The 44,590-nt window shown below is 41.0% G+C and carries 33 protein-coding genes and 2 pseudogenes (1 of these 35 cut by a window edge); 22 read left to right on the plus strand and 13 right to left on the minus strand.

Annotation, left to right across the window (positions count from 1 at the left end):
* Positions 1 to 307, plus strand: partial view of an RNA-guided endonuclease InsQ/TnpB family protein gene (locus H6G83_RS06170; protein WP_190468533.1) — the 3' portion only. 908 nt of this gene lie to the left of the window's left edge; only the last 307 of its 1,215 coding nucleotides appear in the window; the start codon falls outside the window, past its left edge; the stop codon is at positions 305 to 307.
* Between the two features lie 12 nt (positions 308 to 319).
* On the opposite strand, the pseudogene H6G83_RS06175 reads toward H6G83_RS06170, so the two are convergent.
* From H6G83_RS06175 to H6G83_RS35175, 6 genes and pseudogenes are all read right to left on the minus strand, one after another.
* Positions 320 to 442 (minus strand): annotated as a pseudogene (locus tag H6G83_RS06175) (YiaA/YiaB family inner membrane protein); the annotation flags it as partial.
* Between the two features lie 490 nt (positions 443 to 932).
* Complete coding sequence (locus tag H6G83_RS06180; RefSeq protein WP_190468535.1) at positions 933 to 2,516, minus strand: DUF4335 domain-containing protein; 1,584 nt, start codon at positions 2,514 to 2,516, stop codon at positions 933 to 935.
* A gap of 24 nt (positions 2,517 to 2,540) precedes the next feature.
* Positions 2,541 to 3,146, minus strand: coding sequence for a DUF3038 domain-containing protein (locus H6G83_RS06185; RefSeq protein WP_190468537.1), 606 nt, complete (start codon positions 3,144 to 3,146; stop codon positions 2,541 to 2,543).
* Positions 3,147 to 4,226: 1,080 nt separating this feature from the next.
* Positions 4,227 to 6,641 carry an endonuclease MutS2 gene (locus H6G83_RS06190; RefSeq protein WP_190468540.1) on the minus strand — a complete coding sequence of 805 codons (2,415 nt, stop codon included), beginning with the start codon at positions 6,639 to 6,641 and terminating at the stop codon, positions 4,227 to 4,229.
* 221 nt (positions 6,642 to 6,862) lie between these two features.
* Entirely contained in the window at positions 6,863 to 7,861 is a 999-nt protein-coding gene (locus H6G83_RS06195) for a GGDEF domain-containing protein (RefSeq protein WP_190468542.1), read from the minus strand.
* Between the two features lie 745 nt (positions 7,862 to 8,606).
* A pseudogene (locus H6G83_RS35175) lies at positions 8,607 to 8,699 on the minus strand (nucleotidyltransferase family protein); the annotation flags it as partial.
* 289 nt (positions 8,700 to 8,988) lie between these two features.
* On the opposite strand from H6G83_RS35175, the gene H6G83_RS06200 reads away from it, so the two are divergent.
* Entirely contained in the window at positions 8,989 to 9,627 is a 639-nt protein-coding gene (locus tag H6G83_RS06200) for a peroxiredoxin (RefSeq protein ID WP_190468545.1), read from the plus strand.
* Positions 9,628 to 9,809: 182 nt separating this feature from the next.
* Positions 9,810 to 10,394: a Uma2 family endonuclease gene (locus H6G83_RS06205; protein ID WP_190468548.1), complete on the plus strand. Its 585-nt coding sequence runs from the start codon at positions 9,810 to 9,812 to the stop codon at positions 10,392 to 10,394.
* Positions 10,395 to 10,580: 186 nt separating this feature from the next.
* On the opposite strand, the gene H6G83_RS06210 is transcribed toward H6G83_RS06205, so the two are convergent.
* A complete protein-coding gene (locus H6G83_RS06210) occupies positions 10,581 to 11,327 on the minus strand; it encodes a Ycf66 family protein (protein WP_190468551.1) in 747 nt (248 codons plus the stop codon).
* Positions 11,328 to 11,611: 284 nt separating this feature from the next.
* On the opposite strand from H6G83_RS06210, the gene gndA reads away from it, so the two are divergent.
* The 8 genes from gndA (at position 11,612) to H6G83_RS06250 (ending at position 20,893) form a co-directional block, all read left to right on the plus strand.
* Positions 11,612 to 13,042, plus strand: coding sequence for an NADP-dependent phosphogluconate dehydrogenase (gene gndA, locus H6G83_RS06215; protein ID WP_190468554.1), 1,431 nt, complete (start codon positions 11,612 to 11,614; stop codon positions 13,040 to 13,042).
* 332 nt (positions 13,043 to 13,374) lie between these two features.
* Positions 13,375 to 15,060: a lysine--tRNA ligase gene (lysS, locus tag H6G83_RS06220; RefSeq protein WP_190468557.1), complete on the plus strand. Its 1,686-nt coding sequence runs from the start codon at positions 13,375 to 13,377 to the stop codon at positions 15,058 to 15,060.
* A 324-nt stretch (positions 15,061 to 15,384) separates the two neighbouring features.
* A complete protein-coding gene (locus tag H6G83_RS06225) occupies positions 15,385 to 15,594 on the plus strand; it encodes a hypothetical protein (protein WP_190468560.1) in 210 nt (69 codons plus the stop codon).
* Positions 15,595 to 15,683: 89 nt separating this feature from the next.
* Positions 15,684 to 15,857: a type II toxin-antitoxin system RelE family toxin gene (locus H6G83_RS35180; protein WP_313935271.1), complete on the plus strand. Its 174-nt coding sequence runs from the start codon at positions 15,684 to 15,686 to the stop codon at positions 15,855 to 15,857.
* Positions 15,858 to 16,337: 480 nt separating this feature from the next.
* The gene (locus H6G83_RS06235) at positions 16,338 to 16,751 is read left to right on the plus strand and encodes a type II toxin-antitoxin system RelE/ParE family toxin (RefSeq protein ID WP_190468563.1); all 414 of its coding nucleotides are present in this window, start codon (positions 16,338 to 16,340) and stop codon (positions 16,749 to 16,751) included.
* On the plus strand, positions 16,738 to 17,448 hold the full coding sequence (locus H6G83_RS06240; RefSeq protein WP_190468565.1) for a helix-turn-helix domain-containing protein: 711 nt from the start codon (positions 16,738 to 16,740) through the stop codon (positions 17,446 to 17,448). Before H6G83_RS06235 ends, H6G83_RS06240 begins: the two co-directional genes overlap by 14 nt.
* Before the next feature lie 79 nt (positions 17,449 to 17,527).
* Complete coding sequence (locus tag H6G83_RS06245) at positions 17,528 to 17,707, plus strand: hypothetical protein (RefSeq protein ID WP_190468570.1); 180 nt, start codon at positions 17,528 to 17,530, stop codon at positions 17,705 to 17,707.
* 39 nt (positions 17,708 to 17,746) lie between these two features.
* Complete coding sequence (locus H6G83_RS06250) at positions 17,747 to 20,893, plus strand: CHAT domain-containing protein (RefSeq protein ID WP_199328337.1); 3,147 nt, start codon at positions 17,747 to 17,749, stop codon at positions 20,891 to 20,893.
* A 340-nt stretch (positions 20,894 to 21,233) separates the two neighbouring features.
* Here H6G83_RS06250 and H6G83_RS06255 read toward each other — a convergent pair whose 3' ends face one another.
* Positions 21,234 to 21,827: a glyoxalase-like domain protein gene (locus tag H6G83_RS06255; RefSeq protein ID WP_190468574.1), complete on the minus strand. Its 594-nt coding sequence runs from the start codon at positions 21,825 to 21,827 to the stop codon at positions 21,234 to 21,236.
* Between the two features lie 226 nt (positions 21,828 to 22,053).
* Here H6G83_RS06255 and H6G83_RS06260 point away from each other — a divergent pair, with 226 nt between their 5' ends.
* A complete protein-coding gene (locus tag H6G83_RS06260; protein ID WP_190468579.1) occupies positions 22,054 to 22,683 on the plus strand; it encodes a sigma-70 family RNA polymerase sigma factor in 630 nt (209 codons plus the stop codon).
* A 96-nt stretch (positions 22,684 to 22,779) separates the two neighbouring features.
* Entirely contained in the window at positions 22,780 to 23,844 is a 1,065-nt protein-coding gene (locus tag H6G83_RS06265) for a tetratricopeptide repeat protein (protein WP_190468581.1), read from the plus strand.
* Between the two features lie 290 nt (positions 23,845 to 24,134).
* Here H6G83_RS06265 and H6G83_RS06270 read toward each other — a convergent pair whose 3' ends face one another.
* The 3 genes from H6G83_RS06270 to H6G83_RS06280 all read right to left on the minus strand — a co-directional run bounded on the left by H6G83_RS06270 (position 24,135) and on the right by H6G83_RS06280 (position 28,616).
* Positions 24,135 to 24,956: a hypothetical protein gene (locus tag H6G83_RS06270; protein WP_190468584.1), complete on the minus strand. Its 822-nt coding sequence runs from the start codon at positions 24,954 to 24,956 to the stop codon at positions 24,135 to 24,137.
* 1,131 nt (positions 24,957 to 26,087) lie between these two features.
* Positions 26,088 to 26,567, minus strand: coding sequence for a DUF2267 domain-containing protein (locus H6G83_RS06275; RefSeq protein ID WP_190468587.1), 480 nt, complete (start codon positions 26,565 to 26,567; stop codon positions 26,088 to 26,090).
* Between the two features lie 657 nt (positions 26,568 to 27,224).
* Positions 27,225 to 28,616, minus strand: a complete 1,392-nt coding sequence (locus tag H6G83_RS06280) for a sensor histidine kinase (protein ID WP_190468592.1) — start codon at positions 28,614 to 28,616, stop codon at positions 27,225 to 27,227.
* A 922-nt stretch (positions 28,617 to 29,538) separates the two neighbouring features.
* On the opposite strand from H6G83_RS06280, the gene H6G83_RS06285 reads away from it, so the two are divergent.
* The 7 genes from H6G83_RS06285 (at position 29,539) to H6G83_RS06315 (ending at position 40,825) form a co-directional block, all read left to right on the plus strand.
* The gene (locus H6G83_RS06285; RefSeq protein ID WP_190468595.1) at positions 29,539 to 32,265 is read left to right on the plus strand and encodes a pre-peptidase C-terminal domain-containing protein; all 2,727 of its coding nucleotides are present in this window, start codon (positions 29,539 to 29,541) and stop codon (positions 32,263 to 32,265) included.
* Positions 32,266 to 32,376: 111 nt separating this feature from the next.
* Positions 32,377 to 32,970, plus strand: a complete 594-nt coding sequence (locus H6G83_RS06290; protein ID WP_190468598.1) for a hypothetical protein — start codon at positions 32,377 to 32,379, stop codon at positions 32,968 to 32,970.
* Between the two features lie 229 nt (positions 32,971 to 33,199).
* Complete coding sequence (locus tag H6G83_RS06295) at positions 33,200 to 33,772, plus strand: hypothetical protein (RefSeq protein ID WP_190468601.1); 573 nt, start codon at positions 33,200 to 33,202, stop codon at positions 33,770 to 33,772.
* 51 nt (positions 33,773 to 33,823) lie between these two features.
* A complete protein-coding gene (locus H6G83_RS06300; RefSeq protein WP_190468603.1) occupies positions 33,824 to 34,759 on the plus strand; it encodes a fimbrial biogenesis chaperone in 936 nt (311 codons plus the stop codon).
* An 80-nt stretch (positions 34,760 to 34,839) separates the two neighbouring features.
* A complete protein-coding gene (locus tag H6G83_RS06305; RefSeq protein ID WP_190468606.1) occupies positions 34,840 to 37,878 on the plus strand; it encodes a carboxypeptidase regulatory-like domain-containing protein in 3,039 nt (1,012 codons plus the stop codon).
* A gap of 167 nt (positions 37,879 to 38,045) precedes the next feature.
* Positions 38,046 to 40,259: a polyphosphate kinase 1 gene (gene ppk1, locus H6G83_RS06310; RefSeq protein ID WP_190468609.1), complete on the plus strand. Its 2,214-nt coding sequence runs from the start codon at positions 38,046 to 38,048 to the stop codon at positions 40,257 to 40,259.
* A gap of 152 nt (positions 40,260 to 40,411) precedes the next feature.
* Positions 40,412 to 40,825 (plus strand): response regulator, encoded by a 414-nt coding sequence (locus H6G83_RS06315; RefSeq protein WP_190468612.1) that lies wholly within the window; start codon positions 40,412 to 40,414, stop codon positions 40,823 to 40,825.
* A gap of 201 nt (positions 40,826 to 41,026) precedes the next feature.
* Here the strand turns inward: H6G83_RS06315 and H6G83_RS06320 are convergent, their stop codons facing one another.
* Positions 41,027 to 41,209 (minus strand): hypothetical protein, encoded by a 183-nt coding sequence (locus H6G83_RS06320; RefSeq protein WP_190468614.1) that lies wholly within the window; start codon positions 41,207 to 41,209, stop codon positions 41,027 to 41,029.
* Between the two features lie 772 nt (positions 41,210 to 41,981).
* Here H6G83_RS06320 and H6G83_RS06325 point away from each other — a divergent pair.
* Positions 41,982 to 42,860, plus strand: a complete 879-nt coding sequence (locus tag H6G83_RS06325) for a DUF4397 domain-containing protein (protein ID WP_190468617.1) — start codon at positions 41,982 to 41,984, stop codon at positions 42,858 to 42,860.
* Between the two features lie 451 nt (positions 42,861 to 43,311).
* Positions 43,312 to 43,893, plus strand: coding sequence for a DUF2854 domain-containing protein (locus H6G83_RS06330; RefSeq protein ID WP_190468620.1), 582 nt, complete (start codon positions 43,312 to 43,314; stop codon positions 43,891 to 43,893).
* Between the two features lie 13 nt (positions 43,894 to 43,906).
* On the opposite strand, the gene H6G83_RS06335 is transcribed toward H6G83_RS06330, so the two are convergent.
* Positions 43,907 to 44,590, minus strand: a 684-nt coding sequence (locus tag H6G83_RS06335; RefSeq protein ID WP_190468623.1) for a transposase, incomplete at its 5' end; no start/stop codon positions are given.

The raw sequence follows: 44,590 nt of genomic DNA on the forward strand, positions 1-44,590 counted from the left end.
TGCTGGCTTTGGTGAATTTCTCTCAATTTTAGAATGGGTGTGTTGGAAGCGTGGGGTTTATTTTGCAAAGGTTAATCCTAACGGTACTAGCCAAACCTGCCCCAACTGCAACCACCACACAGGCAAGAAAGACCTGTCTGAGCGAGTGCATCGTTGTCATGAATGTGGATTTGAAACAGACCGCGACGTTGCTGCCGCTATGGTGGTAATGCAGCGTGGACTTGCAGCCGTAGGGCATACGGTCAAGATGCTTGGCGAGGGGTTAAGCAATAGCTCCCCACTGACCCAAGAATCCCCCGTTTTATAAACGGGGGAGTGTCAACCAGTTATCGACAGGTAAATTCACAATTCCAAAACTGGTCATAGAAACAGACAGTATAAAAGCAGCCCATGTTTGAATAACCCAAGCTGTACTATCTTTTTGAGGGCCAATCGTTTGCATATTTTCCACTTTTGATAATGTAACTTAGCTGTGATTATATTAATTACTAGACTCACTAGTATCAAAAGCAGAACCACTTTATCGACTGGACTCAAAAAGCTCATTTACAAGTAATTAAATTAACTTGATTTCTATATTTAACAAGACCTTTCTCCAGCAAGGAAAGAGGCTTATAATTACTTTGCTCCTCCCTCGTTTTCGAGGAGAGGGAGATGTTCATCGCAGTTGTGTGAAATCAAGTAAAAACTGGCACGAAAAATGTACCAGTTTTACAAGTGGCATTCACTGCTTCATACAGTTAATCGCGTTGATAGCTTGTGCCTTCTCAATCAGGATCAGGGAGTGGTGGGCAGTGCAACGCCCTACTAATCACTAATGACCATTTATAGCAATCCCCTGATACGTTAGGACACCAACTAAGCATAAAATGCTTATAAGAACAGGGTTTCAAGACTGTAACCTGTAACCTGTAACCTGTCCCCTGCTATATTTATTCAGATTCAGGGAAAGTTTGTACTTTACCATCTGGACTGAGAAGCACTCGAATCCGCATCATTTGACCAGAACGATTGGCAGAAACAAAGGGTTCACCAATAGCAGGCATCCCAGCTAGGTCAATATTATCTCTAGCTGCTTTACCTAAAGGTAATATACGCTCTATTGAGCCATCAACCCCTAGTAGGAGACTATACTCTAAAGTTTGTGAAAATCCTGTGGGTGGTTGCCAGCGCTTTTGCAGATAATCTCTAGCTTCTGCTACCTGGGGTGTATCAAATAATGTGTCTGTGTTGTTTGTAGAGGCTGCGGCGGTAGTTGAGGTGGGTTGAGGTTCGTCCCCTAATTTGTCTATGAATGGGTTAGTAACGGGCGATTGTGTGGGGGTAGTGGCTGAAGAATTGACTCCGCCTCGCGTTGCTTGAGTTGTTGTAGATGAGATTTGAGGTATGGGACTGGGAACTGTGGCTAATGGAGGCGGTACTGGTGTAACAGTAGATGGGGCGATGCTTGTAGAAGCCGACAATCTCGGTGGTAAATTCCGCTTGAGACTAATTCCCTGTGTGTTAATTGATTGTGTAGATTGGGGTTGGGTGAAGCTTGGTTGTCCAGGGATAGTAATTGATGAATTGCCAGGTAGAGATGGAATTTGGATTTGAGGTTGATTCAGCGCCTGTTTTGAGTTGAAAGTAGGATTTGTGGTGGTGGGAGATTTAGCCGTGAGAGTGCTGGGAGTGAGGGGAATTGTAGGTAAGCCAGTAGGTGGTAATGGCGGAGTCGAACCTAAAGGTAAGGGTGATGAATTATTTGAAGGGGTTAATTCAGCTTGAGGTGCAGGGAAGTTGGATGTGGGTGCTGGTTGTAGGGCAATTTGATTATCGCTGGGACTATTTGTTTTTGCTATCTGTTGCTCTTGTTGCCTAACGTTATTAGCATATTGTAAAGTTAAGGGCGTTAAACCTAAAGCTACTAAAAATACAGCAGCAACAGGGGCCCAAGTCGGCAATCGCGCTACAGAACTGGTATTATTTAGGGCTGGTAAGGCCAGGACATCTGTTGAGTATTCGTCTAAAGCTGTTGCTAAATCGAACAGTTGCAGCAGACTTAGTTGAACAACAGGCCCAGATGCCGGATTTGCTAAGGAACCGAGATAAAGATTGTGTGTTAAATTGTTGCCGCTTTCTATGTAGATGCTTGTGCCTAATAGTTGGGGTGTAAAAGGTTTTGATGTTTTAGGTAAGAGTGCAGCTTGATGAGAGTCTGTGAAATCTTGGGTAGATACTTTAGTTGAATCTTGGACTGTTGAGAAGTTCAGCCAAAAGCTTTGTGGTGGCTGTTGGATAAATTGCTGTACATAGGTAGTGACGGCATCGCATAATGCTTCTAGTTGATCGCGATCGCCACGAATGGGTATTCTGTTTTCTTCTGGCAATTGTGGATCATCAAAGCGCAATTCAAACGTTAACTGTCGCAGTACAGGTTTACCCATCCAACGGGACAATGGGGAGCTTTGCGCCAATACTTCTAGCGTACAAGTAGGGGGTGTGTAGCGACGAATGACAGAATTAGATAGAGGCATGGCAGGAACAGCAAGAAGATGTTTTCAAGGTTTTGCGGAACGGTCGATGAGTGCTAGCCACAGACGGCGGTGTCCACCAGGTGCGCTATAAAACAGCAAATCTACAAGCAGTTTTAGCGCTAGGTGAGTTAATAAATCCGTCGAGATTTGCTCGTCCTCTTCCATCCGCTCTTGGTAGGTGTTGCAGAAAGCATCTATGTAATCTCCAAGTAAAGCAGCCTGATGAGGTTCCCGATTTTTTCCCGCCATTTGTTCTAGTAAACCTACGGCCCGACGGATTAACTCTTGGTGCTGTTGGGCAAGGTAGCAGATGATGAGAACAAGCGATCGCGCTTCTTCCACATCCAGCTTTTTCCGCCCTCCTTGCCCTTTGCGTAGGGGATTGGACTGACGCAAGCGCCACAAAGCCACGCGGTCTGGAACTTTCGACTCCAAATTGAGATTAGCCGCAGCCGAAAGCATAGCTTCCGAACCGATTCCAGTCAGGGTTTCCAGAGCCAACAGCACCAAGTCTAACTGAGTTTTGATGTTGTCCCACTCAACTACGTTTGGAGTTGGCAGTTTAATTAAATCCTCCCATTGAGCATTGGGAGTAGCTGAATCAGCGGCCGTTTGCATAACTTTTAGCATAGGTGATCAGGCTGGTAGGGGCTGTTGCTGTTACCCATTTTGAAACCAGACTCTTGATCAATAGAGTTGGTTTCCCATGCAAGACGCTAGGGGCGCTTAGGTTAGAGGCGCTTAGGTTAGGCTAGGGTTTGTGACGCTAAAACAACTGTTTCCAGTTAGCAAATCGTGGAAACACCCACAACCAAAGATAAAATCTCTTTTCTCATCCCTAACCCCTAGTCGCTAGACGCTTTTTTCCAGCCCTGCACTAGCTTTTCTTACTTTGGTCAACAGCGATTGTCACTGTCTTACTCTACTAGATGAAAATTTATTTTCAACAGTGTTGAAAGTAATTTTTCATGGTAAAATATACTCACATATTATCTAATATTCAGGTACTTAAGTATAAATAAATTACATTAGAATTTTTAATATTTAATTGTGAATTAGCAGCATCATCTGGCAATAGGTAACGAAAAAGGCAAAATTAAAAATTGCCACAAGTAATATTTATTGCAGTCAGTTTGCTATGGCTGGTGACAGGCTTAAAAGTAGGTAAAATAACGTGAGTTCGACCAGCGTTGTTTTGACCTCACCCCCAACCCCTCTCTCTTGAAAAGTTCTGATCGCCGGAAGTCGGCGCTCAGACTTTTCGCTCCTACGAGGAGAGGGGAGTAAGAGGGTGATTTTTTCGTTTCTCCTCCCTCTCCTACGAGGCTATCCATTACCCGGATCTATCTCAACATTTGTGAGAGTATTCACTCACGTTTTTTCTAACCCTGATTTGTTCGTTGTTGATTCTCAATAAAAACATGGTTTTAGCGAGAAGACAAGGTGCGAATTTGTCAAGCCCGATGAAAAACTGAGTTGGCAAGATGCTTACTAAGCAAGGGTTTTAACATTGTAAAGAAAGATGTGGGTAATGGATAGCCTACGAGGAGAGGGGTTGGGGGTGAGGTATTTTTTCGTTTCTCCTCCCTCTCCTACGAGGAGAGGGAAGTTGGGAGGGAGAGGTTCATCGAACTCACGTTAAAATAATGTAGAGACGTTGCAGAAAATGTCTCTACATTATAGTGAAGTATAATCTCCTACCCCCTGCCTTTAAGAAACATGAGCAACAGTCACTCCACTACCACCGTCGGCTTGTTCTGCCGCTTCGTAGTGACTAACTCTGGGATGTTGTTGTAAATAGGCTTGGACACCTTGCCGCAGTTTACCTGTTCCATGTCCGTGAATAATCCAGATTGGCCCGGTAGCTTCGGAAATGGCTTTGTCCAAAATATACTCAGCATCAGCTACACGTTTACCTCGAATATCAAAGGTGTTTTTGGAGGTACGAATGGCTGGCGTGGGTTGGGCTGGTTGTGCAACTGGGGCTGGTGCTGGCTTGGGCTTGGCTATGGGTTCGGCTTTTTGTCCATCAAGAGATTCGATGTCTTCTAGCTTCACCGTCATTTTCATGATGCCAAAGCGGACGGTTAACTCACCATCGTTATTAGGGGCTGTTAAAACATCTGCTGTTTGTCCAAATTGGGAAATACGGATGCGATCGCCCACTTTTGGCACAAACCCCAATTTCGGTTTTGGCGGTGCTACTGGTTGATACTTCTGGGCAATTTGATTGAGGCTGTTAGTTGCTTGTTGGGCATCTTGGGCTGTGGCTGTCCCTTGCTGCAAGCGGCGGATGACTTTGGCTATTTCCCCTTTGGCTTGGTTAATTGCTTGTTGGACAGCGACTTCTTGGGAAGCCCGCAATGATTGTTCTCGCTCCTGTAAGGCTGCGGCTTTATCAGATACTTCCTTATACAAGCGTTCTGCTTGCTGTAATAGTTTCTGCGCCTCCGCCGCTTTGGTTTCCTGACGACGACGTTGGGCTTCTAACCCAGCAATTACCTGATTTACTTCGTCTGTGGCTTCTCCCACCTGAGTTTTTGCCTGTTCGACAACTTCAGGCTTCAAACCCAAACGTAAAGCGATCGCCAACGCATTAGAACGCCCCGGAATCCCCCACAATAGGCGATAGGTAGGCGATAAAGTCGCATCATCAAATTCTACCGAAGCATTTTCAAAACGCTGGTCTTCGTATTTGAGGGCTTTGAGTTCGCCAAAGTGCGTTGTGGCAATAGTTAGCTGGGCATGGTCGGCGAGGTATTGTAAAAGTGCGATCGCCAAAGCACTACCTTCAGCCGGATCTGTCCCCGCACCTACTTCGTCAAGTAGGACTAGGGACTGGGGACTGGGGACTGGGTACTGGGGATTTTCTTCGGGGTCTTCAGGGCTTAAAGCATTCAAAATCCGACTAATCCGGCGGATATGTCCTGAAAATGTAGATAAGCTTTGCTGTAGGGATTGTTCATCACCGATATCAGCTAATACTTGGTCAAACCAAGGGATTTCTACTGGTTCCCTTGCGGGGATGAATAAACCCACTTTCGCCATGAGGGCTGCTAATCCCAAGGTTTTTAATGTTACCGTTTTCCCCCCAGTGTTAGGCCCGGTAATCGTCACTACCCGGATATGGGGACTGATTAACAAATCTACAGGAATGACAGCATGACCTTGTTCATGTTGATTTTGCCACACTAACAAGGGATGGCGTAGCTGTCGTAAGGTGATTAACTCTTGTTCTTGGCGGTTAACAAATCTGGGAGGATTAGCTTTGAGCCAAAAACTATATCTAGCTCTCGCCGTTGCCATATCTAAAGTAGTGACAATGGCTAATAACCTTTCTAAATCAGGTTTAACGGCTGCGACTTTTTCCGTCAAAGTACGGCGTATTGCTTCTTCTTCCGCTTGTTCTCGCCGCACTGTCTGCCGCAGTTGATTACCCATCGGCACAACAGAGTTAGGCTCTATGTACAGCGTTGCCCCACTGGTAGATGTGTCATGGACAATACCGGGAATAGCATCTTTTTGCGGTGCTTTCACGGGGATAACAAAGCGATCGCCCCTTTGGGTAATTAGCTGTTCCTGAACTGCGTTAGATTTTACTTGTAAAATATTTTGCAGTTTTTGTGTAATTTGACTCCGTAATCTCCGCAGTTCTGTACGAATTTCCCCTAACTTAGTGCTAGCACGGTCAGCCACTTGTCCCCGGTCATCAATACAGTGATGGATTTCCTGTTCTAGTTCGGGATAAGTGCGTAACTCAGCTACTAATTGAGTTAAAATTGGTGTATCTTCTTGGTTATCAATTATACGCCGTAAACTTCTCGCACCTGCCAGAGTAGTAGCGATCGCCAAAAGTTCATCACCAGCCAAAATCCCTTGTAGTTCTGCACGTTCCAGGGAATCACCGATATCTTGGATACCCTCAAAAGACAAACCACTAGCCAAACGACTTTCTAGTTGATAGACTTCTTTTGTCTGTGCTAATAATTGCTCACTCGCTGTCTGAGATCCAGGGATTTGCAGATGCAGTGATGCGATCGCCCCAAGCTTAGTTGCCGCAAATGTAGAAAGATGCTGGCAAAGGCGATACCATTCTAGTAGTTCTAAAGTTTCAGATTGAATCAAGGCTGCAAAATCAAATCTGAAGTGATCGTAACAATTCTAGCCTTGATCGTGGCAAATCATATCAGTTATTAGTTATCAGTTTACGCTGCACGAACGCTCAGGGTAAAATGATAACTGTCAACTGACTATTAAGAAACACAGGTTACAGAAACAAGAAAATAGGGAATAGTTGTGTTTCTTTCATATTTGGCGGGAGCGTTCATCGCGCCCGTAGGAGGCTATTAAGAAACAGCGTCCAAAGACGAGAGTTGCAATAACTGAGGCCAACTGATGACTCGGTTGCGTCCTGATGCTTTGGCTGCTAGTAAACATTTATCGGCGCGATATAACAGGCTCATACCTTGTTCATCATCATCTTTTTGCAAACAGGCTACACCTAAGCTAATAGTGACATCAATCATTAGCTTATTATTGATACTAAAAGTCTGTTCACCTACTATTCGATTAAGTCTTTCTGCTACTTTGAGCGCTTCTTCACCATTGGTATGAGCCAGAAGAACAACAAACTCTTCTCCTCCGTAACGAAATGCGATATCCTGAGAACGTAAATTATGGCGTATACGGGTACAAAGCAACTTCAACAGGCGATCGCCTACTAAATGCCCATACTTATCATTAACTTTCTTGAAATAATCTACATCCAGAATTATCAAACTCATGGGACTGTTGTGATTTCGCGCTCTAGTAATTTGTCTGGGCAATTCCCAATCAAAAGCACGACGATTATTCAAATCCGTCAACGAGTCAGCTAATGCGATCGCTGATAAAATATGGTTTTTCTGGAGTAAATCACGGTACTTTTGGGCTTTACGCAAACCTACTGTTAATTGACTTAATATCAAATGGTGGGTAGCGATTTTTTCTGTTGGCAGTTGCCAAATATAGGCATCTGCACCTTGATGAAGTGCGACGGCGGTCATTTCCAACTCCCACTGCCAGTCGTTTTGGCTTCTTTGTGCTAGTTGTTGTGGTCGATCTTCCACCAGAATGCAGTGTATATAATATAATTTAGCTTGTTCTTTTAACCAACCACAAAGTTCTACACTACCATTGAGGCTTGCTTGCACAAATATGACATCGGGCGATGCAATTTGGATTTGTGCCACTGCTTGGTGAAAATCCGTAATTGCTACCAAATCATTAGTAGCTCTTTCATGGATCTGATCGGGAAGTTTTGTAAGAAAGTCATAACTTCCAAAGACCAGAATTGTCATCATCATGGCTTGGTTTTTTGCCTTTTTCTGCGTTAGGGATTACCGATATCTGGCCGATTCATGAATAAATTGCCTCTGAGATAGGAAACTTAATATATACGTATATAGACTTATATGGTCTTAACTCTAAATACAAATAGATTTTCTCCTTTTAATTTCTTCTTAACCTACTCCTATAGATGGATAGCAATTCTATAAAAGGTAACTATAGGTATTGAGTTTCACTTTTGATAGTCCGTTTTTCAAACAGTATAAATACGTAAAATTTATCGTGAATTAGACAAAGCAGATATTTTTTGCTTTATTTAGGTGAAAATCGGCTAAAAATAGGTTTAATTTTACGTTTTTTTATCACTAGAAATATTATTTATATATTGTTAATAAATAATTACATATACTTTAAATATCTAGAATTAGTACAAATACTATTTTTTTGAGCAGATACTGTATTCTCCCAGCTAATATAGTAAGTGTTTATTATGAAGGGCTAGATTTTGTGATTTGACCTTAAAACAAGTCAAATCAAAAAATCAAGCATCACAATAATTAAGAATTAATTTCGAGTAATACCATTTCTCCATAAAACTGCACTTAATACCCTAAATTATTAAGCTCACGCATACCGCTAAAGCGGAACTCGCAGAGTAGGCGCATTCGCCGCTAGGCGTTCTCGCAAAGTAGGCGCAACACTTTATTAAGTGCATTGCTACAGAGAACTGGTATAAGTAGGTTTTAGCTGATGTGTCAAATTTAGTGATTTACCTTGGTAAGTCAGGAGTTGTTTGGGCTGACCGAGCCTTGTGGAAGCACCTGCTGCCTGGATGATGATACCAATGTTAGATATGGTTGATGTATACTTTTTAACTTTAAATAAAGTTAAAGGTAATAATGAACGAAAACTTAACTAAGTACCTTATGCCTATCAATATGATTTACTTATATTCACAAGAGGTGTCCTATTTGTGTAATAATCAGAACTCGCCAGTATTATTCCCCATCAAAACAGTCTGCTGAAGGGTTAAGAAATTAAAATTTTGTTAAAAACCACTTAAAGCCGATGGGGGAACCGATGTTTGATAATCGTTATGGCAAGATAGAATACATAGGCCTTACTTAACTACAGGGAATCTCTTATGGCTCTCCGTCTTGGTGATACAGTACCCAACTTTACACAAGCCTCCACACATGGCGACATAGATTTTTACGAATGGGCTGGTGACAGCTGGGTGGTGCTGTTTTCCCACCCGGCTGACTATACCCCAGTTTGTACAACAGAATTAGGAACAGTTGCCAAACTCAAACCAGAATTTGACAAACGTAACGTGAAAGCGATCGCCCTCAGCGTTGATGATGTAGAATCACATAAAGGCTGGATAGGTGATATCGAAGAAACCCAAAGCACAACACTCAACTATCCCATTTTGGCAGACGCAGATCGTAAAGTTTCCGACCTTTACGACATGATTCACCCCAACGCTAACGCAGCCGTCACAGTACGCTCTGTATTTGTCATTGACCCCAGCAAAAAACTGCGCCTGACCTTCACCTATCCCCCCAGCACCGGACGCAACTTTGACGAACTATTGCGAGTCATCGACTCCTTGCAACTCACCGATAACTACAGCGTTGCTACCCCAGCCGACTGGAAAGATGGTGAAGATTGTGTGATTGTACCCTCCCTCAAAGACCCAGAAGTCTTAAAAGAAAAATTCCCCAAAGGCTACAAAGAAGTTAAACCCTATCTGCGTTTAACACCCCAGCCTAACAAGTAATACCAATTCAAAATTCAAAAACCCATAACTTACAAAGGTTTTTGAGTTTTGGATAATTGGTGTCAACCCAAAAACCAATCTCATCTATATCAAGACGCAAAGAGGCAGAGTTTTATCTTCGCCCCTTTGTGTCTTTGCGCCTTTGCGTGAGAATAAAAAATAAATCCCTTGGGTTAAGCATCATGCTGTCATCCCCCTTAATAATCCAAATTCCGCCATCAATGCAAATGACAGACGAACAATTCTTTGAGTTCTGTCAAGTCAACCGTGACTTACAAATTGAGCGAGATAAATGTGGACATATATCAATTATGCCACCTACAGGTTCGGAATCAGGAAATAGAGAATTTAACATTGGTTTACAACTAGGAATTTGGTCAGAACAGGACGGTACAGGTATTGCCTTTAGTTCCAGTACAGGATTTACATTATCCACAGGTGCAGAACGCTCTCCTGATGCTTCATGGATCAAATTAGAACGGTGGAATACCTTATCACCCCAACAGCAACAAAGGTTTGCACCAATTTGTCCTGATTTCGTAGTGGAACTGCGATCGCCAAGCGATAATCTGCAACCCCTCAAAGATAAAATGGCAGAATATATGCAGGAAAGGGGGGTACAATTAGGCTTTTTAATTGATAGAAAAAATCGTCAAGTATATATTTATCGTCCGCAGCAACCAGTGCAATGTTTAGATAATCCCGACACAGTTAGCGGCGACCCTGTTCTACCAGGATTTGTTTTAAATATGAGTAAAATTTGGTAAATTCACGTAGGGCATTGCCCACATATTATAGTTTTGGTGGGCAGTGCATCGGCCTACTGTCAATACTAACTGTCTTTGCTATTGCTATATTTCTACGAAATATTATATGAAATTTTGAGTTCGTAGTAAGGACTTTAGTCCTTTTTTGAGGACTAAAGTCCTCACTACGAACCTTGATTTAAGATATCAGGTATTCGGCGGTAATGCTTCCGGTGGTGCTTCTGCGGGGGGAGCGAGTACGGCATCTGGGGCAATTTCTTCCACAGGAATGGGTTCCTTATTTTCCGGTTGAGGATGTGGCTGTGCAGCTTCCACCAATTCCGGGGCTGGGGGATGAGGTGGAATTACTTCGGGAATAACTTCCGTTGGGGATGCGGTATCAGTACTCACAAGTGCTGCTGGTTCCACTGTGGGAGGAGCTTCATTAATAGTAACTGCCTCCAGGGCTGGTTTTGCTGTATTATCGATAATCTCAACAGATGGTTTGGTGGGAGTTGGCGCTGGGGCAGTTGTAGCTTTTTTAGCATCAGTCTTTTGTGCTTTGTTTTTTAAGCCACCCAAGGTATTACCAATACCTTGCTGTAACTGAGCAATTTTTTCTTGCCAGGAAAACTTAGCCGCTTGTTCTTGAATGGTAGATTTTACCGCTTCAGCACTAGGCACTGGGGTTTGTTGTGCCTGTGGGGTGACTTGGCGACGTAACGAGAGAGTTTGCCAACCAAACCAAACTAAAAGCGCCACACTAGCCACATGACCTAGTAATAATCCTCCGGTAATTTTCGGCGCAAACACCCACAAAACTAAAGCGTAAAAAAGTCCTACTCCACTCCAAATAAAATCATTCTTGCGGTGGATTTCAGGAAAGAAAAAAGCTGAAATGTAAATTGCTAAACTACCAAGGCCAACCACCAAGGCTAGGATATTTGCCAGCATTTTATAGGTAACTCCTTTTGTGAGGGATTGGGGATCGGGAACAGTGGACAGTTGACAGTGGAAATAACCTGACAACTGTTCCCAGTCCCTCACCCCCAACCCCCAATTTCGCAAATTTTACAAGCTAATTGCAGATTTGGATACAAATTAAAACTATTTATCTGTGTTCCTAGCGAGCTTTTATTCTGCAAATTAACTCTTAATGTCTTCTTTAGGGGAGAAGAGAAAAACTCGTTCTACCCTTAAAGATGAAAGAACCTGCAAGAGTTAGCCAAACATAGTTTATGACACTACAAAGCTTTGGTGTGATTGGTTTAGCCGTTATGGGCGAGAATATCGCCCTGAACGTGGAGCGTAATGGCTTCCCAATTGCAGTTTATAATCGTTCCAGAGAAAAAACCGATGCCTTCATGGCACAGCGTGCTGGTGGACGCAACGTTAAAGCTGCTTTTACCCTGGAAGAGTTTGTGGCTGCACTAGAACGTCCCCGCAAAATTCTGGTGATGGTACAAGCTGGTAAACCAGTGGATGCAGTAATTCAGCAGCTAAAACCCCTGCTAGATGAAGGCGATATTATCATCGACGGTGGCAACTCTTGGTTTGAAGATACCCAAAGACGGACTCAAGAACTAGAACCCGCAGGCTTGCGGTTCTTGGGTATGGGTGTTAGTGGTGGTGAAGAAGGCGCACTCAACGGCCCTTCACTAATGCCTGGCGGTACACAAAGTTCTTACGAGTATCTGTCGCCCATTTTCAACAAAATTGCTGCTCAAGTCGATGACGGCCCTTGTGTTACCTACGTTGGCCCTGGTGGTTCTGGTCACTACGTGAAGATGGTACACAACGGTATTGAGTATGGCGATATGCAGTTGATTGCAGAAGCCTACGATTTGCTGAGAAATGCAGGCGGACTGAGTGCAAAAGAGCTACATGAAGTATTCGCCCAATGGAATACAACCGATGAACTCAATTCTTTCTTGATTGAGATTACAGCGAATATCTTCCCCTATGTAGACCCAGAAACTAAGTTACCCTTGGTAGACTTGATTGTTGACGCTGCTGGTCAAAAGGGTACTGGACGCTGGACTGTACAAACTGCTTTGGAATTGGGCGTTTCTATTCCTACCATTACCGCAGCCGTGAATGCGCGGATTATCTCTTCGATTCGAGATGAGCGGATAGCAGCATCTAAGCAGCTAACAGGCCCCAGTGGCAAGTATGACGGCTCAACCAAAGAGTTTATCAACAAAGTCCGCGATGCGCTTTACTGCTCCAAGATTTGTTCTTACGCTCAAGGGATGGCGCTGTTATCTACAGCTTCTACCACATTTAATTGGAATTTGAATCTGAGTGAGTTGGCGCGAATTTGGAAAGGTGGCTGTATTATTCGCGCTGGTTTCTTAAATAAGATTAAGAAGGCATTTAACGAAAATCCCGCTTTACCTAACTTGCTACTTGCTCCTGAATTTAAGCAAACAATTCTCGACAGACAAGCAGCTTGGCGGGAAGTAATCATCACAGCTGCCAAACTGGGTATTCCTGTGCCTGCGTTTAGTGCCTCCTTGGATTATTTTGACAGCTATCGCCGCGATCGCCTACCCCAAAACCTCACTCAGGCACAACGCGACTACTTCGGCGCTCACACCTACTTGCGTACCGACAAGGCTGGTGTATTCCACACCGAATGGGTTCCCATCACTGAAGCTAAGAAGTAAGCTTTTATTTGTCTAATTTCTCAACTTATTTTTTAGTGACTCTAAATATTTAGGGTCACTTTTTTAATCAGTAGCAGGAATTAGGGGTGTAGGGGTGTAGGGGTATAGGGGTGTAGGGGTATAGGGGTGTAGGGGTATAGGGGTGTAGGGGTTTTGAATAGCTACACAAGTTAGAGAAGGTCAAGGCTTATGATAGTGTTTTAATTGTGGCGATCGCTTTCTACAAATCCCAACCTCAAAAAATCATAAAAATTCTTCCCCAGCCCCCAATCCCTAGTCCCCAATCCCTAATCCCTATTTATAATGAATCTTGCCCTATTTAGTTCGTTACCATGTCGGAAGAAGATATCCGTGCCGCTAGGCTGGAGAAAGTAGAACAACTCAAGCAGATAGGGACTAACCCCTATGCCTACCGTTGGGAGTCTACCCATCACGCCGCCCAATTGCAAGAACAATTTGCTGATTTACCCAGTGGAGAAGAAGTCGATTTAGAAGCCGCCATTGCCGGACGCATTATGGCGCGTCGCGTTTTTGGTAAGTTGGCTTTCTTCACCCTAGAAGATGAAACAGGCACAATTCAGCTTTATCTAGAGAAAAATCGTATCCAAGAAAGCATGGCAGAAATTGATGCCGAGGCTTTTAATCATCTCAAACAACTCACAGATGTAGGGGATATTCTGGGAGTCAAGGGAACAATAAAACGGACTGAAAAGGGCGAATTATCGGTTTACGTCAAACAATATACCATCCTCACTAAATCTCTTTTGCCCCTACCCGACAAATGGCATGGGTTGACGGATGTAGCCAAGCGCTACCGTCAACGCTATGTTGACTTAATTGTTAACCCTGAAGTCCGGCAAACCTTCCGCCGTCGCGCCCAAATAACGGCAGGTATTCGCCGTTATTTAGAACAGCGTGATTTCCTCGAAATTGAAACCCCAGTGCTGCAAAGTGAAGCAGGCGGTGCTGATGCGCGTCCCTTCGTTACCTACCACAACACCCTGGAAATGGAGTTATATCTGCGAATAGCTACAGAACTCCACCTCAAGCGGTTAATTGTCGGTGGTTTTGAAAAGGTGTTTGAATTGGGGCGAATTTTCCGTAATGAGGGGATTTCTACCAGACACAACCCCGAATTTACCTCAATTGAAATTTACCAAGCCTACGCCGACTACAACGATATGATGGAGCTAACGGAAGGTATTATTACCACCGTTGCCCAAGATGTACTCGGCACATTGCAAATTACCTACCAAGGTGCAACTGTGGATTTAACTCCACCTTGGCGACGGGTGACAATGCACGATTTAGTGAAGGAATCTACAGGCTTAGATTTCCGTGCTTTCTCCAGTTTGGATGAAGCGAAAGCAGCAAGTAAAAATGCTGGCATCCCTGGTGTAGATGAAGCCCAATCTATAGGTAAATTACTCAATTTAGCCTTTGAAGAAAAGGTGGAAGGTAGCTTAGTTCAGCCTACTTTTGTGATTGATTATCCTGTAGAAATTTCACCATTAGCTAAACCTCACCGTTCTCAACCAGGGTTAGTGGAAAGGTTCGAGTTATTCATCGTTGGGCGCGAGACTGCGAATAGTTTCTCAGAATTAACAGACCCCATCGACCAAAGAGAACGCTTAGAAGCGCAAGCTGCGAAAAAAGCGGCTGGTGACTTAGAAGCCCAAGGCGTAGATGAAGATTTCCTCACTGCTTTGGAATATGGTATGCCACCCACAGGCGGTTTAGGTATTGGCATTGATCGGTTGGTGATGTTATTAACTGATTGCGCCAGTATTCGGGATGCGATCGCATTCCCCCTACTCAAGCCGGAAAGCAGCTTTATTAAGGAATTTCGCTATGATTCCAAAACTCAAACATTGACTGTTGAATTTGATAGTGGAAGTGTCTATGAGTATTTCAAAGTACCTCCTAGTATCAAGGAAGAATGGGATAATGCACCATCAAAGGGTCAATATTTCAACAAGTCTATCAAAGGGAAATTTAAGTCTGAACAGTTGAGTTGAGATAGTAAGCGCCATTCGCCAGTAATGCGCGGTCGGATTTAAATGAGCCAATAAAGAAAAATGTAGAAACATAAAATTATATATTTCTACATTTTTTTTATACTCAAATCTTGCAGCAGTCTCTTATTGACAAAATAACAGCCTCAAAAGCTTATTATTTCGTAGGGTGGGCATTGCCCACCATCTGCTTATTGAGAAGGTGCAAGATATGAATATAAAAATATTTACTGTCATATTATTTCTCATATCATTTTTCTACAGGTTTTTATTTATGCCATATTTTTCTTATAGAATATATTTAAACGAGCTATTTTAGGATAATACATGAAAGAAGTTAATCTAGATGAGAATAAACTTAAGGAAATTTTTAAAACTGCAATTCTTGAATTAATTCAAGAACAGAAAGAGGTTTTTTCAGAAATATTTACCGAGATAATCGAAGATATAGCACTAGCAAACGCTATTAAGGAAGACGAAAATACTGAAACCGTTAGCAGAGAAACAATTTTTAAAATTATCAAAAACCAAGAATGAATTTAGAATTTAGAAAAAGTTTTGCAAGAGATTTAAGAAAAATCAAAGATGAGACTGTATTGTAAAGAATTGCAGCAGTAATAGAAGAAGTGGAGAATGCTGATAATTTTGGTGATGTCAGCAATATTAAAAAGCTTCAGGCTGAGAGTGATTATTATCGTATTAGAGTTAGTGATTATAGAATTGCAATTACCATCTCTGATGACATGATTATTTTTGTCCGAGTTTTGCAAAGGAAAGAGATTTACAGATATTTTCCATAATTGACACTCTCCTAACTGCAAAAATTAGTTCGTAGTAAAGGCTTTAGCCTTTTCTTGAGAGGCTATTTATAAAGTAAATATTAAGTAGGGTGTGTTACGGCTATGAAAGGATTTGAGCGTTTGAGAGAGTAGGAATTAGCCGTAACGCACCAATAAATACGGTGCTGTACTCTCCGCTAACGCACCCTACAATTTAAGGTTTACTTTATAAATCAGGACTTACGCAAGTGTCACAATTGGTAGTTGGTGCGTGACGCTACAAGTCTGATTACTACGTTCAAGTATTTTCGCAGCGTCACACACCCTACAGAGAAAATATGCCAGTTGCGTAAGTCCTATAAATAAGGAATGAGGACTAAAGTCCTCACTACAAACAGATATTTTCCATAATATTTACACTATTCCACTGATATGTTATTCCTTAGAAGGAATATTAGCATTGACATTCCTTCTAAGGAATAGTATATTGTGAGGTAGGAAGTGACTTGGACTTGGGAACTTTATCAAGATGTCAATGGGGAAATACCCAAAGATTTACTTGCTTACTTCATCAGGATGATTCCTGACGAAGAACAACCAGACAACCCAGCAAAGCCGTTATTAACCGCTTCCGAAACCAAGCGTTTGCAAGTTAATCTTCGCTACCTTTGCGACAAAGGACTAGCTTCACTCAACAGTGGGATCTTTGAGAAATTGGAAGATGACCTGTATGAATTGCGTATGACCAAGAGTGAACATAATCCCAGGTTTATCTTAACCACGGCTACACCTCAGACATTTGTAGTGCTACACGCCTTTATGAAAAAATACGACGGCGCTATCAAAGATAAAGATAAAGAACCTGCAAGAGTTAGATTGCGCGAATTACAGCAGAGGAATCATGAAAAAGCCTAATTTTCAAGCTTGGTTGCAGCAAAAAGTTAGTGAAGACCCAGAGGTAATTCTGGCGGGGAAGCTAGAGTATTTACGTCTCTATCTCACTGATGCGATGCGGGAAATACGTAATAAAGCAGGACTAACTCAAGCACAACTAGCAGAGAAATTAGGAGTTAAGCAAGCAGCCGTGTCTAAATTGGAGTCGGCGTTAAAAGAACATGAATTAGAATCTGTGTTGCACTATTTACATACATTAGGTGCTGATTTATTGGTTGCAGTTAAACATGAAGATGACTTATATCAAGCTAGCGATAACGAAGGTGTATTGTTAGTAGATGTACCTGATGTAGTGGCACAAAAAGCATTAGCCGCAAACATGAGTATGCGGGAATATGTGCGTGTAGCGATTGAGAAATTTTCTAGTCAAAGTGATGAAAGAATAATGGCCGTGATAAAACTGCTAGAAAGTGATGATTCAGTAGCAGTGAAGGTGAGAGAGCGTTTAGCTGGAAGAACAATTGAAGAGATTGCTGTAGAGTTAGAGAAATGTCTGTGTTTGGCAGAGGAAGAAGATAGGATTTTTGCTGTGAAAAATATGTTAGCTGATAATTTAGCAGTGGCAGAAATTAATCGCGGAGATAGTAGCGATGACATTGATGAAATTGATTTGTTAGATTTAGCTGAGGAATTGCTGGAGAAATTAGCAGATATTTAAAAATTAATTTATAGTTGTCGGTTACTTGTATTTATTTGGTTTGTCTGGTTACATCATTACTTAACAAAGTGAGTGCCTTATGGCTCAGGAAAAACAGTCTGACAGTCAACAGAGATTAGACAAATTTTTACAAGCTGTAGAAGCTGCTCAAAAATTACAGGATGACATCATGAAGTATGGGCTTGAAGCCGCGCATTTATATTGTGATGATGTTGATGGAGATTGGCTAGAAACATGGAGAAGAGAGGAAAATAATTAACATTTATTAGTAAATTTATTAACTAATTTTTAAAAAAATATGAAACAAAAATTTCAAAACAAAGAATCTGAACAACTTATAAATGTATACTTAATGATCATTAAAGAAATTTTAAATTGTCCACCTGGACAAGAAGAAAATATTCTGATAGCTAACCAAGAGTTTATTATTAATGATGATTTTTTAAGCGTCCTTAACAAATGTGCTGAGATTTTTTTAGAAGAAGGAGATAAAGAAAAGGCTGATTATTTATATGAAGTTGCAGAAAAAGTATCTACTGAAATTTATAGAGCTTTTTTGAATACAGCATTACAAGCTACTTTAAATAGCAAAGGTAATCTTAAAGCAATTTATCCACTTTTAAAAGCAAATTTAAGTAAATTAGATAAAAAACTTATTATCATAGTAAAAATTTGGAAAGAATTTCTTTTACCCAAATTAACATTTGATGAAGCAGCAGGAACAGCAGCAGCACTTATTGACTTTAGTAAGCGTCTTAAAGATTTTCCATTAGGTAATAAGTCTGACAACATAGAAATCGCCATCGTATGTTGTCAAGTAGGTAAATCTGTATTTACTTCAAATACTTACTCCGAAATATGGGGATTAGCACAAACTATACTGGCATATCTTTACTGGGAACGAATAGAAGAAGATAGAGCGCAAAATCTAGAAACTTGTATTAATTTATGTCAGGAATCTTTAAAGATTCGTCATTATCTAAATAATCTACAAAACTGGGCAGAAGTACAAAATATTTTAGGAATTGCCTATCGAGATCGCATACGTGGTGATAAAGCTGAAAATCTAGAAGCTGCTATTATTCACCTTAAAAATGCTTTACAAGTTTTTAATATTAAAGAACATTCTGAACAATGGGCTTGGTCACAACATAATTTAGCAACAGTTTACTCTCAACGTGTTTATGGTGAGCATGAGGAGAATATTCAATATTCTATAAATTGCTCAAAAAAAGCTATGCAGGTTTTTACTCGTCATGCTTTTCCTGAATATTGGGCTAGAACTCAAATGAATTTAGGAAATGCGTATCTCAGAAAAGAAAATTATAGTTGTAGCAAGAGCCAGAAGATTGCTATAAATTGCTATATACGGGCTTTACGAATTTTAACTATAGAAAACTATCCCGAATATTGGGCTTTAGTTAATAACAATTTGGGGCTAGCCTATGCAGAAGATATTGATGGAGATGAAAAAAATAATTTTGATAAAGCTATAATTTGCTACAAAAAATCTTTAGAGATTTTTACTCGTCAAAGTTTTCCTGAAAAATGGGCAATGACGCAAATTAATCTATGCAATATATACTACCAACAAGGTTTAATACAAGAAGTTATCGAATCCTCGCTTTCACTGCTGGAAACATATACTCCTACTTCTTTCCCATTCTATTGTTTAGCTGCGGCGCGACATTTAGGTAATGCTGCTTCTAGTGCTGGACTTTGGCCATTGGCTATCGATGGCTATTGTATGGCAATTGATGCTCTTGAACAAAAACGTAATGAGGAAAAAACAGAATTTACCCGTCAAAAGACACTTGAAGATTTTATTGGCATTTACCAAAATATAGTGCAAGCCTGCATCAATGCAGGAGAAATAGAAAAGGCTTTTGAATATGTGGAGCGATCGCGCGCCAAGCGTTTGGTAGACTTAATGGCAAGTAACGATCTCTACCAAGGTGACGCAATTCCGCCAGAAGTGGAAAGCTTGTTGCAGCAGTATGAAGAATTGCAACGGCAGATTGACATAGAACGCGATCGCCATCAGTCTGGCAATAATCGTAGTGAAACACGGGCTGCATTCCAAGCTTACAATGAGGCGATCGCAGCTTTAGAAAACCAAAAACAACACATCTGGGAACAAATCAGACGCTTAGATCCTGTACTAGCGGGTGAAATTCAAGTTAGTGCGCCTGACTTTTCTGCAATACAAAAGCTTATCGACAAACCTAATACTGCTCTTTTAAGTTTTTATACTACTGACACAGATACTTATATCTTTGTTTTGCAACAAAACCAAATTACTCTTCATACTTGTACTGGACAAGGACTAAATAATTTACAAAACTGGATTTCTCAAAATTGGTTATTCCCCTATCTTACCCGTGAAGGTGAAACGAAGGAAGAAAAGGCAAAACGGGAGGAAACTTGGTATAGCAGTATGAGTTCAATTCTGACAGAACTGGCTGAAAGACTGCAAATAAATACCTTGATTAATCAACATCTAGAAAGTATTGAAGAACTAATTTTAATACCTCATTTATTACTGCATCAAATACCTTTTGTAGCTTTACCCCTTGAAAATCATCAATACTTGGGGGATAAGTTTCTCATTCGCTATATCCCCAGTTGCCAAATTTTGGATTTTTGCCAACAACGAGAACATCTCAAGAATATTCCTCAACAATCTCTGAAATACGGAACTGTAGAAGTTGCAGAAGATAACCTTCCCTTCGCCAGGATTGAATGTGAGAAGATTGCCGAGTTATATAAAATTCCTCAAGAACAGAGATTAATTGGTAAAACTCAAGCTACCCGTGAAAACTATCGTCAGCTAGCACAAACAGTTAATGTATTGCACTCCAGTCACCATGCTCTCTCTCGCCTAGATAATCCTTTAGAATCTGAGTTAAGGTTAGCAGGTGAAAGTATTACCTTGGGACAACTAATGTCACCAAGTTGGCGTTTACCTAATCTTGTTGATGTGTTTCTTGCCTGTTGTGAGACACATCTTGATAAGCCATCCCTAACGGATGATATTTTCACTCTCTCCACAGGGTTTCTATGTGCTGGCGCTATAAATGTTGTGAGTACACTATGGGCAGTCGATGATTTAGCTACAGCCCTGTTGTCCATTTTCTACTATCAATACCGTAAACAAAATAAAAGCTGTTCTGAAGCTTTACAGCAAGCTCAATTTAAATTACGGAATTTCAAGAAACATGAGCTTAAAGGCATTTTCAGTGAGGCAGAAACAAGGGAAAAGGAACTGATAAGCATGAGGAAAAAATACATTCGAGGCTCAGGAGAATATTCGCAATGGGAAAGTGAATATCAAATATATGCCAGAATTAACAGATTAATTCAAAAAGTTCAAAATTCAAATGAAGAATTTCCTTTTTCACATCCTGTTTACTGGGCTGCTTTTATTTGCCAAGGCTTACGATAGGCAAAATAAATAAATTCATCTCTTGCACTTTCTCGATAAGCTGGTGGTGGGCAATGCCCACCCTACTGTAAATCTATGAAGTTGCACCGAATAAATAATGTAGAGACGTTGTATACAACGTCTCTACAGTGCAGAAACGGTATGAGTTCGATGGAACCTAACCTCAACCGCTTCCCTACCAACTGAGTGTAATAAAATCAGTTTTCTAAGCCTCTCCCCGCGTCGGGGAGAGGTTTGGAGAGGGGTCTTTCAACTGTTTAAATCGCATTAAATAAGGTGCATTAGGTAAACCCCAACGCACCTCATTTTTAACAAATGACCAATGACTAATGACTAATGACTAATTCGCTACTTCCGCTATTTCAATAATCCGCCCTTCATAATCTTTAACTAAAAAATTCAAGGGTTTCTGATTACGTATCTTGAATTTTAAACCGCGTGTTTCCACCCGCATTAAAATCATTTCTAAACAGTCACGGTCAAAGCAAACGTGACGTTGTTGATTTTTTGCACCCAAACTTGCGCCTGTAATGACGTGCAGTTGAGTATTTTTCTTTAATTGATACCATAACCCGTCGCTGGCGTTGGTCATTGACTTACTAGACAAACTGGGGCTGGTGGACATATATAGCGGATCTATCCCTGCTGCGCCTATGGTTTGTTCGTAGTTGTAGTAGTAATGTAACGGTACTTCTGCGGCTGGCAAATCTAGCAGCCCTTCGTATAATTGTCGGGCAATTTCTAAGTCGGACACCATCACAGTATGCACTTTGGGGGCGCTGGTGAGAAATAGCCACATAGCGCCTGCATAGGCTGCTAGCAGCATCACCATGATGCCTTGGGTGGAAAATAGGCTATCCAGGGGTAGGGAGGGCAAGAAGGAGCCTAAAAGGGGGGTAAGCCGGAACGATATGACACTAACTGCTATAACCATGAACAAATCAAAAATTATATAAGGGAGCCGCTTTTATTTTTATCTCTAAAGACTTCAGTTAAGAGGTCTTTGTTCTAGTGTACAAGACTAAACTAGGCTTGTTGACAGTTGACAGTTGACAGTTGACAGTTGACAGTTGAAAGTCAACAGGACAACTACAGGTTTGATGTGCAACACAAAAATCTTATTGCAAACTTTATGTTAACTAGTATCTACGGGCAGATTTATGAAGATTCCTCATTTTGCTGAAGCTAATCACCCACTGGTAAAGTCGCTATTCCATCACAGTGACCAAGAATTGCTGGATTTATTTCAGCAACATCCTGATGTGGGTAAGTATTTTACGGTGATTTTTTGCCGTTACAGTCCCATAGTCTACACTTTGATTCAACATTCGGCGCGATCGCCTGTACAAGCAGATTATCTTTTCGCCCTAACTTGGCGGCATATTTATTATGAACTCGGTGGACTCGATTTAAAAAATCCCCCCCCTGGACAGGAAGTTTTAACTTTGCAAAATTGGTTGATCAACATCACAGCTTTCTGTATCAATGAAATTCAGCTACCGCCAACAGAAGCGATTCATTATTCTTTACAAGCAACTTCACCACCGCTTTGGTGCTATGTCGAACAAGCTCTAGAGCAACTACCCCCAATGTTACGCTTGATGCTGTTAATGGCGCAAACCTTTCATTGGAGCGAAACCCGCATTGCTGCTTACCTGCAAGCGGAAGGGGAGAAGGTAACACCCGATGATGTAGCCAATTTGCTTCAAGAAGGCTATCGTATGCTAGAGGACAAATTACCCGCAGACATTCGCGCTATCTACTTGGGTGAAGATTTGGTAAAGTCGTAACTTAAGTATATATCCGTATCATGCTAGTCTTCATACGGACATAATAAAACTTTTTGCCTGGTAACACTTAAATCCGGGATTTCTTGGGTAAGTTTTATGAAACAACAGCATTTACTCTCTAGCACGACAGCTAAAAACTACAGGTTGTTTAGTTTTTACCTATTAATTCTCACTTCCCTGCTATATCCTGTAACAGCAGGGGCGGCTGATATTACTCAACAACTCCACCGTCCTGAAAGTAGTTCTCTTAAACGACAATCTAGAGATGATGCGGACTCTTTATTAAGGGTGGCTGAACAACAATATGCGGCTGGATACCCCCAAAAAGCCCTGGACTCTGGTTTGCAAGCGTTGGATATTTATCACTCAATTGGCGAGGTGAGGGCGAAAGGTCAAACTTACAATTTGTTAGCTAAGGCTTATATCAAATTGGGACGCTTAAAAGAAGGTGAAGACGCATTACGCCGACATTTAGCGATCGCTCGTGACACCCAAGACTTTCAAACTCAAATTTTTGCCCTCAATAATCTGGGTACTTTACTACTACAAATAGGTGAACCGCAAGCCGCCGGGGACACAATTCAAGACGCATTTACCATCGCCGACAATGTGAACAATATCGAGGGTGAGGGATTATCCTTAAGTAATTTAGGTCTTGTAGCGGCTAGGCTAGGAGATTACAACAGGGCGATTAAACTTTATGAAACAGCTTTAATTTACCGTCGTCGCACTGATGATAAGCAAGGGGAAATAAATACTTTAAATAATTTAGGTGATGCTTACCTTGCGGCAAATAATTATTCAGACACGATTAGCAGTTATGGCGCAGCTTTGAATATGGCAAAAAGTATAGGCGATCGCGCCAACCAATTACGAGCGATCGACGGCTTAGTTATAGCCCACAGCGCCGTCGGACGTTATCAACGCGCCTTGGACTTACTCAAACAGCGTTTGACCATCGCTAAAGAATTAGAAAATCCGCGAGAACAACTAAACTCCTTTGCCTCCTATGCAAAATTATACGAGCAGCTAGGTAATTACCCAACTGCCCGTAATTTCTACGAAAGAGCGATTACCATCTCTCAAAATCTAGAAGATAAAAAACAGGAAATCTTCCTACGCGATCGCATGACGCAAATGTTAAAAGGGAAGAGTCAATAGTCAATAGTCAATAGTCCATCTGACTTTTCACGGGATCTGGAAGACCTCTCTCCAAACCTCTCTCCTACAAGGAGAAAGGCTTTGATTTCTCCCCCTTCCCTTGTAGGGAAGGGGGCTGGGGGGTTAGGTCTGACGGAGCGCTTTTCCACATAACGTGAAAAGTCAAATAGTCCATAGTCCATAGTCCAGAAATTGTTGACTGTTGACTATTGACTGTTGACTATTGACCATTGACTATTGACTATTGACTGTTGACCATTGACTGTTGACTATTGACTATTGACTATTGACTAATTCAAAAATACTGAACCGTTGTTTTCAATTCTCAAGGCGCGTCTATCTTGTGCTTGGTTAGTAGTCTCATCTAATCTGACTTCTAACTGTCCTGATGCGGTGGAAGTTTGGGGGGTTGCTTGTAACAATCCTCCGTCTTCGCGTTGGAATGTAACTGTAACTGGCGCGGTTAAACCTTGGAGTGTGACATCAGATTTACCTTCAAGCGATCGCGGTGCAGTATCACCAATTACTTGATAAGTTATTCTTGCGGCGGTATCGTTCACTAATCTGACGTTTACTCTACCATTTGCTACAGCAATCCGAGCGCTGGGGCTTTGTTGTTGACTTGGTAAAGGTGTCACGCTTTGAGCGCCTGGAGTTTGAGTTGATGGTGTTACGCTGGGTAGTGTAGTTCCAGGTTGTCCAGAATTTTGAGGTTGCAATCCACTTTGAGAGCGATTATAGGGCGCTTCATTGAAAATAGCAGGATTAGGGTTAGTTGCTGAACCTGCTTCTCCACCTACACCTAATCTTGTTTGTTCTGCTGTTGGGGTAGCGGGAACATTAGTTTGATTAAGTTGACCTTGATCTATTAATCTTTGAGTAAAAGCATTAGGTGGACAACCTTGAGGTACTTTAACCTGATTATTATGGGGTGCTTCGTAAAAAATTCTAGGACAAGGATTAACTTGAGAATTAGTTTGATTTATTGGTTGCTGATTAGTTGGTTGTTGTGCCAATACTGCTTGGGGAATCACTGATGCACCCATCAGTAAACTACCACAAATTGCAGTTAATATTTCAGCAGACTTGCGATTGGAAGAATCAGCGCTCATTGTCTACTCCTGGGGTAAATAAAACTATATAGGGCTTGGTAACTTGTTTATTTAGTTATTAAACTAATAAAAACTCAGATAAAATTGCTTTAATTACAAGTGGTATTAAAGCATTTATAATTTAACAATTCTTTTCAGCTTTTTTCTCTAACTTTAGGCTTGAAAATAAATTAAAAAATTCTAGCTTGTAATTTATATCTTTAGCCTGATGTGTAGCTGACTTTTCACGGAATCTGGAAGACCTCTCTCCAAACCTCTCTCCTACAAGGAGAGAGGCTTTGATTTCTCCCCCTTCCCTTGTAGGGAAGGGGGCTGGGGGTTTAGGTCTGACGGAGCGCTTTTCCACATAACGTGAAAAGTCAGGATGTGTAGCTGGTGACAGGACAATAGGGTTCAGTTAGCGTTTATTAGCTCCCCCTAAAATCCCTTAAAAAGCAGGGTGGTTTCATACAGAAAAAGAAAAATTTATAAGTTACGTCTAATGTGAATTAAAATCTTGTAATTGGATAGACATTTGTAGGGGCGGGTTAATCAAATATCATCAACAATTAACGATGATCCCGGTGAACCCGCCCCTACCGAGTCTTATTAGCTCCCGACATAGGCTATTGTTTGGATAATAAAGGTTTTTCTAATTCACATCAGGCGTAAGTTCTGATTTCTCTTGTTGTAGCAAGATTTTGACCCCTCTCCAAACCTCTCCCCCACGAGGAGAGAGGCTTTGAAACAGATGAGTTTTTTCTCTAATTTTAACGTGAGTTCGATGAACCTCTCCCTCCCAACCTCCCTCTCCTAAAAGGCGTTCGCGTAGCGTCTGCGTCAGGAGAGGGAGGAGAAATGAAAAAATCACCGTCTTACTCCCCTCTCCTCGTAGGAGAGGGGTTGGGGGTGAGGTCAAAACAACGCTTGTCGAACTCACGTAATTTTATAAAACCACCCTGCTCCAACCACCCTTAAAAAGGGGGGGATATTACAGTATATTTTGGGTAGATGAGGTACAAACGTAAAACCCAAAACCATGTAGAGACGTTACTTGTAACGTCTCTACAATATTTCACGAATAGCGAAACTGCTCTAGATTAGGACATTTAACCCTGTTACCTGTCACCTGTCCCCTATCCCCTAATATTATCAAGCATCTTGCCAAAGTTGACGAACATGATCGGGCAACCAACTAGCAATTTCTTCCACCCGTTCTGGGGATAATTCATCTTTTGTTGCAGAAAAAACTGCTTTAACTACTTGTTCCCGGTCTACATTTGGCTGCATTCCCCCTTCATTAGCCACTCGGAATAAGAAGCGATCGCTATCAATTTTAAAGATACCAGGGCCTTGCCAAGGTGGACGCACCCGGCTTAAGAATCTCACCAAAGGATTACTATCATGCCACAAATCTGCAATTTCCATTTGCAGAGATTTATCATCGCTTTGTTCAGCAGGCTTATGTAATTCTTCTTCAACTCTATCAGCAGCTTCTGTAGTCATTAAATCGCGCATGACACGATAAACAACTTCAGTTATGTCTCTAGCATCGTAAATATCGCCTAAACCACTTTGCTCTTTTACTTTTTCTAAAAAAGGTAGATTTTTTTCCGGTATGGATGTTGTCATCAAGCCCTCCAAAAGTTTCGTTATAACTGCATTTCGCTAACAAGAACGTGAGTTCGATGAACCTCTCCCTCCCAACCTCCCTCTCCTAAAAGGGAGGAGAAACGAAAAAATCACCGTCTTACTCCAATACGGTTCAGATAAGAATAATTAACCGCCGATAAACGCCGATAAACGCCGTTCGCGGTAGCGTTCCGTTGGCGCAGCCTCTCGAAGAGAAGGAAGAAATCAGGATGTTCAATCAAATTTGCCATTCTATCTAGTCTTAACTGAACTGTATTGCGTCTTACTCCCCTCTCCTCGTAGGAGAGGGGTTGGGGGTGAGGTCAAAACAACGCTTGTCGAACTCACGCTAACAAGAAAACAGCCTGACTTTTCACGGGCTGAAAAACCTCTCTCCAAACCTCTCTCCTTGTAGGAGAGAGGCTTTAATTTCTCCCCCTTCCCTTCAAGGGAAGGGGGTTGGGGGGTTAGGTCTGACGTTAGTTTTTCCACATAACGTGAAAAGTCAAGTAAACAGCAGTTTATATGACTAATAACTAGCCAAATAACTGCTTGCGTTAGATATTTATGCTGAAAAAATGCCAGCTTTCTTAAATAAATTAGTATGGAGATTTAGGATAATTCATCTGTCACAGGAAACAAATATAATTTATCAAATTAAGACTCTAGAGTTATTGGTAATGAGACAATAAAAGTAGTACCTTTACCGAGAGTGCTTTCGACTTGAATATGACCTTGGTGATGTTCTACAATAGCTTGAGCGATCGCTAGTCCTAATCCTGAGCCTGTAGCACTGTCTTTACTTTTATGAGTGCGTGCTGGGTCAACTCGATAAAAACGGTCAAATAATCGTGGTAACGCCTCAGCAGGAATACCGATACCTGTATCACTCACCTTCACTTGTAACTGAGGAGAACCATAGCGGACTCTATCTATCCGCAGCAATTCCACATTCACCGCACCACCTGCGGGTGTATAATGGAGAGCGTTCCCAATCAAATTGGTGAATAATCTTACCAACTGATCCCAATTCCCTGCAAGTGTAAACCAATTTTCTAACAATTCCGGGTTACTTTCGCCATCTAGAGGATCAACTAAATGCAGATTAAGCGTAATAGTTTTTTCTTGCGCCAACAGTTGCTGTTCTTCTACCACATCCATCAGTACAGCATCTAACGGACAAGCACAAAAGCCATCTCTGCTGACACCACCATCCTGACGTGCTAAAAATAGTAAATCATTAACTAATTTACCCAAACGTTGGGTTAATCGTTCTACCACCTTTAACTGTTGACGATAGTGAGAAGTAGCAGCTTCCGTTTGCGCTAACTCCAAGTCTGCTAACGCTACCTGCACATTAGTTTGAATCAAAGTTATGGGACTTCTCAACTCATGGGAAGCATCAGCCGTAAATTGCTTGAGGCGTTGGTAAGACTCTCCCACTGGTTCCATTGCTTTCCCCGACAAAAACCAACCACTCGCACCCACAGAAATTACCATCAACCCCGTACCCAGCGCCAAATCAAAAATTAACTGACGACTCGGTTTTGTCACCTCAAACCAAGGATGACTCACACGCAGATATCCTAAAACCTGTCGTCCAACTTCTACCCGTTGCGTAACTTGACGTAATAACAGGGGGGAATAAGGGGTTTGTTCGTTTTCCGATATCTCCTGTTTATAGACATGGATAGTTTCACCTGTGCGGTGACTGTGAATGGGAATGTTGAGGGGTTCCGAAAAAGTTGACCAAATTAAGTCACCAGTGGGACTAAACCACTCTAAATCTATATGGTCATCTTCTACAGTATTGGCATTGTTGCGAAAACTAGCTTCTACATTGATGTGTAGTAGTTCAGAGTCATTTTGGTCTGGTTCAATAACAAGCGATCGCTCTACTATCTCCACCACATGATTGAGGGTATCATCAATCCGCTCAACCAAAGTACTGCGGACATATAAATATACACCACTAGCGAACAGCAGCAGTAATACAGCCGTGACAGCAGTGTACCAGATAGCCAGACGACGACGAGTAGCTTGAAACATTAGCCAACACAGAAAAACTAAATATCTAATCCCTAACTACTCCATTCTAAAAACACTCCGCGCCCCTCCGCGCTAACCTCATATTCCTCTGCGTTAAAAAATTGCTCCCACTACCCCAAATAAATACATTAATTGAGGATAGCGATCTGTAATTATTACACTTCTTTAAAGTATTGCAAACAAACAGCAGATAGCAGGTAAATTACATAACTTTGTGTGCGCTCATCTTTAAAACCTAAACCCAACACCTTTATGTATTCCCTGTTGTATAAATATTTTTTCACTCCCCACCGCATAGTGTTTACTACAGATTAGTAGGTTTGACTACAGTAATTATCACTACTATAAATTAAATAATTTATCATTTTTATTTATACATAAATTTTTTGCTCAACAATACTTATAGTTTTAATCACTAATTATTGTATTTTTCAGTATTTGCACGGAAGCTAATGTTTTTGCATAGAAGTTAAATTCTATATGCAGTTAATTTAGAAGGAAATTGTCTAAACAACACAACATTTAAAGATAAATAAACCTTATGTTCGTATATTAAACTATGTAACAAAAATATAGTTGCTAAAAAAATTAGGGCAAGTTATACATAGCAAAAATCTAATTTACTCCTTCACTAGCAATAATCGAATATATCTGAAACAATTCCTAATGAATTGTCAAGTATCCTTCTAGCCGATAGATACTACAACAAAATCTGGCATCTATCCAGTCACACACAACCATTTAAACTCAATAACTAAACATCGTACTTCTAATTTAGTTGCTTCTCCTCACAACTAAACTTTGCTCTGCAAGTAGCAATAATTATCTTTAGTTGCATGGGAGAACATATATATTTGCTACATCTGGGGAACATTTGTGTCTAAGTTTGATGTTGAAATTTCTACAAAAAACATAAAAAAATATGGCAACTTTTTCAGGTTTCACCGACCCAGGTGGTAATACAACTTCAGCTTTAAATACAGCAAATTTTATTTCAGGTGGGTTTCTCACTACCACGGGTGATACATTTCAAGATAGTGTTAGTAACTCTGATTTTGTTGATTTATATCAATTTACTCTCAGCAGTTCTCAAGCCTCTAGTATAGTTGAACTATCACTGGATGGACTAACCAGTAATGCTGATTTAAGACTCCTGAATAGTTCTGGTAATGCTATTCGTAGTTCTTCTCAAGCAGGGACTACATCAGAATTTATCCGCGCTAACCTAGCTGCGGGTACATACTATGTTCAAGTTCGTTCTGTTAGTGGTGCAGCCTTCACCAACTATAACCTCACCCTCAAAGCCGAACCTATTCAAGAGAGTGGGCGCTTAGATAACACTAGAGCCACCGCTTTCGATATTAGTAGCACAGTCAATAGTTCTAATTCATATAACACCACAGATTTTGTCGGCAGTACAGGTTTTACCGTAGATTACGATGACTTCTATAGATTTACTCCCACCCAAAATGGTGTTATTACCATTAACCTGTCTAACTTAACGGCTAACGCTGACCTACAACTACAAAACAGCTTTGGTTCTCCTCTTCAAACCTCTGCTGCATCGGGAAACGCACCAGAATCTATTAGCTACACCGTTACTGCTGGCACATTATATAATGTTCGAGTCTATGCTGCTGCATCAAGTTTCACAAATTACAATTTCAATGTATCTTTTCTTCCTGATCCAGTAGATAACGCAGGTAATACATTATCAGCATCTCGTGACATTGGTTCACTGAGTAGCACCGCAGCCGCCTACACAGATTTTGTGAGTGGCTCAGATGACAAGGACTACTACAAATTTAATCTAAGCAATAATGCTTTAGTCAACATCACTCTCACACCAGATACAGCCAATGCAGATTTACAAATCCTTAACTCCTCTGGTGTTGCCATTCAAGGCTCTTTCCAATCAGGAGTTACACCAGACACAATTATCAGAAGCCTGACAGCAGGCACATATTACATCTTAGTCACACCAGGATTAGGTGCAGCCACTAACTATAGTCTCAGCGCATCTGCTACACCCATCGGCCCAGATCAAGCACCTAATACCTATCTCAATGGCTTCGATTTAGGCTCTTTAACCAGTTCTCGCAGTATCAGTGATTTTGTCGGTAATATTGACACCAATGATTTCTACAAATTCACTTTAAGCGATGACGCTAAATTTAATTTAACCTTGACTGGTTTGACTGATAACGCTGATCTCCAACTGCTCAATAGTAATGGCGCATCAATTCAAACATCAGCTAATGCTGGTACTAGCAACGAATCAATTAGCGTTACCAGCCTGACTGCTGGCACTTACTACATCCGCGTCTATACAACGGGATTAGCCAACACCTTCTATAACTTGAATCTCACTGCCACTTTTCCTTGGCAGTTACTGGATATTAATCAAGGTATTGGTAGTTCCGATCCCCAGAATTTAACTAATTGGGATGGCACTTTATACTTTACGGCTAATAATGGTAGCAGTGGTAAACAGATTTGGAGCAGTAATGGTTCTACATTCACCCAGATTACTAACCTCAATCCGACTGGGTTCAATCCTAATAACTTAACTGTCTTCAACAACCAACTCATCTTTACTGCTGATGATAGTATCAACGGTACTGAGCTTTGGGCTTACAATGGCACTAGCACCCAAAGGATTAGTAACATTAATCCCAATGCTGGCAGTTCTAACCCCAGCAATCTTACTGTTGTTGGTAATAACCTCTTCTTCACAGCCGACAATGGTAGTAATGGTAGAGAGTTATGGGTATATGACGGTACAAATGTCAGCTTAGTTAAAGACTTGAATTTAGGTATTGCCAGTTCTAACCCTGCCAACCTCACAGCTTTTGGAGGTAAACTTTTCTTCACCGCCTATAACCCGACTGTTGGTAATGAACTGTGGTTCAGCGATGGTACAGCAAGCGGTACACAGGCTATTAATATCAACTCAGGTGGCTTCAGTTCATTCCCTGGTAGTCTGACTGTTGCTGGTAGCACCCTGTACTTTACAGCCGACAATGGTACTGGTGCTAACGCAATCTGGAAATATACCACCACAGATGGGGCAAGCTTAGTGAAAACCATTCTGCCTGCATCTGTTAACAACTTTGCACCAGTAAACCTCACTGCTGTAGGTAGTACCTTATACTTTGTTACAGATGGTGATGGTGATTTCCAACAAGAGTTGTGGAAGAGTGATGGCACTAGTCTAGGCACTCAAAGAGTGGTGAGTGACAACACCCAAGCACCAAATATTGGCATAGGGCCACTTTATTTAGCGGCAGTTGACAACACACTCTACTTTACTACTCCTGCTGTGGGTACTGGACTTGAGCTTTGGAAAAGCGATGGACAACAAGCCAATACAGGATTAGTCAAAGATATTTGGGCAGGTTCTACGCCTAATGACAGTTTTCCCACAAGTCTCGTGAACTTTAATGGCACTCTATATTTTGTTGCTTCCACCAGCAACAACAAGCGAGAAGTGTGGAAGAGTGACGGCACAGAAGCTGGCACAGTCCGAGTTAGCAATATTAACGCTACAAACAGCGCTAACCCCAGTCAGCTGACAGTCGTTGGTACAAAACTCTTCTTCACTGCCACCAACGCGAGCAACGGAACAGAATTATATGTAATTAGCTAGGAGGTGATGCTCAAAAATCAAAATTCTTGGTGATTTTAGGTGAATTAAAAATGGCTCAATTTCTCGCCATAGCAAAAAACAAACAGATGAAATAGGGAGATATTTCCAATTATGAAAAACAAAATTCTCGCTCTTGCTGTTGCTGGTGCTGCTCTAGGTACTGCTGCCATCTCTGCTCCGGCTCAAGCTCAAATCCAAGGTACAGCTACTAACATTGGTGTGACCGTCACTGTACCTGAAGTGCTTTACCTGCGGACTGTGAGCCAGATCAATATTAATCTAACTCCAGACGACTTTGGATTATCGGGTGTAGATCCGGTTACTGGTGGTTATTATGGCTCTGGTCAGGGTGGTACTGCTGATCCCAGTGGGAGTAATCTTGATACAGACTCTCCCTTTGATGGATTAAATACATCTTTTGACAAAACTATTCCCAATGTCTACGCCATCTGGTCTAATAGCCCACGAAATGTTGTTACGGCCACAGTGGGAATAGGTACTAATCCGGGGACTAGCATAATTTCCGGTATACGCACAGCATTTGGTACTCCTACTGCTACAAGTACCAATGTTGCTCAAACCACTGCACCTGGTCTCACAGGCCCAGGTGCAGTTGGCTCTGTAGCTCTGGATCTGGATTTATTAAATAATGTTACAGCAGGCGATTACTCCGGGACAATCACCGTCACCGCAGCAGCTCCCTAGTTTTCCCAAAATTTGAAGGGGCGAAGAACTGCTGTGGAGATGGCAAATATACAGCAGCTTTCCCCCTCTGCACCTGAAAGCTAGGTTTAACTTAACCCCTGAAATGATCGTGATTGGTTCACAAAATCACATTTCCAGGGGTTTCCCCAACAAAATTGAGGTTCTCACCCAGTAACTCAATTGGCTAGATGCTAAAAATGCACAAACTTGATACAGACAAGTTAGCAATATGTCACCAGATAAGATTATTAAATTTTGGCTTGTAGGTGCAACTTTTCTGATGTTAACACAGCCAGATGTGAAAGCGCAGACTGCATTTTTGGGCAATACTAATCCTACAGAAATTAATCAATTATCTGTACCCCAAACCCTGGTAATTCCCCCTATCACTCAAACAGAAATTCTCCCCGCTAATGTTAGAACTGCTGGTGGTAGTGTTAGTGAAACAGTATCCAGTGAAAGAGACCTTTTTAGTCCGCCGCAGTTTTCCGCTAATCTGATTCGGGAATTTCCCACTTTTTGGAAAATGCGAGTACCTATAGAGCAAGTTGGTTTACTCAGGGCTAAATATGAACTCAGAGGTGCAAATGGTAGTGGTGATGCGGTGAGTAATTTGCAAAACCCTAGTTCTAAATTACCAGTCACCATAGAACCTTTACCTATTAGAGAAATTTCCCGCGATCAGAATAGCAATACAGCTTTAGTTGAGGGAGGCGTGAGGCTAAAAATGGATCTAAGCTCTACTCAATCGGCTGGTGCATATTTAGGTGAGTTAACAGTAACTGTTGATTTAGCCAACTAACTTTTAGTTAATATTTTACTTTTTGTAGTTTAGGGAAAATTGAAGAATAATATGCAATCGTTTCTTAAATTTAACAATATAGCATTAGGGTTGCTCGGAGCTTTAGTATTGGGTATGCCTGCGGCTCAAGCTCTGAATATTGGTGTTAGTCCCTCGCGGATTGAAATAAAAGTTAATAATCAAGGACGTTCGCAATCAATTCGCGTAGTTAACTACAGTTCGGAAACGGCAGAGTTTAAAACTACAGTAAACTCTTGGGTGATGAACGATAAAAATAAACTACAAGAAGTAGCAGGTGATGCACAATCTTTAGCCCAATGGATTGTTTTTACTCCCTCTCAATTTAAAGTTCCCCCTGGTGGATCTCAAACTGTGCGTTTTTCTGTTCGTCCTAAAGTTCAACCATCACCAGGCGAACACCGGGCTATAATTTCTTTTGAAGAAGTTTCTCCTACTCCTCAAGCAGCTAAAGGTTCAGTAAGAGTAGTGGGGAAGGTAGGAGTTGTAGTTTATGCTTCTGTGGGCGAAATTAAACGAATTGGTACATTAAATTCTGTAAATGTAGACACCAAGCCCAACGCTGTAAATGCAGCTTTTGATATTTCTAATCAAGGTAACGGTCATGTGCGGCTAACTGGTCAATATGCAGTCTGGCCTGCGGCAAAATACCCAGGTGCTGAAGCGACAAAACCCATAGCTAATTTAGGCAAACCAGACACAAAAATCACTGAACCTGTTGCCGATATAGGGTTTTTACCATCAACACCAGTGATGCCATCTGATCGGCGGAAAATATTGCTAGAAATTACCAAAAAATTAGCCCCCGGCAATTATGTTTTAGATATTAACGGCGAATTAAATGGTGTGAAAATTGACAAAGGTATACCTTTTACAGTGACAAATGCTCCTGTAGATAATAACCGGAATCAAAATCGCTCAGATTCTCAAAAGCCGAGGAATTCTATCAGAAATTTACCCCGTCGCTAATAAGTTTCTGATTAATTGCCACAAATATTTTGTAAATAGGAAGCCTTTGATGCTACCTATATAATCATGGTGATTTATTTATGTTCTACCAAGCTTACACACCCCCACCAGTAACAGATATTATTCAGTCGGAAGATGGTTCTTGTAAAAGATTAGTGGATGCTAATATTTTACAAGAAAATCGTTCAATAAATCAAACGATCTCCAAGCCTAATCCACCAGAAAGTTTACCAACGGAATTTTCTGGAAAAGTTTTAGATAGAAGTTGTAATCAAATACAAGCTAACGAAGCTAAAGCAGATTTTCAGATTGCTAATGTTGATGAATCTAGCTTAAAATCCGGTGACAACCAAGTAGTCGTCAATAGGGAAACAGCAATCACTCAAGACAACCATTCTGGTGATATACAAAATTCTAATAATCTTGCCAATGATGCTAAAAATCCTATAACAAATGTTAAAGATACTGTAAATAATCCCATAAAGAATGAGCAACTTACTAACAAATTAACTACACAAGATTCTAAAACTGTAGTAGAAAAGAAACCCTCTGAACCAAGTTTAAAGCTTGATAATATCTTGGCTAATGGTAAAACCTTATTGGTAAGTGTCATCAGCCGGGGACAAGAAATTGGTTCTTTAGAAATTTTACCGGAGGGGAATAGTTTATTAATTCCTCTGGATGATTTGGCTAAAATTGCTGGATTAGAAGTTACCAAAAATGGTGATCAAACTCAAATTAAAACACCGCTAGGGATAGTAAATCTCGTAGAAGCAGATTTAAAAAAAGTTGAAGGTATCACATATATTAGTGAGACAGTCTTAAAAGAAAAATTACTGACAGATATAAAATTAAATACTTCAGATTTAGCGTTAAATGTTGATTTTCCTTGGCGTAGAGGTGCTGGAGAATCTCGCGCTCAGGCGGCTGATTTGCAACCTGAAGTTAGACCTCCAAGTAGTGGGTTATCTAGTTTACGCCAGGAATTAAATTATTCTAATAATTCTGGTAATTCCAATTGGAACACTTCTACTCTGTTAGGCGGACGTTTAGCGGGTGGTTCATGGCGTTTAAGGTTAGATAATAATTTTGTTACCAATCCTCAATTAACTGAATATTTTTACTTTAGACGCTCAGGTCGATTTCTTTATCAGGTTGGAAAACAACAACTGAACATAAATCCTGTTTTCTCAAGTTTGAGTCTAACAGGATTGCAATTTGGTTACACCAATCTTCCCGAAACTAGATTTAGTACAAATTACAGTGCATCGGAATTACTTCCCAGGCGTTCTCAACCAAGTCAAGGATTTCGTGGTGTAGTTCCTCCTGCAAGTTTTGTACAGTTACGAGTTGGTGGAGCAATATTTGCTCAACAGCAGGTAGGATTAAGCGGAGAATACGATTTTCCAGATGTACTTTTACCCACAGGTAGAACTAATGAAATTGAACTATGGATATTTGATCGCAATAATCCGAATATACCGATAGAAATTCGTTCTGTATCCCTAAATTCTTCTGATTTGTTATTACCAGCAGGCGGTAATGTGCAGTTAGCTGGTTTAGGTGTGACTGGGAACTGGGTACAAAATAACTTATTAGATGATTTTAGTTCTACTCAAGAGGGTAAGTTTACAGGTTTCTATCAAATACGTCAAGGTATTTCTAATAATTTAACTTTGGAAGCGGGTGTACAGCTACTTCCAGAAACCACTCAAGCTCAAGCTGGTTTTGCTTGGCGTTTAGCTAATCCTTTGATTTTATCTGCAAATGTGGGTACTTCTTCTGGTGAGTTGGGTTACAGAGCAGATTTAGACTTTCAGTTAAAAAACTGGCGGGTTATAGGAGTTTCTGAGTCTTATCCTCAGCGCTATTTTAATTATAGCGGTTATTCTAATACTATTAACAACGATCGCTCTAACCATAGCTTGGATGTCAGCTATAAGTTTAGTAACGATTTCACATTAGGTTTTGTCGCCCGCAGCTACAAAAATCAAAATGATTATACTAACTATATATTGCCAAGTTTTTCCTTAAGGGCAGGGCGGAATTTATTCTTTACAGGCTTACCCAGCTATAACGGCGACTATACATTTAATGCCTCATATCAACCTACCAGAAACACTAGGTTGTTGTTTAATGCTTTTGGAAATGTATACAATTCAAATTTAAGTTACGACTTTAGCCAACAATTTGGATTATCTTTTGGTACTGAATCGGGTGGTGATTTACCTACTAGATATACCTTAACTCTAAATCGCAATGCACAAACTTTATCAGGCTTAAGCTGGCGGCTAGGTTTGGGATATAGAGATGGAGAAATAGGCCCTGTTATAGGTGCTAGTATGCGGCTAATACCGGGTTTATTCGCCAGAATTGATTATCAAGGCATTCCCTCTAGAGCAAGAAACATTTTTGGTAATAGTAATGATGAACGCTTGACAATATCATTAGTATCAGATTTATCATTTGCTGGTGGTAGGGTGTCCCCGGCTGAGTATACCTCAATTGGCAAAGATTCTGGTGCGATCGCCGGGCGTGTAGTTGTCATCGGTGGGAGGAATGGTCTTGACCTGAGTGGGGCTACTATCCGCGTATACAATAAATTTGGTCGTGATGTTGGTGCAACGGAAATTGATAGTCAAGGTAACTTCTTCATAGGTAATTTACGAGAAGGTAACTATCTAGTGCAAATTGACCCTGATGGCTTACCTGTAGAACTAGCTGTGCAGAAAACTTCTATAGTGGCTGAAGTTGCTAGTTCTGCTGTTACTAACTTAAATTTCCCGGTGAGATTAGAGTACGGTATGGCAGGTAAAATAACTGATGCTTCCGGTCAGCCGCTATCAGGGTTAGAATTAGAATTGATTGATGCTCAAGGTAAACGGGTTGCTACAGCAGTGAGTGACGAGTTTGGTCTTTACCGGATAGATGGTATACCTGTTGGTAAATACACACTGCGGGTTCCTCAGCAGGCAAATATAACTAGTAATACAAACTTACCCCAACTTGATGTAGCAATTAGCCAAGATTTCATCTATGGGCAAGATTTGAAATTACCAATTTCCGCCAGCGTCAAGCAAATACCAGATGACTCACAGACACCTAATCCTGAAAAATAGAATTGCCTGGATATAAGGGCAATATGGAAGTAGAGGTGAAAAACTACTCAACTTGATTCTACAAAAGCAATAAACTGACTACCCTTCACCTGCATGGCCGATTTCCATTACCATGTGTATTGTCATCCAAATAAATGGGCTGCATCAGGCTAGCCTGCGAGATCGCCATGCCTAAATCCAAAAAAAGTTCTCATCCGCTCAACTTAAACGATCCGCAATACTATCTTAACCGAGAGTTAAGCTGGTTAGAATTTAATAGTCGGGTTTTACACGAAGCTTTTGACCCGCGCACAAAACTCTTGGAAAGACTCAAGTTCTTAGCCATCTTCAGTTCTAACTTGGATGAGTTCTTCATGGTGCGGGTTGCAGCTTTACAACAGCAGGTAGAAGCCAAGGTTAGCCAGTTAACACCCGACGGACGCACACCCCAACAACAACTGGATGATATTCGCCTCAACCTCATCCCCCAAGTCAAAAAACAGCATCAACATTTTGAGCAAGAAATTAGACCTCTGTTAGCTCGTCATGGTATCCATATTTTTGATTACATTAACTTAACTGCCAAGCAACGCAAATATTTAGATAACTATTTTGAAGACCAAATCTTTCCCGTTCTCACACCCCTAGCCGTTGACCCCAGCCATCCTTTCCCCTACATTTCCAATCTCAGCTTGAATTTGGCTGTGGTGGTGAAAAACCCGGATACAGAAGAGGAATTGTTTGCTAGAGTCAAAGTTCCTAGTGTTCTTCCGCGCTTTTTACCTTTACCACCAGAGTTAGCATATCAAGAAGACGGACAACCAGCAAACTGGATTGGTGTACCATTAGAGCAGGCGATCGCTCATAATTTAGATTCCCTCTTTCCAGGGATGAACATCCAAGAATACCATCCCTTCCGCATTACCCGCGATGCTGACCTCGCCCTCGAAGAAGATGAAGCCGATGATTTATTATTAGCCATAGAACAAGAACTACGTAAACGCCGCATCGGTGGTTCTCCTGTCAGAATCGAAATTCAATCCCAAACCCCAGAACCCATCCGCACTAGATTACTGCAAGACCTAGACCTCGCAGAAGAAGATGTCTACGAAGTCGATGGTCTGTTGGGACTGCGAGATTTAATGTCCTTCCTGTCCCTACCATTACCCGAACTCAAAGACCCACCCCGCCAGTCGGTAGTACCTCCACGTTTACAAAGGTTGCGAGAACCAACTTTAGATCCAGAAGATGGTTTAGAGTTAGAGGAAGGTAAAGACTTTTTTTCTGTAATTCGAGAAAAAGATTTATTCGTCCACCATCCCTATCAGTCTTTTTCCGCCTCAGTCGTGCGCTTCATTACCCATGCAGCCCATGACCCGAATGTGTTAGCCATTAAAATGACATTATACCGGACTTCGGGAGATTCACCGATAGTTAACGCCCTGATTGCGGCGGCGGAAAATGGTAAGCAGGTATCCGTACTGGTAGAACTAAAAGCCCGGTTTGATGAAGAAAATAATATTTATTGGGCGAGAAGATTAGAAAGGGTGGGAGTTCATGTTGTTTATGGTTTAGTCGGTCTGAAAACCCACTGCAAAACCGTGTTGGTAGTGCGGCGAGAGAAAGACCGGATGCGCCGCTATGTACATATTGGGACTGGTAATTATAACCCGAAAACAGCTAGATTGTATACAGATTTAGGATTATTTAGTTGTCGTGAAGAATTAGGCGCGGATATTACAGATTTATTTAATTTTTTGACTGGTTATTCGCGACAAAAATCTTATCGAGAAGTGTTAGTTGCGCCTGTGAATATGCGCGATCGCTTTTTGGAATTAATTCGCCGGGAAATCACCAACGTCCAGAATGGCTCTTCTGGTCGCATTGTCGCCAAAATGAACTCCCTTGTAGACCCGCAAATTATCGCCACCTTGTACGAAGCTTCCCGTGCGGGAGTGCAAATTGATTTAATCATCCGTGGCATTTGTTGTTTGCGCCCTGGAGTCAAAGATATCAGCGAAAATATTCGCGTCATTAGCATTATTGGACGCTTCTTAGAACATTCTCGCATCTATTATTTCCATAACAATGCCCAAGAAGAAATTTATATTGGTAGTGCCGATTGGATGCGTCGTAATTTAGATAGAAGAGTAGAAGTAATTACCCCCATTAGAGATGCAGATATTGCCAAAGATTTGCAAGAAATCTTAGGCATTCTGCTAGCAGATAATCGTCAAGCTTGGGATTTGCAACCAGATGGTAGTTATATTCAACGCCGTCCAGGGGAAGATTGTCCCGAAACAAATTCACAAATCACTCTCATGAATATGGCACTACGTTCTACGGGAATAACTACAAATCTCCTTGATGCGCCAAAAAATTCTACATATACAGACAGTTAAATCAATACAATTTCTTCATAAATATTAGTTTTTCACAATTTCTCTAATTAATCTTTATAGTTTTCCCAGGATTATTCAACCATAGGATAGAGTAATTGTTGGCACGCATTCCCATAAACTGTAAGAATTACCCTATTCAATTTTCCCTGGGAATGTTAATGTTCTCCTGTGAGTCCTCTACCTTAAAGGTTCTAGTGGTTGACGATCATGAACTTACTCGTTTGACCCTAAAACTAGCTTTTTCTGGTCAAGAAAACATTCAAGTAGTGGGTCTAGCCAGTAATGGTCAAGAAGCTATAGAAATGGTCATAAACCACCATCCTGATGTTATAATTCTAGATTTACAAATGCCCGTTATGGATGGCTGGATTGCTTCTGGTCATATTAAAGCCATCTCTCCCCATACACAAATACTAGCTTATTCGTCAGTAGAAGATGCACATCTTCTCGATAGAAATACAACCCCTAACTTTGATGATGTTTGTAAGAAAGATGTGCCGACTAAAGAGCTGATTGCTTTAGTGAGACAATTGGGACAGCGTGCAGGCAATGCGTCTGCTGCATAATAACTGCATCTACTATGGTGTCATAGTTGAAAAATGGGGACTTGGGAAAATTTTATTATTTAGGAGCGTCGGTAAAATCGTAGTAGCACCGACGCAATTTTTATAGTTGGGAACAAAAGGAAGTCAACTAACATCAAATAGGCGCTTATTAACTGCCTGTATATAGATAAAACCTGCGGATGCAGGTTGAAAATTTTATATTTAATTATTGCCTGTGTCTGGAATTGTGCGTCTGTATTCTTCAATTAATTCATCGAGTTCTTCCAAAGCTTGATTCACATCAACTCTTAATATTCCCAAGTTTGGCCGTTCTAACAGGCTCAGTAAATACTCACGTTTACTTTGAACGGCTGTAATTCGTTGTTTGAGAGTTTGCAGATCCATTATTTTATATCCTCAAAAATCGCTTCAGATTTAAAGTTAACCCAAAAACGGCACGTCATGTAGCTGGCTGGGGTGAGAAATTGTATTCAGTACTTACGCAACTGGCACAGCGCGATTGCTAATTAATAGTATTAATGTACTATAAAAACTGGCGTACTCAGAAGGTATTGCGGAAATTCGTCATAGTTAGGACTTACGCAAGTGTCATCCTCAAATTAAGTGTAGGCTGCGTCAGCCCCAATAATGTCGTACACATTCTGTGGATTTTTCACATCTGACGCACCCTACCCCAAGTGCCAGTTGCGTAAGTCCTGATTGTGGTGACATACTGCCGTTCCGGGTAGGCGAGAGGCTTTTTTTGTTCAAGCTAAAAAACATATTATGAAGTTAATATCAAGCAATTGCCCAGTTAGTGAATTTTTATTAAACATTTACGTAACTGTCTTAAGAATCCTTGCATTTTGTTAAAAAGCGTGAAATATTAGAACAATGAAGCGTGCTTTCAATCACCTTCAAGCGGTTTCCACTAAAGCATTTGTCACATTAGACACTTTAAGCAAGGCACTCCATGTGCTGCTGCGATAACATACTGCCTCAGTCTCATGTCTTGAGGCAAACGTTATTGTGCGCCTGTTGTCTTTTAGGTTGACAAAGCCTGCACTCATTCATTTTAACAATCTGCATAAAAAATCTTGGCGATGATTGTCGCATGATTTTTTATGCGGAAAAAAGCTTGCTCATTTGTTATTGTTGTCTCACATCAGAGGAAGATATGTTTCTGACAAAACGATTATTCTTGGGTGCTTTGGCATTATCTTTAATGAGTTGGACTAGTTATTCATCCAAAACTTTAGCCAATTCTCAACTATCTACAAAGCCTGTAAAAGAATCTTACACTGTCAGCCTAGTAAATACTCTTCTAGATCCTCTTCTAAACCCTTATAAATGCCCTACCAAATTAAGAGTTATTAACGCTGCGGTTGCTACTGCATCACCAGTTGATGTCATTGTCAACGGTAAAAAAGTTTTGGAGAATGTAAATTTTCGTCAAGCTAGTAAATATGTAGATGTAACACCAGGAAATATTCAGGTAAGTTTTGTGCAATCTGGTACTAGCAGTACAATTGCTCAGAGAACCTTTACAGGAGCGCCTAATAGTGCTTATACAGTAGCGATAACAGGATCACTACAAGGCCCTTCAGGTCAACCATTATTTAATCAATCACCCTTTGTGATTCCAGAGGATTTAACACAGCCTAATCCTGGTAAATTTAAAGGACGTTGGTATCGCTTTTCGGAAACTAGCGCTGTTATAGATTTCCGCATTAGCAAATCCTCTAGCCCAAATGTAGATGAAACTCGGATCACAGACCTGACACCCAAAACTGCTATTCCTTACCCAGAACTTACGGCTGGTACATATAACTTCAATCCAGTTCTACCTGACCAATTTAACCCATTAATCAATAATGCCTTCAACCCACCAGTCACAGTAGAAGTTGCGAATCAACAAGTCCCGGCCGGAGTCATTTTTGATGTAATTGCTACAGGTAATGGCTTAGGCCAAGCACCTAACTCACTGCTACTCACAACTGCTACAACACAAACAGCGGCTCCTGATGCTAATGGGTGTTATCAGATTGTGCAGTAAGCAATACCAGCCAGAGAAATCTTATTTAATTTTTGAAAAAACCTGATAACTATTGAAGCGGAAGCGGCTGATTCCATCAGACCCGCTTCCGTTGCTATTAATGGGGCTTGATCTGAGATATAGCAGGGGACAAGTGATAGATAATATCAAGTTCGGCTAATTACTTATAATATGGTTGTTTTGGTCGGTAATTGGTAATAGCTAATAGGTAATTGTTGTGAGCCATTACCGATTACCGATTACCTATTACCAGCCCCCAATATATGATAAGTATTTAAGCGGACATGATATCAAACATCAATCAAGGACTTTATACATATATTTGCTTAAATGTCAACCTTAATTGTGCCAGTTTAAGGTGCGTTTGCCCTGTCCTCTGTCCCCTATCCCCTATTCCCTCTTAACGATGATAATAAAACTAATGTGTTAAGAATTTATACTATCTCAGATTATGTTACGCAAAATCTCTCTGGGAACACTTGGTTTAAGCGTTGGTAGCATATTAACCCTCATTGGCTTCGTTGCTTATGCGGCAAATAATGCCACACTCAACTTAGTGGGATTTTTTTACGGTTTCCCCCTACTATTGGGAGGGCTAGCACTCAAAGCTAACGAACTCAAGCCCATACCTTTCAGCGAAGCGACAACGCCATCAGTGTTACTCTTGCGCGAACAGCAAGCAACGGTGACTCAAAACAAAATTCGTAATGATATCATGCGATATTGTTACGGACAAGATGCCCATTTAGACGGGGCGCTATCTTACTTGGGTTTAAGTCCTACAGATGAAGAAAGACCAATAGTTACAGGTTTACGAGAAACAGAAACTAATGGTGCTTATACTCTCATCTTAGAATTTGAGTCGCCGGAAATATCACTGGAAGAGTGGCAGCAAAAGCAAGAAAAAATGACCAAATACTTTGGCCCTGGAGTTGAGGTGAAAATTACTCAAGTAGGTGAAGACGAAATTGAATTAGCACTAATTACTTTGATTAATCAAGAGTCTACAGCCATTATAGGACTTACGCATTGACAGAAAGTTGATACTATGCAGTCAATCCCAACTTCTGTGTTAGGTGTTCTAAAATAAAGTCACGAGCTACTTGAAGAGATAAATTCCTTTGGACTTCATACCAGTTTTCAATTAAATCTTCAGAGCGCATTAATTCCAATTGAGTAAAAGCTCGGATTGCGCTAAAAAAGTGAGTTTTAATTGCCTCTGATGTTCTCACCATGAATCGTCCAATACCACAGACTTGCTTGATAGCTCTGTGGTAGCACTCAATGCCCCAATGTATTGAATGCAATTCCTTAAATTCGGTTCTAGAAATTGCAGAAAGTGCATCTTCTTCAGGAGTGTACATAATGTAGTATCTGGAAGTTTCGTTTTTGAAATTTCTGAGAAATACTTTCACTTGACCAAAATTTTTTAGATACACTATTAAGCCCGATTCAGGAATTTCTAAATTTTGAACTTGAGTAAAATTTTTCCCATCAACTGAACATGAGCGATTTTTGGCTATTCCCGTTAAAAACCCTAACCCCTTGTCTTTAAAGAATTTCAGGTTTTTTTGGCTCGAATACCAAGTATCAGAAGTTACTGTTTTTGGACTTAAACCCCAATTCAAAACCTCGGCAATCATTTCTTGTAAATAATCATTCTTCGTCTTTCCCTCCTGTTTGTTATAAATGCGATAATTGACAGGCACAGATTTACCTGCTAAGTCCGT

It is taken from the genome of Anabaena azotica FACHB-119 (genome assembly GCF_014697625.1).
GTDB lineage: Bacteria > Cyanobacteriota > Cyanobacteriia > Cyanobacteriales > Nostocaceae > Trichormus > Trichormus azoticus_A.

Excerpts from the sequence above, each read along its gene's own strand:
- H6G83_RS06180 (WP_190468535.1), bottom strand. The coding sequence starts at position 2,516 with ATGCCTCTATCTAATTCTGTCATTCGTCGCTACACACCCCCTACTTGT.
- H6G83_RS06185 (WP_190468537.1), bottom strand. The coding sequence starts at position 3,146 with ATGCTAAAAGTTATGCAAACGGCCGCTGATTCAGCTACTCCCAATGCT.
- H6G83_RS06195 (WP_190468542.1), bottom strand. The coding sequence starts at position 7,861 with ATGATGATGACAATTCTGGTCTTTGGAAGTTATGACTTTCTTACAAAA.
- H6G83_RS06200 (WP_190468545.1), top strand. The coding sequence starts at position 8,989 with ATGGCTCTCCGTCTTGGTGATACAGTACCCAACTTTACACAAGCCTCC.
- H6G83_RS06205 (WP_190468548.1), top strand. The coding sequence starts at position 9,810 with ATGCTGTCATCCCCCTTAATAATCCAAATTCCGCCATCAATGCAAATG.
- H6G83_RS06210 (WP_190468551.1), bottom strand. The coding sequence starts at position 11,327 with ATGCTGGCAAATATCCTAGCCTTGGTGGTTGGCCTTGGTAGTTTAGCA.
- gndA (WP_190468554.1), top strand. The coding sequence starts at position 11,612 with ATGACACTACAAAGCTTTGGTGTGATTGGTTTAGCCGTTATGGGCGAG.
- lysS (WP_190468557.1), top strand. The coding sequence starts at position 13,375 with ATGTCGGAAGAAGATATCCGTGCCGCTAGGCTGGAGAAAGTAGAACAA.
- H6G83_RS06225 (WP_190468560.1), top strand. The coding sequence starts at position 15,385 with ATGAAAGAAGTTAATCTAGATGAGAATAAACTTAAGGAAATTTTTAAA.
- H6G83_RS06240 (WP_190468565.1), top strand. The coding sequence starts at position 16,738 with ATGAAAAAGCCTAATTTTCAAGCTTGGTTGCAGCAAAAAGTTAGTGAA.
- H6G83_RS06245 (WP_190468570.1), top strand. The coding sequence starts at position 17,528 with ATGGCTCAGGAAAAACAGTCTGACAGTCAACAGAGATTAGACAAATTT.
- H6G83_RS06250 (WP_199328337.1), top strand. The coding sequence starts at position 17,747 with ATGAAACAAAAATTTCAAAACAAAGAATCTGAACAACTTATAAATGTA.
- H6G83_RS06255 (WP_190468574.1), bottom strand. The coding sequence starts at position 21,827 with ATGGTTATAGCAGTTAGTGTCATATCGTTCCGGCTTACCCCCCTTTTA.
- H6G83_RS06260 (WP_190468579.1), top strand. The coding sequence starts at position 22,054 with ATGAAGATTCCTCATTTTGCTGAAGCTAATCACCCACTGGTAAAGTCG.
- H6G83_RS06265 (WP_190468581.1), top strand. The coding sequence starts at position 22,780 with ATGAAACAACAGCATTTACTCTCTAGCACGACAGCTAAAAACTACAGG.
- H6G83_RS06270 (WP_190468584.1), bottom strand. The coding sequence starts at position 24,956 with ATGAGCGCTGATTCTTCCAATCGCAAGTCTGCTGAAATATTAACTGCA.
- H6G83_RS06275 (WP_190468587.1), bottom strand. The coding sequence starts at position 26,567 with ATGACAACATCCATACCGGAAAAAAATCTACCTTTTTTAGAAAAAGTA.
- H6G83_RS06280 (WP_190468592.1), bottom strand. The coding sequence starts at position 28,616 with ATGTTTCAAGCTACTCGTCGTCGTCTGGCTATCTGGTACACTGCTGTC.
- H6G83_RS06285 (WP_190468595.1), top strand. The coding sequence starts at position 29,539 with ATGGCAACTTTTTCAGGTTTCACCGACCCAGGTGGTAATACAACTTCA.
- H6G83_RS06290 (WP_190468598.1), top strand. The coding sequence starts at position 32,377 with ATGAAAAACAAAATTCTCGCTCTTGCTGTTGCTGGTGCTGCTCTAGGT.
- H6G83_RS06295 (WP_190468601.1), top strand. The coding sequence starts at position 33,200 with ATGTCACCAGATAAGATTATTAAATTTTGGCTTGTAGGTGCAACTTTT.
- H6G83_RS06300 (WP_190468603.1), top strand. The coding sequence starts at position 33,824 with ATGCAATCGTTTCTTAAATTTAACAATATAGCATTAGGGTTGCTCGGA.
- H6G83_RS06305 (WP_190468606.1), top strand. The coding sequence starts at position 34,840 with ATGTTCTACCAAGCTTACACACCCCCACCAGTAACAGATATTATTCAG.
- ppk1 (WP_190468609.1), top strand. The coding sequence starts at position 38,046 with ATGCCTAAATCCAAAAAAAGTTCTCATCCGCTCAACTTAAACGATCCG.
- H6G83_RS06315 (WP_190468612.1), top strand. The coding sequence starts at position 40,412 with ATGTTAATGTTCTCCTGTGAGTCCTCTACCTTAAAGGTTCTAGTGGTT.
- H6G83_RS06320 (WP_190468614.1), bottom strand. The coding sequence starts at position 41,209 with ATGGATCTGCAAACTCTCAAACAACGAATTACAGCCGTTCAAAGTAAA.
- H6G83_RS06325 (WP_190468617.1), top strand. The coding sequence starts at position 41,982 with ATGTTTCTGACAAAACGATTATTCTTGGGTGCTTTGGCATTATCTTTA.
- H6G83_RS06330 (WP_190468620.1), top strand. The coding sequence starts at position 43,312 with ATGTTACGCAAAATCTCTCTGGGAACACTTGGTTTAAGCGTTGGTAGC.